Genomic DNA, 47,970 nt, shown 5'->3' on the forward strand with positions numbered 1-47,970 from the left:
TAATTAAACTTATTTGTTCTGATAAAAAGTTGAGGGCGATCGCTATCTCTATCTCTATCTTTCCACTCAGTAAATAATTCCTTTTCTGGATTATTCTGATGACTGTAATTTATGAGAAATTCGATTAATTTTTTGGCTCGTTTGAGAGGTTCCTCACCCCAGTTACCTGTTCTTGCCATAGATTTTATTTGATTAGGGTTTACCGATCTAATCTAAAAGCATTGACATATAAAGGTTGAGCGCATTTTTTAGTTAAAAAAAGTCCAAGCTTTTAGGTTGTAATAGTTCAAAAAATTAGCATTTTAGGCGCATAGTTGCGCAGGATAATACCTTGATTATTCTTCCTCCTACCTCCTCTATAATTCCCCGTTCCTCCTGTCTCCTGTCTCCTGTCTCCTGTCTCCTGTCTCCTACCCTTACCCATAAGACTTTTTCAGCAAACCCTAATTAGAATTATTTGAAGTTTGGGTCAGAGCTATTTTATTGTAGTAAAACGCATCGGGGGTATGAGAATATCGAGCTACCAAGAACTACCAAAGAGTTAATTCAACTCTTCTAATTGTAGTCTCTCCCCACAGTCCCCACACTTTCCACACTTTGCAAACCCAAGTGGTTATAAATAATAAAAAAGTCCTGATACTAATTCACTTTCAAGATGTCACAAACAGTTTCAAACTTTAAAAGTGAAATAATTTCCTGAAATTACCGAATAATTAAGGTAAAAATCCTCTCCTTTAAAGGAGAAACAAGAAAAAATTTTCCTTTTATTCAATCCTATCCGTTTTAGGGAGAGGTCATTATCAATTATCCATTATCAATTATCAATTATTGAATGTATATTCAAGATTTTGTAGCTCTATAAAATCCTACTTTTGACTTTTGACTTTTAACTTCCGTGAAACGGTATGATACCAATTCCCATGCATTAGTGCTATACTTGGCTGAAACTTCAGTTATCAAGTAATTAATACAGGTTTAATAACTTATTTCCTAATTATTAGCTAGTTAATGCTAATTATTCTGGTGTTTGTCTCTCCCCCACTCCCGCACTCCCTTACTCCCCTACTTAAGAAAGTATAGAAAAGTTTTTGAGAAACTGTATGAATTTGGGTGGTTTGGGGTAGGTACAAACTAACCCAAACTGAAATTCCTAATCATTTTAAGTAATTGAAAAAAAGGTTTGGGTTACTCCCAAGCTATCCTCAAGCTGAATACTTTATTGTCAGAGATTTATAGGTAAATTATTGCATCCCTTGCCTTGGGGTAGTATCTACCTTTTATGGTAGAGATGTAACTTCAATAAAGAACAAAAATGAATAATACCAATTCTCAGAAACGTTTACCTAAACCTTATGTAAAGCAGAACAAAAAAATAAAACTCAAATAACTGCTTCTATTATTTTAGAAATAATTGAAGTAGGAGCAGTACTTATCACCTTATCTACAGTCACTTTATCTTTAACACTTCTACTTACTCCTTTAGCTATGTTTTGCATATTCTACAAGTACAGAATTTTTGAATTAATTAATTAAGTAATAAGAGTCGAGAGTCATCTCTTAAGATGGTAAGCATAATGCTTACCTAAGAGGACTTAGAGGATATCTGAAAAGTTGTTTAATACTGAATTTTGCCCCCCTAGCCCCCCAATTCTGGGGGGAACAAGAATCCATTAACTGGTAAAAGTCCCCCAAAATTGGGGGATGCGCGGGGGCTTTGCAATTCTTCAATTATTCTTATTTCTATTCAACTTATCAAGCTTTTGTAGAAAATAACTTTCTCGATATCCCCCTAATTGTCTCGATAATTCTAAACCTCTTTGAAAAGATGAAATTGCCAAACCAAAAGCTTTTAATTGTGCATAAACTTGACCCATACGGTCATAAATTTCCATCATTCCATAAACATTAACAAACTGTTGATCCATCAATAATTGAACTTTATATATTTCAATTGCTGCCTCCTTTTCATCCTGAGAAAGATAGAGCGCTGCCAACTTTTCCAAAGCATCACTAGCACTTATAAACCTTTGAATTGATTGAGCAATATCATAAGCTTCTTGATAGTATTGACTGGCAAGACTAAGTTTTCCAAGTTCCTCATAATCTTCAGCAATAGATATTTTTATATCCGGAACTTCTGTGATAATTTGTTGACCTTCGTAAAAATTGACCAATCTTTCTTTAGCTGTAATTGCTTGTAAAGGTTTTCCCGCTTGATTATAAATGAAAGCTAATTTTTCGATAGTATCTACTTTTTCAAAATTAGTAGTTAAAGAAGGATCTATTGTTTCTTCATTAGTAGATGTTTCTAACTCACTCTGCTGCTGAACCTCCAATAATTCTTCATAGGCGATCGCTGCATTATCATAATCTAGCCAATTCAAGTATATTTCCCCCATAGCTGTCAAAGCTTGTTTCAGAGTAGCAACATCCTCTTGCTCCCTAGCTTCAGCAATAACTTGTTGATAAACTTGAACTGCTGGATCTTTTGCTCTAACAGTATTAAATGCAGAACCTAATGCTTGCAACAATTCTATATTCACAGGTTCTTGCTCTTGAATCTCTGGTTGTAAGGTTTCCAGTCGTTTTGTAATCCACTGCACTTGTAATTTTTGACTATTATTCCATGCTATTTCTGCCACTCGTTCCAAAGCAGCTAACTCTTCTGCTTGACCAAGATAACGTCGCAAACGAAGTTCTCTATTCCAGGTATCAAAAGCTTTAGTTGTTTCTCCCCCCGCAAATAATGCTGCTGCTTCAGCGTTAAGTCGGTCGAGTTCTTGAGAAAGTTCTTCTCGTTTGTCCCCGGTAACAGTTCCTGTCGTAGGAGGTTCTGGCAAAAGTGGGTCTGGTTCGGTGCTTTCTAAAGGATTAGGGGAAAATTGATTGGGAGGTTCTAATTCTTGTTCTGCATCTGTTTGACGTTGAGAGATAATATTTACAGCATTTTTTCTGAGAGTATATTCGGAAAATTCAGGAGTTTTTGCTAAACAATAGCTTGAAAAGTAGAGGTAAAAACAACTGCTAGTGAGAACTAAGTTTTGAATTTTGAACATTTTAATTAGATGGTTAACTTTGATAATAATTTTATGTTAGGTGTTAGGTGTTAAGGTCTTATATCATGTCCGGATAATTAGTGATAAAAAAACTTTCTCCTTTTCCTCCTCTTCTTCTTGCTTCTTTCTTGCCTCCTGACTTCTGACTCCTGACTCCTCAGTCGTTTATTTATCAGTATTCTACCGGACATATATATGACATAATATTAGGTTTTATGTGAGGCTGAACATAATTATTAAAGTACTTTTTAGGAAGCGTGAGGTACAGTGTTAAAATTAATCTTTTTTTCCCTACTCCCTACTCCCTACTCCCTAAAGTCCTAAAATTTTGTACCTCATCAACTCCAAAACTGCTGTAAATTTGGTGTTGCTGATTTGAGGTATGAAATTCAACTTTGAGTAAATTTTAAGCTAAAACAATAGTGCAAATTATACCTATTTAGTCACCGAAAAACTCCTTTCTACCTACTAACTCCTGACTCCTGTGAAATCATACATTTATTCAACAACGCCCCTATTTAAAATAATAAATTAAGTTATCAATCATTCTCATCCTCAAAAGCTCTCGAAAAAATTGCCAGGGAAATAGTTGCATTCAAACAAAAATTCTGATATTTTGAAGATTATAAGATGTATAATCGGTAGCCTGACCATATGCATGATTTTTTATTCAACAAAAATAAAAATAGAAGCTGATTCGCCTCTTCCCATCTTCCCAATAATATGACGAAAAAATTAGCTGAATCGCCGAGAAGCCTCACACCATAATATGCAGATTTGGTGACCAGATGAATCGGCGACAAATTGAATAGGTTCGATGCCCATTCAATTTGCATGCTATCCCAGCAGAAGCTTTCGCCCTAGTTGAAAAACTTGTATTATTATATTGCTATAACCCCGGAAATTTTCCACCATGCGCACTGCCTACCAATATAAATTAAGGCCCAACTCAGATCAAATAGCCACCATAGAATTGTGGTTGGAATTGTTGCGTCGGCAGTACAACTATAGATTAGGTGAGCGGTTCTCATGGTGGTCAGAAAACCTTTGTCCAGTTAACGCTTGCCCCTTAGTGATGCCAATTCCTCCACTAAGAGATAATCCAGATTATTACTCTCAAAAACGAGATTTGGTCAATACCAAAGACAAGTTTTCTGAGTACAAGCTGATTCATTCTCAGGTCCTGCAAGATTGCATAAAACGGGTAAAACTTGCCTTTGATAGATGGTTTAAAGCAGACAAAAATGGACAGAAATTAGGGAAACCAAGGTTCAAGGGAATTGGACGTTATCGCAGTTTTACTTATCCTCAAATCAAACTTGACTGCATAGAAGAAAATCAAATTAATTTGCCCAAAATAGGAAAGGTAAAGTTAATTCAGCATCGTCCAATACCAGAAGGGTTAACAATTAAAACTGTAACTATTAGTCGTAAAGCTGATGGTTATTATGTGACTTTATCCCTAGAAGACAAATCAGTTCCAGCTTTGACTACTATTGTTGAACCTACATTAGAAAATACTCTGGGAATTGATATGGGGCTGAAGGAATTCTTAGTAACAAGTGAAGGAGAATCTGTCCCCATACCTCAATACTATCGCTCTTCTCAGAAGCGATTAAAGACTCTACAAAAACGTTTATCTCGAAAGAAAAAAGGAAGTAAAAGGTGGTTAAAGGTTGTCAAAGCTGTAGCGAAACAACATAAAAAGGTTGCGGATAAACGTAAAGATTTTCATTTCAAAACAGCCGATGAATTGTTATCAAAAGCAGAAGTTATCGCCCATGAAAACTTAAACATTAAAGGACTAGCAAAGACCCGTTTGAGTAAATCAATCAACGATGCTGGATGGGGTCAATTCCTGTCTATTTTGACTGTCAAAGCTGAAAATACTGGACAGAAAACTATAGCAGTGAACCCCAAAAATACTAGCCAAGATTGCTCAAATTGTGGAAAAAAAGTTGATAAAGAATTATCTCAAAGAACCCATTCTTGTCCGCACTGCGGCATAGCAATAGACCGCGACTTGAATGCAGCGATAAATATCAAAAATAGGGCGGTAGGGCATTCCGTCCTTAAAGCTCGTGGATCCCGACGGAATACCGGGGCTGCGAACCGAGAAGCCCACACTATAGCGCCAGCTTAGTGTGGGAGTATGTCACGTTTCAAGCATCTCTATTACAGGAAGTACTGATAACTGATAACTGGTAACTGAAATGACCATCACCCTCAAACTATTCGCAGCTTACCAAGAAGCCTATGGAGTCTCCGAACTCCAACTTACCCTTTCCCCAGGAACTACCGCCTCCCAACTTTTAGAACAGATCGTCACCCAACATCCTGAATTAGAGCAGTGGCGAAAAGTCACCAAATTTGGCATTAACTTCAACTTTGCCCCACCCGAAACCATCCTTCAAGACGGCGATGAAGTAGTCCTAATTCCTCCAGTTAGTGGGGGAGTAGGGGATTCAACTAATTAATAATTAATAATTAATAATTAATAATTACTAGACAGTGCAAAGTTCTTGGAATAACTATTGCTAGCTAAGGCTTTCAGGGATTTCAAGGTGAGAAAATCTCAATTCACTAATATAGGTTCTGTAAGCCTTTTCCAGTAATACTTTCAGCCTTGAAAGTAAATTGTTTTTCAGAAGAACTTTGTACTCTCCAGTAATAATTAGGGTTTGCTGAATAAATCTCAAAGCATTTACAGATAAAGGTTTTAGCCTTTTTAGGTCTGTAATACCTTGGTTTTCAGCTCCAATCGCTCAAAAAGGAGCGCATTTTGGGATCATAGTTGGCCAGAAAATCAAGGGAAGATTCATCAATACCATTACGGTTGCAGGACTGCCAATCATTTTAGATTTTAGATATTTTTTTTAGAAAATATAATTTCTTTGGTATATAGTATTAAACCACTTACCTCTAGAAGCCTTTTCACTATAAAATGCTACATTTATTAAAATAAATCCAATATAGCAAAAAAAATAAGAAAGAAGAAAGAAGGAAGAAGAAAAAGTATTACGTTGTCTGAGTTTTAAGCTCTCGATCTGTCTCCGCCTTTTGCTCCCATTGCTATAACATTATTCACATTTAATACTAAATTAAATAGAAAAAATATGACAGAATAAAAACAAATTTATTCTGAAAGTTAGTAATATAGCGTTTTTCAGTAAAAGTGAAGTACACCTATTTTTATTTGTCTTCTGTTCCCTTTTCCCTAAAACCAACCAATTTTGTACCTCACCAGCATGGAAATTGCTATATTAACAACTAAAATATTAATCAATATTGGCTTAAAAACTATAACAAATTCAAACTAAATACTTATAAAAGCAACTAATTTTTAGTTTAATTATAATAAATAAGCCCTTGATAATACTCCTCAAATAGCCACATTCAAAATAACTACTAAATCAACAACATTACCTGCCAAAACAGAAAATATATCTGTTGCAGTTAATAATGAAAAATAGAAAAAAAAATAATCCAGACTATTTTTGTCGGGTATAGTTGACGGTGATTTTTACCCATGCTACTATTTCAAAAAGTGCAGAACAATTCTTAGTTAGTTAGAAGTAGGGAGTAAAGAATATGACCCAGGCCACAAATATCGATAGTCAAATCCACAGTCAAAATACAGCAATAGAAACACTCAAGTGCAAAGAATGTGGTGAAGAATACCCACTAGAAGCCAAACATATATGCGAAGATGTATGCTTTGGCCCCCTAGAAGTAAAGTATGACTATGAAAAAATCCGTCAAACAGTGAGCCGGGCAACAATCGAAGCTGGTCCTAACTCTATATGGCGTTATCGTCAGTTCCTACCAGTAACAACAGATAACGTAATAGACGTAGGAACAGGTATGACTCCCCTACTAAAATCAGAACGTTTAGCCCGTCGCCTGGGTCTAAAAAATCTCTACATCAAAAATGACGCTGTAAATATGCCTACCCTCAGCTTCAAAGATAGGGTAGTATCAGTGGCCCTCAGTAGAGCTAGAGAATTAGGTTTCTCCACAGTATCCTGTGCCAGTACAGGCAACCTAGCAAACTCCACCGCAGCGATCGCAGCCAAAGCAGGATTAGAGTGTTGTGTATTTATCCCCTCCGACCTAGAAGCAGGCAAAATTCTCGGCACCCTAATTTACAATCCAACAGTTATGGCAGTCAAAGGTAACTACGACCAAGTAAACCGCCTCTGTTGCGAAGTTGCCAATACCTACGGTTGGGGATTTGTCAATATTAACCTCCGTCCCTACTACTCAGAAGGTTCAAAAACTTTAGGCTTTGAAGTCGCCGAACAACTAGGATGGCAACTACCAGACCATATCGTTGCTCCCATCGCCTCCGGTTCCCTCTACACTAAAATTTATAAAGGGTTCCAAGAATTTGTCAAAGTAGGCTTAGTAGAAGATAAAGCAGTTCGTTTTAGTGGAGCGCAAGCTGAAGGTTGTTCCCCAGTAGCTCAAGCATTCAGAGAAGGTCGTGATTTTATCACCCCAGTTAAACCTAATACTATTGCCAAATCAATCGCGATCGGCAACCCCGCAGATGGTATCTACGCATTAGAAGTAGCTCGCAAAACAAACGGTAATATCGAATCTGTCACCGATACTGAAGTTATTGAAGGTATGAAGTTATTGGCAGAAACAGAAGGCATCTTCACAGAAACAGCAGGTGGTACAACCATTGCAGTGTTGAAAAAATTAGCAGAAGCAGGCAAAATCGATCCTGAAGAAACTACAGTTGCCTACATTACAGGTAATGGCTTAAAGACACAAGAAGCAGTACAAGGTTATATCGGCGAACCTCTAACAATAGATGCAAAGTTAGACAGTTTCGAGCGAGCTTGGGAACGCGCACAAACATTAGAGCGTCTTGATTGGGAGCAAGTTTTGGTTTAACCAACTTCACCTCAAAAATGCCTACATACACCTATGAAAAACCGGCATTGCTGAGGGGCGGGATGAATATAAGTGGGGTGGATATCCTGCCAAGGAGTGAAAATATCAGGAACGGGCAAGATGCCCATTCCACAAAACTATTAAAATCATCCCGCATTTATGCAACGGCGGAAAAATAATTTTTTTCTTAAAGATAGACAGTTTTTCTTAGTTCAGTATTAAGATGAAAATTTGCAAATAGCAAATAAAGTATTATCAATATAATCTAGATTAATCAATTATGGCAGTTACAGTTTTAATTCCTACCCCACTGCAAAAATTTACTGAAAATAAAACAAAAGATAAAGCAAAAGTTGAAATTGAATGTGGCGGTGGTAATATCTCAGAATTAATAGATTCTCTAGAAACAGACTATCCCGGAATCAAAAAAAGTCTCTGTGATGACCAAGGGGAACCCCGAAGATTTTTAAATTTTTATGTCAACAGTGAAGATATCCGGTTTTTAGAGGGAACAAAAACATCTCTACAAGATGGAGATGAAGTGAGCATTGTTCCTGCTGTTGCTGGTGGTTAATATCAAATCCGTTTAATTGGACATAAAAAAAATCTCCAATCGTCATAACTACGCTCATCTTTGTAATTCTCTCTCCTCTCTGACTCCTGTAGGGGCGATTTCCGTTCCGGAATGCTCCTAATTACGCTAAACACCTACGACTCCTGACTCCTCCTGACTTAACCATTCTATGGCTGTTTAACCGGATTTGATATTAATAGCGATCGTTAAAGTAGCGATACGGCTGATGCTACGCTCTGCGATCGCATCCACAAAAAAATCTCTCAAATTCAGCCTCTAGATTGTTTTTTACATTTACCTAAAGAATCTAGAAGATTTACACCGTCTAGCAATAATGCTTGATTTGATTTAAACTTAGTTCAGGCTGTGAGATAATATTTCTAATTATAGAAATAACTTGGAGATTTAATATGGTGCAAGGTAATATATGGATTCCAATTGCAGTCGTTGTAGTAGGCTTTGTTGCTGCTGTTACTATCGGTTCAATTGCTTGGTATAATTCTAAGCGTCCTCCTGGTTGGGAAGATGCACAACGTCCTGACTATGTTCCTAAAGTTAGTGACGATAAAGATAGCTAGAAGCACAAAAATTTACCGAAAAATTTGGTTTAAAGCCTCGCCCTTGTAGGGCGACTTTTTATCTTAGCATGCAAGTGAATTGAATATATGATAAAGTGTTATTAGTTGCCCGGAGAAACTCGGAAACTCGTGCGCGGACGTGGAGGGAAGCGTAACCCAACCCCATCTCCTCCCGGGAGGGGAGCAAGAGGGGGTGGGTGCAGCACTCTTTGTTAGCGGACCTATGCATCATCAAAGCGTCAACCCGCCGAGGAACTAAGGTTCGGTTTTGTTTCTCTGTGCCTTTAGGTTAGAGAGGATGTCAATGAAGATTAGAAGCTACTGTGACTTAACTACACAGAGGCATTAACTTTCTGTGTAGGTTTCTGATGTTTTTTAAAGCACGACAAATCCTGAACCAGTTATTTAGTGTCAACTTCTGGCACGTTTGCTGGATATATATAATATTGGTAGGTATATTTTAGTGACGTTCTCCTACATCATAATCTTTGATTTGATGTAGGCTTCCCAACCTTACAGATAGGGCTTTCTGTTTTGCTGGCGCAACGCTGCGCGTTACATGTCGCGGAGCGAAACACAGGGAGCGCAACCACTTAACCCTCTAAAGACACCAGACGATGAGACCCACCGCCTTTTTGTACTAAACAATTCTGTACTCCAGAAAGTTCCCTTAAGAGTTTTACCTTTTCACCGAAAAATGGGGTTTGAAGCCTCGCCCTTCTAGGGCGACTTTTAAATTGGTTTTTCTTCAACAACTATGTTATCATATTGTTAGTTTAAAGTCATACTATGAAAGCTAGATTTAAGTACCGTATATATCCAACACCGGGACAAAAATACCGATTAGCAAAGCTATTTGGTTGTGTCCGTGTAGTCTAGAATGATAGTCTAGCTTGCTGTCAAGAAAAATACAAATTAGGAGAGAAGAAACCTGCTAACTCTGAACTACAAAAACAGTTTATTACTCAAGCTAAAAAGGCGGAGGATAGAGAATGGTTATCAGAGGTTTCAGTTGTACCATTACAGCAATCATTGAATGATTTAAACCAAGCTTATCAAAACTTTTTCAGTTCTACAAAAGGCCAGAGAAAAGGCCAAGCCATAAAACCTCCCAAATTTAAAACCAGGAAATCAAAACAGACTGCCAGGTTTACCTTGAGAGGGTTTAAAGTACACCAAGATAAAGTTTATTTAGCTAAGATTGGAAAGCTGAAAGTAGCCTGCTATGCGAAAACTACCCAGTGAGCCTAGCTCAGTAACAGTTATTAAAGATTCAGCTAATAGATACTTTCTTAGTTTTGTCGTAGAAAGACAACCAGAAACTTTACCAAAAACTGATAATTCTGTAGGCATAGATTTAGGTATTAAAACCTTTGCAACATTCAGCAATGGTACAAAGATTGATGCACCAAAACCGTTGAAAAAACGGATTAAGAAGTTAAGAAAGTTAAGTAAGTCATTATCTAATAAAACCAAAGGGTCTAAAAGGTATGAAAAAGCACGGGCTAGAGTTGCTAAGTTTCATGGTAAATTAAAAGATACAAGGACAGATTTTCTACATAAATTATCTACTAAAATAATTCGTGAAAACCAAACAGTTGTTTTAGAGGATTTGAATGTTTCTGGCATGGTAAAAAACCGCAAATTATCCAGAGCTATATCTGATTTAGGTTGGCGACAATTTAGAACTTTCTTAGAAGGAAAAGCAGAAAAGTATGGTCGTGATTTGAGAGTAATTAGTCGTTGGGAGGCGACGACTCAAAAATGTTCATGTTGTGGTTTTCGTGGAGGCAAATTAGACCTTCAAGTGCGAGAATGGGAATGCCTTAATTGTGGTGCCAAACACGACAGAGACGAGAATGCAGCAATAAATATATTAGTCGCGGGCGGGCAGTCCGAGACATTAAACGGACGTGGAGGCAAGCATAAGACTAGCGCATCTGGTAGCAGCAGCCTGTGTTAGCGGAGCTTTGCGCCAGCAAAACGTCAACCCACCGAAGAGCTACGGTTCAGTAAGAATCTCCGCGCCTTCAGGCCGGAGAGGATGTCAACGGTTGAGGACGAACTTCTGAATTGAACTCCATACTCGCTATTTGTTTTCATAGTTTTCTCAGGTGCGTACTACCGCTACTCCTGATACAATCAAAATAACACAAAAAAGCACACAATGCAAGAAATAAGTGGACGCTGCGCGGTTTATTTGTTGGTCGGCAATTCCCCTCCCGTTAACATTTGTATAAAGGGAGACCACTTGCCGACATCAAAGTTGGCGATTGAGATTTAAAAGACACTGACTATAGAACAATATTCTAGAAAGATTAACAACTATTTATTCTTCATCCCACTAGGAAACTGGTTAATCTTAGCTATACCATAGAATGTAATATCATCTCTTCCTACCCGTAGTCGATCTACTCTTAATTGAGTATTTTCTAAGGCAAATTTATCTAGGTCTAGTAAATTATTTACATGGTCTATTAGAGATTTACCTAAATCTACTGACTCTTGATTACCATCATATTTAACATTGACAAATTTGATTTTACGTCTATCTTCCACTTCAACGTTAGCAGTTAAATCAACTTCTATAGGTTGATTTGGATTTCCTACACCGATTTGAGTTTTAAGTCTGAGGGCTCGATCTTCAGTGATAATCATTTGAGTATTTTGGAAGTGTAGGGGTTGTCCCTGATATTTGAGCCTTTGGAGTTTCTCTACCACAAATGGTGTATTGAAAGAAGTGGTCAAGTCAGACTCAGTTAATACAGTCCTCATAGTGGCCTGGATCGGCTGCCTTAATTTGACCTTACCAGTAAAAATTGCACTAAAGTCTATTGAGACAGCTTGCAGGTAAAGCTCCATAACTTCAATCCGAAGGCCATTGTACATCCGCATTCCTTTGCCAATGAAATCAAACCCATCCAGACTACCCTGTAAAAGTTTGGCCACTGGCTCGGCACGGACATTGGCTTCGACTTTATCAGAGCTTTTAAACAGAGCTGCTATTGCTGCTCCTGCTGCCTTGCTCACTAGGCGATCGCCACTTTGATTTTGCATTGGTACATTGGTAAACAACGCAGTCACCATAATTTTTCAATGTTTGCCTTCATTGATATCCTAACAGTTTGATAAAGAATTGTAAAGTTTACTTGTACTTATGTACTTAATAAGCATTACTTTGCATCTACTTATCAATTTCAGAGAAGACATAGCCTAGTGCCGCTACGCGGAAGTTAAAAGTCAAAAGTCATGCATCGAGTGCGTAATTCTGAGGGGACCTCAGAATGTAAGACGCACTCAAGACAGTCAATCATTTTTGATTTGTAATTGTTTTAGGATTTTGTAACTGGTCAGTTATTTCCGTCATCCTGCACTAGGCAAATTTTTTAGCAATTAATTGACTGAATCAAGGGGTGTACCTTGCAGACAAGCATCCGTGAGTATAGCTCCATTGAAGTCAGCGCGATCGACAATAGCACAGAGCAAATTAGCCCGTTGTAAATTTGTGCCCCGGAGTATGGCCCCAGTAAAATTAGCTTCTTCTAAATCTGCTTGGGATAAATCTGCACCAGCTAAATTAGCACTACTAAATTCTGCTTGAAATAGAATAGTTCTAGTGAAGTTCACACCTCGTAGGTCCGCCCCACGAAAATCAGCCCCACTCAAGTCCAAATTATTCAATACAGCCCCATTTAAGAAAGCACCTGCAAAGCTAGCTCCTCTAACTTGGGCATCCATAAAAATAGCACCCCGTAGATCAGCATTACGAAAGTCTGCCTCTCTCAAATCTGCACCAGTGAAGTCAGCTCCACGCAGGTTAGCTCTCAGAGTAGCTTTCTGTAGATTAGCCCCAACAAAATTAACTCCAACCAAGTTTGCTTGGTAGAAGTCTGCTTCTGAAAGCTGGGTTCCTGCTAAATCTACACCAGGGAGATGAGCGCTTGCTAAAAGTTTAATTTTGCCAACTCGAATGGCCGAAATATCTAGGGACATTGATTGATTCATATCTATTTAGGTGTTAGGTGTTAGGTGTTAGGTGTTAGGTCTTATACCAATTCCTAAAATTAATGCTACACTTAGGTAGCACTTCAATCATTAAGTAATTAACACAGGTAGAATGATTTTTTTGTTAATTTGAGTCAAGTTAATGTTAATTATTCTGATGTTTACTTCCCCTCCACGGTCGGGGTTAGGGGTGGGTTCACTCCCCCCTCCTGGGAGAGGTTAGGGGTGGGTCTCCTACTCAAGAAAATGTAGAAAAGTTTTTGAGGAATGGTATTAAGTGTTATACCAAGGGTGAAAAAAGAATACTTTTGTGAGTAGAAACTTCAATTATTAAGTAATTAACACAGGCACAATGACATTTTTGATAATTAGCACACCAGTAGCGTATTAATTATTCTGATGTTTACTACTCCCCCACTCCCCTACTCAAGAAATAGAAAAACTCCTACATCCACAGTTAAGAAAAGATCGAATATTCTTAAGGATATTAATTTACAGATGTCTTTGATGTAACTACTTCCTCTAACCAAACGTTGGGCAGTTGAGTTGGTCTTTGAGGTAATTGCATCAGACCCATTTCAGTTAATCGAATGACGTTGCTGAGAGATTCTACAAGAATAGGCTCAAAATATGTGCCACTGTGATTGATACATTTTTCTAAAGCTTCTCCCAAACTAAGAGCTATTCGTTTACCTCGTGCTTGTATTAGCTCTTGAAAGTAAGAAATTAACCCCAAAATTCGAGATTCTATAGGTATTTCCTCTTCTCTGAGACCATCTGGTTTACCGCTACCATCCCAATATTCTAAATGATGAGCCACAATTTTAGTTACAGGTGCTAACTCTGGCATTGCTGTTAATAATTGAGATCCAAGTACGCTCCTTTCCTGCCAAAAAGTTAAAGTTGCATCATCTAATTCATCTGGTGTTTGAGTAAATACTTCGTTTGGTGCTGATGCTAACCCCACTCGAAACAATAATCCTGCTAACCGCAAACGTCGCAACTGCAAAGTAGGTAAATCTAACATTTGACCAAGAGTTTCAGATAAAGCTGCTACTTGCAAAGAGGCAATAGGGTTAGTCCGATCGCGTTCATCTACTTTCTGCGCCATTCGTAAAAAGGCTTGCAATTTATTAGCATTTAGGTTGCGACTAACTCGTAATGCTTGACCTTCCAACTCCCAAAGCTCCCTGGTTTGACGATTCATCGCAATCATCTGCTGTTGGGAAGTTTGCAGATAAGAAACTATTCGAGATACCACGTTAGTCATATCTGTAGGTGGTACATCTTTGATAGTTATAATTTCTTGATGTTGTTTTTGAATGGTGTCTGCTAAGGCAGGATCATAGGGGCGACATCTTTCTATGAGAATTTCTGCGGCTTTAGCTACTAAAGTTTTATCAAAAGTCCATAAACCGTAAAATTTTCTTTCTACATCTACAGTGGGTTGACCATTGAGTACATATTCATCTTCTGATAGTTCGTGGCAAAGTACCATAGCTCTGTAACTTGGAGCTAGGATAATTAGATTCCATTCATTAACTAAACTATCCGTGGTTTCTAAATTAACTAAAGAGACATTTTCTAGCTGACTTGTAGGATGTTTGGATAACCCACTATCTAGTACTGCACTAATAACAATGTGACGGCTAGATTGTGCTATTTCTTGATAACGATCTGCTTCTTGTAAATACCATTTCCCTTTTTGAAATGTTACCAAAACTAATGGTTTTTCTTCGGCATTTTTAGTGTTAGTTTGTAATATGTGGTCTTCTAAAGCATGGCATAAAGCTACCAATGTATTTTTGAAATAAACTCCATAACTAGAGGGAAGTTTTCCTTCCGGACTAGCTTCTTTAAGTTGATTTAAAGTTGCTTCTAGATTCATTTTATTAAATGATGATTATTTTATATATTTGTATTTTATCTTTTAGGCACCTTGATTATTAAAGCAATCGCTTCTTTTATTTATACATACTATGATGATTTTGTCAAGCATTATCGGGTTTTTATGGGTCTAAAAAAGTGGTAAAATATATCCGAATATAATAGAGGTATACAACTATGACAGTTTATCAAGACAGGGAAGCATTTATTCCTTATTCTAGAAAAGATATCATAGAACTTTGTATTCAAGATGGTAAGTTACCAGAAAGCTCTTTACAAAAGTTTAGAGATTTTTGTTCTATTCTCCTGGCTTATTATCATTTTAAATTACATAAAACACTGGAGATATTAAAGGAAAATTATGCTCCATTTAATCCAGATGCTAATACTAAATATATTGGTTATCACTCTGAATCAGAACTAGCAATGATGAAAACTAAAGTTGTTCAGAGTTTTGAGAAAATTCTAGAGCAAGGAAATTTTTTTCCCATATCTCGGGCTAGTTTAGAACGTGCTTTTCAGGAAACTTCACTAATTGAACTGAAGACAGATATCAATTTTGATGACTTTGAAGAGATAATATGTTACTGTCGAGGAGATATATATAAGACAATAAAAGTTAAGAAATTTTTTTTCCGCAAAATTGAAAAGAAAATTGATATTTTTGAAAGGGTTGCTTTATTAATTAAGTGCCAAAATACAGAGGATACTGATAGTTCGGAAGATGATGGGGAAGAATCTCATCTGAGTTCTAAAAAAATCTATATTTCTCTCTATAAAAATATTCCTAAAAATGATATAGAATTTCTATTTCCTAACGTAAAAGTTAGTATGACTTTGAAAGACCGTCTAATGTTAGTAGTACCTGCTATTGGTGCAGCAGTACCTATTGCTCTGAAAATTGTACCGCAACTTTTACTAATTATTGGTGTAATTGTTTTTTTAGCTTTTGGTCCGTCTTATGTAGAAAAATTAAACTTGAGAGCTAATCCGGAAGATGTGAGGAATATGACAGGAGTTTTATTAGCTTCATCATCTCTATTTATAACTTTAGGAGGATTTTGTTTCAAGCAGTATAGTAAATACAAAACTAAACAGATTAAGTTTCAAAAACAGGTAACAGACACTTTATTTTTCAAGAATATTGCTAATAATGCAGGTGTATTTCAAACTTTAATTGATGATGCAGAAGAAGAAGAATGTAAGGAAATTATTTTAGTTTACTATCACTTATTGACAAGCAATACATATCTAACTCCAGAACAATTGGATAACAAAATTGAAGCCTGGATGGAGCAAAAATTTGATACAAAAATTGACTTTGATATCAAAGGACCATTGAATAATCTCGCAAAAATTCAGGGCAAAATTGTCAGAGATGATGAAGATGAGGATGAGATTTCAGATATACCATTATTAACCTATGATGAAAATGGTTGTTGTCGAGTATTACCCTTAGATGATGCAAAACAATTAATAGATTATATCTGGGATAATGCGTTTCATTATGCTTAAGGAAGTAAGTTTAATAATTAATAATTAATAATTAATAATTATAGCGCTGCGCGCAGGCAATAGGCAACAGGGAGAATAAAAAACTTATAATATAAGACTTTTAGCTATTGGACACCTCGTGCAATTTGTACATAAGCCAGCAGATATTGCTATAACTGAATTAGTAGTCTCTCATTTTTATATAGAGGTAATTTATGGAAGCTGGTTTAGTAGGTTTAGCAGGTTGGGGATTATCAAAAATTGCCGACTCTTTGTGGGATGATGCCTGGAAAAAAGCGGGCGATAGCCTAACTCAATCCCTGAATAAAAAAGATATAGAAAAGGCAATTGAAGCTGGAGAAAAAGCTGTGAAGGAATGGGAAAATAAACTCCCATCTCAACAACTTTTATTCTATTCGGCTAAACGGGATGGTTGGAATGGAGTTAACAAATTTCTGAGTCAATATTTTGAACATTCTGCTGTTTTGACGGAATTACAAAAACCATTAATTGATCTAGGCAAGCCAGATGTTGATATTTTAATTACGGTATTTCAACAGGAAGCTGAAGCCAAAAAGATTCAATTAAATCAACAAAGTTTACAGCAATGGTTATTGATTTTTATTAATGCTTATTTTCAGCATACTAATACTTATATTCAATTTCAGGTTGCTAAACAAAATTATTTTGAACAGTTAGCAAATTGGTTTGATGATGTTAAATTTGCTGGTATTTCTGTACCTGGGCAAGAGGTAGATAAGTCTGAGAAGTTAGCCTATATTTTTGTTATGCCTGATGTGGTTGAAGATGTTTCAAAAAGTGCTGGTTTTGAACGAGATTTTTTATTAGCTGGAACTGGGGAAAAATTGGAGAGGGAGTTGTTTGTAAATACTACTGGCAGAAAATTTTTAGCCTCGGAATTGTTAACTCAAAGTCAGTCACGGAAATTTGTAATATTAGGTGCGCCTGGTTCGGGAAAAACAACTTTGATGAGTTATTTTGCTGTGATGTTGGCTCAGTCGATCTCCCCAAGCTCCCTTGGTAAGGAGTCGATCCCCCCAACCCCCCTTGGTAAGGGGGGCTATAGTTCTGGAAATTCTGTGGCTCAAAACAGCGATCGCTACACTGAATCTTCTGAGTCGATCCCCCCAACACCCCTTGGTAAGGGGGGCTATAGTTCTGGAAATTCTCTAGGTGAGATGGGCGATCGCTCCAATGAATCTTCTTCCCCCCTTTCTAAGGGGGGCCAGGGGGGATCTAAAACTCAATGTGCAACAATACTAGGCTTAGATCCAAACACGGACTGGCTCCCAATTTTAATTAGAATACGAGACTTAGCACGACATCCTGACAAAAGCATTCTCGAATATGCTCGTATATTTGCTGAGAAAACTATGGCAGTCAAAACTTTACCAATAGGATTTTTTGAACATTGGTTAGAGGATGGCAGAGCGTTAATATTGTTGGATGGTTTGGATGAAGTGGCAGAAGAGGGCAAACGTTATGATGTAGTCAGACGCATTGAGAATTTTTTAGGACAGTTTGACAGAAATAGGGCAATTATTACATCTCGTCCTGCTGGTTATCGACGTGACTTTTTCCGCACTGAGGAATTTCCCCACTATCAAATGCAGTCGTTTGATGATGAGAAGATTTCGGCGTTTATCAATAATTGGTATGACAGTCGGTTTCAGGATAAGGCGGAGGCTGAAAGGAGGAAGGAAAGTTTACGAAAGGCGTTGGATGATAATGACAGGATTAAGTTGTTGGCACGGAATCCTTTGTTGTTGACAATTATTGCTTTGATTCATCGGTATCAGGCGGTTTTGCCCAAAAAACGGTTTGAGCTTTATGATGCTGCGGTGAAGACGTTGTTAACTTCTTGGGATGCTAATAAAGAAATCAGTAATCATGGGGTGTTTAAATATTTAGATTTAGACGATCTACGCAGGTTGATGGAATTATTGGCATATTGGGTGCATACTCAGGGAAATGTTGGGGATAATCAGGGTGGTACGTTGATAGATAGGGATGAGTTGACCGAGCAGTTGAGTCGAGAGATTAAGCAGTTGAAGCAGGTGCAGTTGTATCAGGCAAAGGAAGAGGCAGAAAGATTTGTGAAATTAATTCGGGAGCGCACTGGTTTGTTGAATGAACAGGGGCAAGATTGTTATGGGTTTGTGCATAAGACTTTTCAGGAATATTTGTGTGCTGAGGAGATTAATTATCAGTTGGAGAATGAGCTTGATTTTGGGATTATTTTAAATGCTATTCGAGAACATTTACATGATGCTCACTGGCGAGAGGTTTTATTGTTGTTGATAGCGCAACAAAAGCCAAAAAATGTTGCTAAGGCAATTCGAGCAGTTTTGAATAATGGTAGTGAGTATGAGGAGTGGTTACATCGGGATTTGTTTTTTGCTGGAAATTGTTTGGCGGAAGATCCGAAGGGGTTGCGGAGTGTTGATGGTGAGTTGGTGCAAGAGATTTTGGAGAGGTTGGTTGAGTTGGAGGTGAGTAGTAAGGAGTTGGTTGGTTGGAAGGTGCGCGGGCAGGTTTATCAAATTTTTTGTAGTTTGTATGAAACTGATTTTGAGGCGGAAGTTTTGGAGATGTTGAAAAAGCGGGCAGATTTGATTGATGAGAAAAGGTTGCTGAAATATCGAGCAGAGTTTGGGGAAAACGATAAGGTAATTCAAACATTGATTGCAAAACTAAAAGAAGAGTCTTCTAGTATCCGTAGGAAAGCAGTTGAAGCTTTGGGAGATTTGGGCAATACTTCTGAGGCTGTAGTTAATCCTCTAATATCTCTGCTTCAGGGTAAGGATTCTGATCTAAGTTGGGAGGCGACCCTAGCATTGGGTTATTTAGCCAGTACTTCAAAAAAAGTAGTCACTATCTTACTAAAACTACTTGAAGATGAAAATTCCCATGTATGTGGGATGGCAGCTTTTGCCTTGGGATTATCAGGCAGCAATATTTCAGGAGCTGTAGTTACCACTCTGCCTACTCTGATTCAAGATAGAGTAATCAGCACAATACTACCTCTGCTTGAAGATGAAAATTCTCATGTACGTTGGAGGGCAGCTTTTGCCTTAGGTTATTTGGGTAACAGATCAGAAACGGTTGCTAGTTCTCTGCTGAAACTACTTCAAGATAGTGATTTCAACGTATGTGGATGGGCTGCCTATGCCTTAGGCAATTTGGGCAATAATTCAAAAATAATCATTAGTGCCATGCTCGAACTACTTCAGGGTAACGATTCTCGTGTGCGCTCAGAAGCTGCCTATGCCTTGGGCAATTTGGGCAACAGTTCCGAGACTGTAATCAACGCTCTACTACCACTACTTCAGGACAAGGATTATACTGTGCGAGAGAAAGTAGCCAAAACTTTAAGCATATTAGGTAATAAATCAGAAACAATAGTCAATGCCCTACTACCATCACTTCATAATGAGGATTCTTATGTTCGTTTAATGGCAGCCGAAGCCTTGAGTAAGTTGGGCAACTATTCAGAAATAGTGGTTAGCACCCTGCTAGATTTACTTGAGGATGAGACTCGTCCTTCTGTCCGTAAGAATGCAGCCGATGCTTTGGGCAAATTAGGCAAAAAATCCAACAATATCCTCCCCACCATCATTGAATGGATTCAACAACATCAAGATTCAGAATATGTCGGCAGAGGTATTGATGTGCTGTGGGATTTAGTTGTAGGCAAGGAAAATTGAGGTCATGGGGTGTTAATCATTGTAGCCTCCTGCCCCTTACTGAAAGCTAAAACAGGGGGTAATTACCACCCTCTAGATATTTTTTTGTAAATATTTTCAAAAAATATTTTTACTGATTTCCATTAGACATCTCCAAAAATCAAAAATAAAACCAATTCAGTTTTTTTTTCAATAAGTATGTTATGGTAAATTTTAATAGTTAAAAACTCAGATTATGAAGGCTAGATTTAAGTATCGTATGTATCCAACACCAGGGCAAAAATACCGGTTAGCAAAGCTATTTGGCTGTGTCCGTGTTGTTTGGAATGATAGCCTAGCTTGCTGCCAAGAAAATTACAAATCAGGAGAAAAGAAACCAACTAATTCTGAACTACAAAAGCTTTTTATTACTCAAGCTAAAAACACTGAAGACAGAGAATGGTTATCAGAAGTTTCAGTTGTACCATTACAGCAATCATTAAATGATTTAAACCAAGCTTATCAAAATTTATTTACTTCAACTAAAGGCCAAAGAAAAGGTAGACCTGTTAAACCTCCAAAGTTCAAAACTAGGAAGTCAAAACAAACCGCTAGGTTTACCCTGAGAGGGTTTAAAGTATATCAAGAAAAAGTTTATTTGGCTAAGATTGGAAAGTTAAAAGTGGTCTGGTCAAGGCCATTGCCAAATCCACCTTCTTCAGTAACAGTAATTAAAGACTCAGCTAACAGATATTTCTTAAGTTTTGTAGTAGAAATACAACCAGAAACTTTACCAAAAACTGATAGTTCAGTAGGTATAGATTTAGGAATTAAAACTTTTGCTACATTCAGTAATGGTCAAAAAATTGATGCACCAAAACCATTGAAGAAAAGAATTAATAACTGTCGTAAGTTAAGCAAGTCTTTATCTAAAAAAACTAGGGGGTCTAAACGATATGAAAAAGCACGGATTAGGGTTGCTAAATTTCAGGCTAAATTAAAAGATACTAGGACAGATTTTCTGCATAAATTATCTACTAAAATAATTCGTGAAAACCAAACAGTTGTTTTAGAGGATTTGAATGTTTCTGGCATGGTAAGAAACCGCAAATTATCCAGAGCTATATCCGATTTAGGTTGGCGACAATTTAGAACTTTCTTAGAAGGAAAAGCTGAGAAATACGGTCGTGATTTTAGAGTAATTAGTCGTTGGGAACCTACTTCTCAAACTTGCTCTAGCTGTGGTTTCAAAGGTGGGAAGTTAGACCTTCAGGTGCGAGAGTGGGAGTGTCTCAACTGTGGTGCAAAACACGATAGAGACGAGAATGCAGCAATAAATATATTAGTCGCCGGAGGACATTCGGAGACAAAAAACGGACGTGGAGGTAAGCGTAAGACTAACGTCAAGGTAGCAGCACCCTACGTTAGCGACAGCTATGCGAAGCAAAACGTCAACCCGCCGAAGAGCTACGGCTCAGTAGGAATCCCCGCGTCTTTAGGCCGGGGAGGATGTCAAAAACCTTATAGCGAAAAAGATTCACTGATTTGACTAAATTTGAGCAGATTTATAATTAGTTTGATCGCTCTATTCCTTATTCAATTATTCCAAGCAATTCGACAAATCCTCCAAACTGCTAAAACTTAAAATTGCTCTTCCCAGGTATTCTAACTTTTCCATCGATAATTGTTGAATGTTCTCTCGGAAAATTTTCACTAATTTATCCTGAAAATTTTCTCTCCAGTTGACCTAATATTAATCTTTGCATCCCAATTTCTAACCCCTCTAGCTAATATAATTTCACCTGTACAGTCTTCTAAAAATATTTCTCGCTTATGTACTTCCTCCGCCACTATATCTGTTGACTTTTCTTCCGCACCAAAACTGCAGCATCAACCGCCGACAAACCAGAAACATCTACTTTATGAATACTAACTCCTCTTTTTTCCAAATCATAAGTATAGGTTTTGTCGTAATAGTGGAGTATTAAATCTGAAGCTGCTGCCAAATTTCCTTCCCTCAGAAAATTAATTGCTTGTTGTGCCCGCGCACCTCCTAAACGCCTCCTAATACGTTCAGTTGCAGCAATCAAATCATTAATATCCCCCTCTCCATAAATTTTCACCAAAAATTCCACTCTTTCCTGACGACTGCGACTTATCTCAATAACTTTCGCCCTTTCCATTTGCTCAAAAATTTCCTGGGGAATACGACACATTCCAATACGCTTACTCTCCGCTTCAACCCATAAAAGTTGACTCCTGTCAAATTTTGCCCATTCCATGGCGATCGCATTCCAAAATTTTTCGTTAGTAGGTTGAGGTAACTGCCCCAAAGCACCGAAACTACTACCCCGATGGTTAGCAAGAGCTTCCAAGTCTAATACTTGTTCTCCCATAGAACCCAGAGCAGACAATATCTCAGTTTTACCACTGCCAGTCATTCCCCCCAGAATAATCATTTTTTGGGGAACTGAAAATAGAGAAAGCGCCCAACGTCGAAACCCTTTGTAACCGCCAATAAGTAGAGCAACATTAAATCCTGCGGTTTCTAGTAACCAACCAACTGAAGCGCTACGCATTCCACCTCGCCAACAGTGAATTCTAACTTGACGGTCTGGAGCTAATACTTTAGCACGGGCAACAAAATCAGCTAATTTCGGACCGACGATCGCTAACCCTAATTCGACTGCTTCATCTTTACCTTTTTGTTTATAGCAAGTTCCCACCAAGGCACGTTCATCATTATTAAATAGAGGAAAATTAACAGCTCCAGGAATATGACCTTGAGCATATTCGCCGGGACTACGAACATCGAGAATGATTCCTGGTGTTTGGAAAAATACGTCAGGTTTTAGGGATTTTGCCATTAGTTAAAGACGGAAGACAGAAGTAGGAAGGAAAAAAATTTGGATATTACATTTTATCATGTTTATGTGTAGGGTATTTGTGGAATTCCTAGATTTTTTGGCGTTGCTGATTCTGGGTATGATGCAAGCCCCCCTAGCCCCCCAATGCGCGGGGGGAATAAAACTCTAAAAGTCCCCCTTTATTAATCCCTCTCCCGTCCCCCTTAGAAAAGGGGAAGCCAGAGGATGCTGCGCTTTTTGTTGAATGGGGGATGCGCGGGGGCGAAGGCGAGAACCAAACAATCGCGCATTCATACTTCAATTCAGCAACGCCGATTTTTTATTCTGAGGCGTTGGTGAATCAACATCAGAATTAAGATATTTGGACTAACCGTAATCAACATTAGAATTATGAATACCCCTTTCATTGCTTTCTCGTGAACAACCCAACCCGTAAACGAAATAATCTGTAGGGACGTTGCATGCAACGTCTCTAGCTGTTCCCTCCATACCTGTTCCTACAGCCACGAAAATCATAGCTAAATTCACCAACGCCTTTTTATTCTGATAACTTGGCTAGACATCATCGGGACTTACGCACGCATACGAAATTATACAGCAAACGCAATATTTTTCCTTCCGCCTTCTGCCTTCTGCCTTCTGCCTTCTGCCTTCTGCCTTCTGCCTTCTGCGATCGCGTTCAGCAATAAGAAAGAGCCTAGTTTCAGAGAAAAACTAAGCTCTTGGTAGTATAACCTAAATATCATTGAGCTACTATAAGATAAAATTTAGAAGCAAGTATTTAAAATCCAAAAATATATTTTAACAATAACTCGTAATATCCTCTCCACAAACATCTGCTAGAAAAGTTAAAGAGCGAAATCGTAAGCCGATAAATTGGTCATACAAAGGATTAAGTTTACACATTGCAGGAATATGAAACAGTAGATGTCCGAATAGTTTCACATCTCTCTCAAAAGGACATTGAGCCGGGATCAAGTGACACAGCAAATGTGCTATTTTTTGATTATTGATTTCTATACTATCAAGATATTCGCGAATTGGTTGCAGTAGTTTATCTAGGTAGTTATGGTTTGCTTGAGTGGCTTGGTGTGAAATACCTGTAATAGAACTCATAATTAGATCATCCGATATATAAACTAGTTCTGTCAATATATTTTCAGTCTAACTTTGATCTCACTTTCTTGTATAGTCAATTTGGCCTGATTTTGCAAACTTTCACAATTACTTTAATTTTTATCCTAGTATTGTGAAGATTAGATGAAATCTGTTGATATTTGTTTAAAATAACTAGCTTTTATCGCCAAAATTTGTTATTCCAAAAATCAAATAATTGAAGCTAAAAAAATTACTGTTATTCACAGTTTAGCAGAATATTCAGTATAATTACGTTAAAAAATAGTTATGGAAATAATAAATATTGATAAATTGTTATGCAATATACTGATTTTATTTTATTATTATAAATATAATAACTATGTGGATACTCCAGCAAATTTTTGTGAATTAATCTTTAATTAATAAATCCTTGGAATTAATTTTTTCACCCGTTGTTGATAATCTGAATATTCTGGATATTTTTCACTTAACCAGGTTTCTTCTCGCCTTGCTTTCAGGTCAAGAAACAAAAAAATTACAATAACCGCTACAAAATGAGACAAACTAAGTTGAAAAATGCTCCAACCGAGAGTCAAGAAAATTAAACCGCTATACATAGGATGTCTAACAATGCCATAAATTCCAGTTTGCACCAGCTCACCATCTGCTCTAGGATATGGCAAAGGTGTCAGATTTTTGCCTAAATCTAATAATCCTTTCACAATCAAAACTAATGCAGCGATCATAAAAAGTGCTGCTACTATCCAACAAGAGTATGTTAATTGTGGCAATTCTAAACTAATTTCTGGTCGGTGATATGTAGGCAAAAAAATAAATCCTACCAGTAGCAAACCTTGAATTAATACCAAATATTCACCATGTTTGCCACTACGCCACCCATCTCTGGTAAAACCCCAATTTGTAAATATTTTCATCAATTATATTTCCTATATTTCCATAAATTTTTCAACGTCGCCAATAAGGTCTCCCTTTCCAGAAAACCCCTATAGCTAGACTTATTAATGAAGCTCTAGACGCACTAACTAAAACAGGAGGTAGAGGAAATAAAGACTTTAATAATAATCCGATAAATAAACATAAAACTAGCGCCCAAAGACTAGAATTATTCAGTAACCACTGCTTTTGCCAGAATTCTAATAAATAAACTGCTAAAGCTCCCATTCCTACTGCTGCTCCTATAGGTATTAAGACCCCAAATATTGGAGAGGAAAATAGCATACTCAATGGTTTCAGGAGCACAAAAAAATAAGTGAAGCTTAAGATTAATAATACTTCTGTTGCTACAACTGTCAAAGTAGCAATGAAACTTACTAAAAGTAGTTCTTGCCAAGGTAAACTTTTCAAACGTTGCCAAATATTATTCATGTTTTAAGTTGATAGAGTTAGGAATTAAGAAAATCTGGTTAATCTAAAATTAGATACTTGTAGATAAAGTTTAAAACTGCTTCTAAACCCACTTTTGTTTTGAGGTTAGTAAAGACAAAAGGGCGATCGACTCGCATCTTTTTAGTATCTTTTTCCATAATATTCAGGTCTGCTCCTACATGGGGAGCAAGGTCAATTTTATTAATTACGAGTAGATCAGATTTAGTAATGCCAGGACCTCCTTTTCTTGGTATTTTATCACCAGCAGCTACATCAATCACATAGATTGTTAGATCGACTAGCTCGGGGCTAAAAGTTGCTGCTAAGTTATCACCGCCACTTTCGACAAATACTAAGTCTAGATCGGTAAATTTATTTTCTAATTGCTCAATAGCAATGAGATTAATAGAAGCATCTTCCCTGATAGCTGTATGAGGACAACCACCTGTTTCTACTCCTATTATACGGGAACTATCTAATGCTTGGCTTCGCACCAAAAATTGGGCATCTTCTTGGGTATAAATATCATTGGTGACAACTGCAATATTATATTTTTGTCGCATTGACTTACATAAGGCATCAACTAAAGCTGTTTTACCTGAGCCTACTGGGCCAGCTATTCCAATCCGAAAAACATTCATAAATTACTAATTATTAATGGGTATAGCAGAAGGAAGGAAGAAGGAAGAAGGAAGAAGGAAGAAGGAAGAAGGAAGAAGGAAAAGCCTTACTTTTTCTGAGTTTTAAACTTTTGATTGGACAAATTAGCTTTTCATAACCAGATGCAGAAGGAAGAAGGAAGAAGGAAAAGCCTTACTTTTTCTGAGTTTTAAACTTTTGAACTTTCCGCACCCTTTCTTTCGACTCCTATAATTATAATTAACAGATTTCTCAAACAATAGTTTACTGAAAATTCGTTTTTTTCTTCTTCCCTGTTGCCTGTTGCCTGTTGCCTGTTGCCTCAAAGCCTTCAATAATCTCACAACTAAAATCATATTGCTATAACTGAAATAACCTAACTTCTAAATAATCTAGTATATTGAACTTCGTGAGCCATACTTGCTAGAGATAATCCCCAACTACAACTGTTTAACTCATCATCTTTTAATTTGAGGATTTCTTTGGCACTCAAAACTATTTGATTTTGCAATTCCCATAATAACTTTTGTCCTACTGTTTGACCGAGAGGAATTAATTTTACACCAGCATTAACTAGATTAGTTGCCCAACTATGTAGATAACTTAAAATTGCAGTTTCAATCTCAATTTTCCAGGAAGCAGAAATTAGACCATAAGCGATCGCGAAGTTACAAAAATCTGTTTCTGTTTCGAGTTTGTTTTGAATAAAGCTCATTAATTCTGTTGATAAATCTGGCTGAATATTCATAAATAAACGAATCAAAGTTCGACCCATTTGTAAACTTTGCAGGCGTAATTCTTCAGTCTCTTTAACTGCAGTTGCCCAATTATTCCAATTATTTAAAAGCGGTAAATTTCCTGAATTAGTTTCCCAATAAGCTCTAATTATTAATGCTGCTTCTAATCGAATACTGCCAAATTTGAGAGAATCTATCAACCAATTTTTAAGACTATCATAATCAGAAATTTTTCCTCTAGTTACTAATACTTCAATACCTTCTGAATAACTATAAGCTCCTACGGGTAATGCCGGACTTGCTAACTGTAAAAGACATAAAAGTTGATTTGCTCCCTGGTTTTGATAGTACATTATTTAAAGTCAAAATTCAAAAGTCAGAAGTTAGAAGTTAGAAGTGATATTTTATATCAAATCCGCTCGGGTTCGATATAAAAAAATGTTCCATCTTCAACCATTACCAAATATCTCCCCATCTCCCCATTCACTAAAGTCAAAATTCAAAATTCAAAAGTTAGAAGTTAGAAGTGATATTTTATATCAAATCCGCTCGGGTTCGATATAAAAAAATGTTCCATCTTCAACCATTACCAAATATCTCCCCATCTCCCCATCTCTAATGACCATGACCATAAGCTCCTATTTCTGGTTGAAATGGAGAGATTTCTTCTATAATTTCCATACCTAATTGTTCCAGCATAGTTTTTAACACTGGGTCTGGAGATAACTTTAAATTTGTAGGAGTAATTTCTATGGGTATATGTCTATTACCTAAATGATAAGCTGCCCTGAGTAAATCTAAGGGAGTTTTCCCTGTTATTCTCAGGATGGGTTCTGGTTTAGCAATTATTCTGACTATAAACTCACCTGTCTTATTGGTCAGTAAGTCGCGATCGCGCAGCACTGTTCCTCTAGACAAACGCAGATGTAAAATTTTCCCGTTTTCTGTATCAAAACGATAGCGACTCCTGGTGCGTTGTACTGCTGTCAGAGGCAAGGTCAAACAAACTGCCGCATTTTTGTCAGCAGCTAAACGTTGGGTTAAAATTAACATTGCTAGTCTTATGTTTATTGACTATTTGTTTGTTCTTGTTGAAGACGAAGCAACTCTTCTTGAATTCTTTCTCGTAAGGTTTGATTAATATTTTGAGCCATTGTAATCTTATTAAATAGAGTCACAGTCATATCATTGCTATTAATAATGTTTTTAGCTTTATTGCAGTAATTCACGGCAATTACTTTAATATTTCGTGGTAGATCGTTAACAGTGTTTTTCTGATTGCAAATAATTGGAGGAATAGCTCCTCCTGGACTTTGTTTTTGAAATTCATTTTGAATTTCTCTATAAACTCCTATTCTTTCGTCTTCGATTTGTAAGACTGCTTTGCTATATTTAGTTATCTCTTCATTTGTAAAGTTTGCTTCTTCATCTGTAAAAGATTCCTGAGCTTGGACAGCTGTATCAAATACAGGTAATAATGAGTTAGATAACCTAGTAGGTATTACACCCATCATTAAGCCTAATGTAGACAGAGTTGCGACTAATAAAGACTGGGATATTAGTCTATGGGGATATAGTTGAACAGTACAAAATAAAGCTTTAATCTTCATAATCTGTGATTAACGAATAAAAATTAAACTATCTAAGTACCTTAGAATTATTTTAGTCCGAGAAAGTTCCTAATTACTTAAGAGTATCTAATGAAAGTGGGCAAAATTAAAGTTATTTATAATACAGCACATCATCTGTGTTTGAACCAAAAATTTGTAATTTCTAGGAGCTAGATATTTTATTCAATAGGTATATTTTAAATATTTAGTTTTTCATTCTCCTGCTTACATATTTGAAATAATTTGGTAAAATATTTTACTAATTCTGATGAGCGATACTGAAAATCAATAAATTTGATGACCCAAAGCTCTTAGATATGTAATAGCTGTAGACCGATCAGAAATTATACTGATAGAAAAAAGCTGACTACAAATAGAAATAAGAAAAATGCACAATTTCAAATTTGTTTAGTGAAGTTAGTAACTGGAAGGGAGTTTGCTTACCGAACAATTAATATTATGTTCGGTTGAATACTTATAAATAACTGTTGTGAGTCCTCAGGAGTCAGTCCTCAGGAGTCAGTAGGGAAGAAAGTAGGAATGCTTATAAAATATTGGAGATGGGGTATTGATAATTTCAGTATTTCTTTGGTACTGTCGATACTATCAGTCCTTAAATTTTATTATAACTGATTATCCGTTAGCGTAGCTCCCCCTCCGGGGGAACATTATATAAGGTAAAAATCCTCTCCTTTAAAGGAGAAACAAGCGGTCTATCTTCGCAGCTTCCCGTAGGGTGGGATGGCGAGGTCTCGGAGCTGTCCGACCATCGACCAAGAGAGAAAAAATTTTCCTTTTATTCAATCCTCTTCCTTTTAGGGAGAGGTAATTATCAATTATCAATTATCAATTATCCATTATCCATTATTGAATGTTGTTACACTCCAAAGATGATGGGTAGGGCGGTAAACTTTTTTCAGCTACAGCCTATTTTAACTCAAATATAATATCATTTTCGGTTGAATACTTAGTAAATAACTTAGGGATGAGTCAGAAGTTAGGAGGAAATAAAGGAGAAAAGCAAAGATAATTTCAGTATTTCTTAGGTACTATCAGTTCTTAAATTTTATTTATAGAACCTCTGAGTGGTATCTTTACACGGGGTATGTGGTTTTGGTTTCCGTTTTCAGTCCTGGTGAAGTAAGGAAATTCAAGAACGAGAATAGGGGAAAAAGCGGATGCGACCCCGCACCCTTAGGGTATCTCTTTCCTCCTCCGGAGGAGCTACGCTCACAGAAACGCTTTGTGTACAGTAGTTGCGTGACTGTCGGGGAACCCGAAGGGCGCACTGCACTCACCGTAGCACGGCGCACCTGGTAGCGCACCAAGCAGGTTGAAATTTGCTCCCATCTCCCCATCTGGCCATCTCCCCATCTGGCCATCTCCCCATCTGCCACTTTATTTTTAAATAGATCCCAAATGGGTTCTATAACTGACCCGTCCGAAAATGATATAAGTTCACTCTTTGACATCCTCCCGACGTTGCGCATGGCGCAACAACGCGGGATTCCTAAACCTCGCGACTCAGGACTTTCTGCTTCGCTCCGCACCTGCTGAGGAGGCCCTTCCCTCTTTCTGGTCTAAAGGCGCGCTCCACAGACAAGCCAGCGCGGTCTTGGGGGTTTCCCCCATGAGCGACTGGCGCTGACACTGCTAGCCCAGCAGCCTTATTGAAGACTAACACACTATTGGCATGCGCCGCAAAATTGATTGGTTTTCCCATGAGTAAGTCAATTAATGATGCGATTTTGGGGACAATTTCTAACTATTTTAACTGTCAAAGCCGGAAATGCTGGAGGTGAAGACTATAGCAGTAAACCCCAAAAATACCAGCCAAGATTGCTTAAACTGTGGGGAAAAAGTCCCCAAAGAATTAAACATACGAACTCATTCTTGTCCGCATTGCGGTATTGTAATAGACCGCGACTTGTTTGCGTAGCATGACAAACGGAAATGCAGCGATAAATATCAAAAATAGGGCGGGTTGGCATTCCGTCCTTAAAGCACGCGCGTGCCCGATGCAATGGCAGGACTGCGAAACGAGAGAGCTTGCACAATGCGCGCCAGCGAGCGTGTGGGAGTATGTCACTATAAGATGTCATTCCTCACAATCATGTTTCTTCCTTGTTTTTTCGCTTTATAAAGCCCTTGATCGGCAGTAACAATTAAAATTTCACGAGACAATTGTTTATTAGGAACTATGCTAGCAACCCCCATACTGACAGTTACATATCTACTCACATCAGATAAATGATGTACTATTTCTAATAGTCTTACTTGCTGCTGAATTCTTTCTGCTACATGGATACCCCCTTCAGTTATAGTATTAGGTAAAATTATGGCAAATTCTTCGCCCCCATAACGTGCCACTAAATCTGCTGGACGTTTCACTGAGCGCTTAATAGCTTGAGCAACTTGCCTTAAACAATAGTCTCCTGCTTGATGGCCATAAGTATCGTTATAGCTTTTAAAGTAATCTATATCGCACATAATTATAGTTAGGGACAACTGTTCCCGTTTCAACATTTGCCACTGTTGGCGGAAATATCGATCGAATTCACGACGATTTGCTACTGCGGTTAAACTATCTATGGTAGCAAGGCGCTCTAGCTCTTGATTAGCTATTGACATAGCTGTTTCCATCTGTTTACGATCTGTGATATCTTTCCCTACTCCTACTACACAAGCTTCTCGATCTATGTAAATAACTTCTGCTGATAGGAGAGCTGTGATAATTTGCCCTGACTTGGTGCGAAAATTAACTTCTTGATTTTTGAATTTTCCTTTTAACGTTAATATTTTAGTAATGCGATCGCGTTCTGTTGAGTCTACCCAAATTCTTAAATCTATTGTGCTTTGGCTAAGTAATTCTTCTCTCTTATAGCCACTTAAGCTACAAAAACTATTATTTACATCCAGTAACTGTCCTTCTCTGAGCGTACAAATCATCATTGGAGCTGGACTCGTACTAAATGCTTTGACAAATTTTTCTTCAGATAATCGCAGCGCTAATTCCATTTCTTGGCGTTGAGTTATATCAGTTTGCACACCTATATAGTGAGTTAGTAGTTTTCCAGTAGTGTCTGGTACCGGAGAAATAGATAGTTGATTCCACCATCTTGTGCTATTCTTACGAGTATTTTGTAAAATTACATTACATTTTTTTTGTTCTTGCACAGCTGTGGAGACTTCTGTCAGAGCAGTTTGATTTGGGTGGTTTTTGTGTAAAAATCTAGGGTTTTTGCCCATTACTTCTGCTTTTGAATAACCAGTCAATGTTTCAAAGCCTTGATTGACATAAACAATTGGGTTATCTGTTTGAGTAGAGTCAGTAATCATTATCCCATTTTGACAAGCATCAATTGCTCTGTGTAATAATTGTAATTGATCTTCGGTTTGTTGACGTTCTAAAATCTCTTGTTTGAGTTGAGTATTTTCTTCTTTCAATTTTTGTTTTTGGTTTTTGATTTTCAGTTGATTTTCTACACGAGCCAATAATTCTTCTATTTGTAGTGGTTTAGTAATATAATCTACTCCTCCCATAGAAAATCCTTTTACTTTATCTACAGAACCGTTGAGAGCGCTAAGAAAAATGATAGAAATATCTTTCGTTTTAGGGTTTGCTTTTAAGTGTTGACAGACTTGATAACCATCTATTTCCGGCATCATTATATCTAATAAAATTAAATCTGGAACTTGTGATTGGATAGCTATTAATGCCATTTCTCCATTGGTAGCTTCTCTAACGTGGTACCCTTTTTTAGAGAGTATTTTACCTAAAATTCGGAGATTATTAGGTTGGTCGTCCACTACTAAGATATCACCCAAAAATTCTTTAAATTGATTGTTATCCATAATTTTAAGTATATACACTTGAATTAATAATTTGCTCTAACTAAATTCATTGAAAGATTTCAGTAAAATTATCTAAAAAAAGATGATTTTTTCACGTTAGTTATTATCTAGCAGGTAATTATTATCTACTAAGTCATAATTGGTAACTATTTTACCTTAATAATTTTCTAGATCCAAATACTTGTTAGTAGAGTATCGAACTGGGCAAATTAAAAACTAGAGCAATCCTAAATTGGTTGTGACAATTTTTATAATAGTTAATTAATTTGAACTGAAAACCTTGTATAGTTGGGAGTAGGGGAGTAAGGGAGTGGGGGAGTAGGGGAGTGGGGGAGATTAAAGGCTTGAAGTAATATAGAATTATCAACATATACTATATAACCGGATTCTATATAATTGCCTCCAAAATATTACAACTTAAATAAGATTGCTATAGAGAATATTTTAACCATTAAAAAAATTGACAAAATCATAGTCTTGTTATATAATCTTTGAAAAAATCTTATATATAAATTAACCTAATTATTAATATTTAGTTTATAATGAACAATATTGTATTAGATGTTCGCGACCTTAAAGTTAAATTTACAACAGAAGAAAAACTACTAAAAGCTGTTGATGGTATATCTTTTGCCGTCAAACGAGGGGAAACTTTAGGAATTGTCGGAGAATCAGGCTCCGGAAAATCTGTCACATCTCTGGCAATTATGGGTTTATTACTAACTAAATCTTGTCAAATTAGCGGTGAAATTTGGTTCAATAATTCTGCTGAAAATGAACAAAATTCTCAACCAATAAATTTATTACAGTTACTAGAAGAGCAAAAACAAGAATACCGGGGTGGCAAAATAGCCATGATTTTTCAGGAACCTATGAGTTCTCTTAACCCTGTTTATACTATTGGATTTCAGTTAACAGAAGCTATTAGGTTTCATCAAAATATTTCACCAGCAGAAGCACGACGTCAAGCAGCATCTCTACTTCAAGAAGTAAAACTTCTGCCCAACGATCAAGTGTTGCGAGAAAAATGTATAGAAGAAATAACAGAAGAAGGAAGAAGGAAGAAGGAAGAAGGAAGAAGGAAGGAAAAGGAAGATGAAGGAATAAGGAAGGAGGATGAAGGAAGAAGTAGTGGCACAAGCGATCGCGAAATTATGCTGCAAGTCAACAAAAAAAAGCTGGCCATGTTAGACCGTTATCCCCACGAACTTTCTGGCGGTCAATTGCAAAGAGTGATGATAGCAATGGCGATTTCTTGTAACCCCACTTTATTAATTGCAGATGAACCAACGACAGCTTTAGATGTTACAGTCCAGGCTAGAATTTTAGAATTACTGCGGGAGTTGGGAAAACGCAGAGGAATGTCGGTTATATTTATCTCTCACGACTTAGGAGTAATGGCTGAAGTTGCGGACACTGTTGCAGTAATGTATCAAGGTAAAATGGTTGAGTCTGGCGATATCGGACAAATATTTACTCAACCACAGCATCCCTACACAAAAGGTTTATTAGCTTGTCGTCCTCCCCTCCATGGAAAAATTGTGCGCTTGCCTACTGTTTCTGATTTTATGGAAGAGGTAACAAACTCGAATGGCGAAATTGAAATTAGGGAAAAAAAGATAGCAGCAGCAGAACAACAAAATATAGATTTGGCAAAACAAACTGCTCCCCAAACAACGGAAAATAAAATCTTACAAGTTAAGAATTTACGAGTAGGGTTCCCAGTCAAAGGAATGTTTGGTCAAACTAAACGTTTATATATGGCAGTTAATGACGTTTCTTTTAGTGTTGCTCCCGGTGAAACTTTGGGTTTAGTGGGAGAGTCTGGTTGTGGTAAAAGTACCTTAGCTAGAGCAATATTACAATTGATTCCTATTACAAGTGGGCAGGTATTTTTTGAGGGTAAAGAAATTACAAACTCCCATGGTAAGTCGGGAATTAAGAAATTGATGCGGAGGTTGCGACGGGATCTGCAAATTATTTTTCAAGACCCCTTTAGTTCTCTGGACCCTCGTTTCACTGTTGGTGATGCAGTGATGGAACCAATGTTAATTCATGGGGTAGGTAATAGTTACAAAATTAGACGCGATCGCGCAGCACATTTATTAGAAAGGGTAGGATTAACTGCTGATTCATTAAATCGTTATCCCTATGCTTTTTCTGGTGGTCAACGTCAACGAATTTGTATTGCTCGTGCTTTAGCTTTGAATCCTAAATTGATTATTTGTGATGAGTCTGTTTCAGCTTTAGATGTATCGGTGCAAGCGCAAGTTTTGAATTTATTTAAAGAGTTGCAAGATGAGTTTGGTTTAACTTACATATTTATTTCCCATGACTTGAGTGTAGTCAAATTTATGAGCGATCGAATTATGGTAATGAATCAAGGTAAAGTTGAAGAAATTGGTCTTGCTGAACAAGTTTATAATCAACCGCAACGAGAGTATACGCGACAACTTATTGCTTCTATTCCTACTGGAAATTTAGAGAGGTTTAAGGTTTCTTAATTTAGAGGAGTCAGGAGTCATTTCAGTTATCAGTTATCAGTTATCAGTTATCAGCGCCAGTAGTGGACTGACACAGCTAAAATGGTGCATTAGGCGTAGGTTGGGTTGAGGAAGCCCGAAACCCAACATTAGCAAGATTTTTTTTGGTTTATCCTAACGGATAAGCTCCGCTAACACTGCCGTTCAACCCAACCTACATTTTTAGGCGTGTCAGTCTACTACTAAAAGTCTTATACTATCGGTTTTTTATTCCCCCTGTTGCCTGTTACCTGCGCACAGCACTATTATAAAAAATAACTAACACATAACAAATGAAATAATTATGATTGAATGGTTAATTGCTTGGGGGGGTAGTGAAGCGGTTAAATTTATTGCTCAGGAAGTTATTGGAGAATTAGCTAAGGGTACTGCTGAAGACTATGTTAAAGATTTTTTTAAACAAGGTATTTCTGATGCTATTGGTGGCATAAAAAATGGAAAAGTTTTACAAAAAGCTACGGCACAAGCTATTAAATATTTTTTAGATTTGATACAGCAAGAATTAGAAAATGCTGAGTTGAGTGAAAGTGAGTTAAAGAAATATACTAAACCTTTAAAAAAGTTTATTGAAAATAAGTCAGTTTTAGAAGTTTTGGTTAGTGCTTTTGATAATGATATAAAATTTTTGGATACTAAGAAATTAGTTACTATTGGAAATGAAATTAATCCACCTTTGCCAGATGAATTTAACTGGAATTTTGTTGCCGAGCAATATCGGAGAAGGGTTAAAAAGATTATTCGCGAGTCTGATGAATTACGGAAAATATTGGATTCAGAAAATCTGGATAAATTGGCAAATCAAAATACGGAAATTAAACCAGAATTTGACCTAGAAAAATATCAGGAGGGAATCCGAGAACAATATGGGAATCTGAAATTAGAAAGTTTAGATACCAGTGGTTATGCTTATAATCAATTGAAGTTATGGCGAATGTTTATTCCTCAAAATGTCCGGGAATCTCAGGAATTTCTGCCTCAAGTACATGAAATTCCTAAAGAATATCGGCAGCAATTAAAAGATACTGGGCAGTTTGAGGAAGAACTTTCTCAAGAAAGATTAGAAGGTCTTAGACGCAGATATTTTGAACAGCAAGCTCGCTCGGTTTTAGAGTTAATAGAAAATAGCAATTATCAATATTTAGTTATTCTGGGAGACCCTGGTTCTGGTAAGTCTACTTTATTACAATATATCGCTCTACAATGGGCAGAATTATCTCGGAAAGATTTATATTTACAGCCAATTCCTATATTAATTGAACTACGGACTTATGTTAGGAACCATGATGCTAATAAATGCCAAAATTTTCTGGATTTTCTGGAAAAAGGTAGCGGCATAACTTGTCAATTACCTCAACAAGAACTCGATGCTAAATTACAAATTGGCGATGCTATTGTGATGTTTGATGGATTAGATGAAGTTTTCGAGCCAGCAAAACGAGAGGAAATAATTACTGATATTCATCGGTTTACAAATGTCTATAAAAATGTGCGGGTTATTGTTACTTCGCGGGTAATTGGTTATAAGCCACAAAAACTCCGGGATGCTGAATTTAATCATTTTATGTTGCAAGATTTGTCAGCGGAACAAATTGAGAATTTTATTCAACGTTGGCATAATTTGACTTATCAAGATGAGGGGGAAAAAGAGAGGAAAAGGGAAAGGTTGAAACGGGCAATTAAGGATTATTCAGCTATTAAAGAATTGGCAGTAAATCCCCTTTTATTAACTATGATGGCTATCTTGAATCGTCATCAAGAATTACCCAGAGATAGAACTGAACTTTATAATCAAGCTTCCCGGGTTTTATTGCAGCAGTGGGATGTGGAGTTAAAAAAGTTAGTTGATGCGAAAATTGACCCGATAACTATTGACTATAAAGATAAGCAGTCTATTTTGCGTCAGGTTGCTTTTTTTATGCAGGGAAATACTGCGGGTTTAGCTGGCAATTTGATTTTGGGAGGTGATTTGGAAAAGATTATTTGGGAGTATCTAAAAAGTGTAGATATTAATGATGCAAGAACTGTGGCTAGGGCGTTGATGGAACAGTTACGGAGTCGGAATTTTGTTTTGTGTTTTGTTGGGGCTGAATATTATGCTTTTGTGCATCGAACTTTTTTGGAATATTTTTGTGCTTGGAGTTTTGTTTTGCAGTTTGAAAAAGAACAGAAAATTTCTAAAAAAGAGTTAATTGAGGATGTTTTTGGTAAGCATTGGTGGGATGAAAAATGGCATGAAGTTTTGCGGTTAATTTCTGGGATGATAGATCCTAAGTTTGTGGGAGAAATTATTAGTTATTTGATGGAGCAAGATGGGGAAGAGGAAGAGTTTAAGAATTTATTTTTGGCGGGCAAGTGTTTGTTTGAAGTTAGGAGTCGTCATATTATTGCTGATGTGGGGTCTAGCTTATTAAATAGGTTAAAAAATTTGACTGGGTATGACCTTGGTTATTATTATGAACCTGGTAGCGATGAGGCAGAGCTAGTTCGTGAAATTCATACTCAAGCTGTGGAAGTGGTAGTTGCAACCTGGAGAGATGATCAAGAAACTTATACTTGGCTCAAACAAATGGTAGACTCTGATAGTGACTCGTATGTGCGAGGTGAAGCTGTGCGACAAATTGCTACTGGTTGGAAAAATGAACCGGGAACTTTTGAATTACTCAAACAATGGGTAGAGTCTTATAAGAATTGGAATGTACGACGGGAAGCGGTGCGACAAATTGCTATTGGTTGGAAACACGAACCCGGTATTTTAGAATTACTCAAACAAAGGGTTGTGTCTGATAAAAATTGGAATGTACGACGTGAAGCGGTGCGACAAATAGCTACTGGTTGGAAACATCAACCGGGAATTTTAGAATTACTCAAACAAAGGGTTGTCTCTGATGAGAATTGGTATGTGCGAGTTGAAGTGGTGCGACAAATAGTTACTGGTTGGAAACATCAACCGGGTATTTTAGAATTACTTAAACAAAGGGTAGAATCTGATGAGAATTGGTATGTGCGAGTTGAAGTGGTGCGACAAATAGTTACTGGTTGGAAAGATGAACCCGGTATTTTAGAATTACTTAAACAAAGGGTAGAATCTGATGAGAATTGGTATGTGCGAGTTGAAGTGGTGCGACAAATAGTTACTGGTTGGAAAGATGAACCCGGTATTTTAGAATTACTCAAACAATGGGTTGTGTCTGATAAAAATTGGAATGTACGACGTGAAGCGGTGCGACAAATAGCTACTGGTTGGAAACATCAACCGGGAATTTTAGAATTACTTAAACAAAGGGTAGAATCTGATGAGAATTGGTATGTGCGAGTTGAAGTGGTGCGACAAATAGTTACTGGTTGGAAAGATGAACCCGGTATTTTAGAATTACTCAAACAATGGGTAGAGTCTAGTAGGAATTGGGATGTGCAACTTGAAGCGGTGCGACAAATAGCTACTGGTTGGAAACATGAGGTGGGAATATTTGAATTACTCAAACAATGGGTAGAGTCTGATGAGAATTGGTATGTACGAGTTGAGGTGCTGCGACAAATAGCTACTGGTTGGAAACATGAGGTGAGAATTTTCGAATTGCTTTATCATACCGCCCTCAATGACCCCTTTCAACGTGAAAAAAACTGGGAAGACAACCCTCGACAAACAGCACTAGAGGCAATAGTCAAACATTACCCAGACCATTCGCAAACCCTCCCACTATTAAAAGACAGAGCAGAAAATGACCCAGACGAAAAACTGCGAAAGTGGGCAAAGAAGAAATTGCGACGATTAGAGACATAGTCCACGTCATTTCAGTTATCAGTTATCAGTTATCAGTACCTCTGTCTATATTTTTTGGTCAGATTTTTCGCTTTTGTTGGGTTGCGAGATACGCTTAACTAAACCTACTTTCTACTTCCTTCAGGACTTACGTACAGAAACTAAATCCACTGAGGGCGAATGCCATTCGCCCCTACATATGGTGTTTTCAAGGTTAATTTGCGTAAGTCCTCTTCCTTCTTCCTTCTTCCCTCTTCCTTCTTCCTTTCAGTTATCAGTTAACAGTTATCAGTAACTCTGTCTACATTTTTTGGTCAGATTTTTCGCTTTTGTTGGGTTGCGAGATACGCTTAACCCAACCTACCTACTAAGTTAATGTTAATTATTCTTATGTTTGCTTCTACCCTGACTTCTGACTTCTGACTTCTGACTTCGTTAACTCCCCCACTCCTCTACTTCCCCTCCTGGGAGGGGTTAGGGGTGGGTTAACTTCTGACTTCTGACTTCTAACTTCTGACTTCGTTAACTCCCCTACTCCCCACAACACTAACTAACCCGCGACGCCCGTAATTGCCCACAAGCGGCATCAGCTTCTAAACCACGGGAATAACGAACGCTAACTGCAATATGTTTTTCTTCAAGAGCATTAACAAAAGCGTTGATATCTTCTCCTGTTGGTCTTTGATAGTCAACCTCACTAATAGGGTTATAGGGGATTAAATTAACATGACACTGAAACCCCCGCAGATTTTTAGCTAATTCTTTAGCATGGTCTGGTAAATCATTAAAACCTGTTAACATCACATACTCAAAACTAATTCTTCGCTTTGTGAGGTTGACATATTCACGACAATCTGCTATTAAATCTCCTAAAGGATAAGATTTAGCACTAGGAATCAGATGTTCCCGCAATCTTTGATTAGAAGCATGAAGACTAACAGCGAGAGTCACTTGCAATTTATATTCGGCTAATTGACGGATGCGATCGCGAATTCCCACAGTTGAGATAGTTATACAACGTTGTCCAATACCCACATCTTGATTCAGGGACCTAACAGCAGCCAAGACATTTTTAGTATTCAGTAACGGTTCCCCCATTCCCATAAACACAATATGGCTAACTCGTCGCTCAAAATCTTCTTGTACAGTCAGCACCTGGTCGATAATTTCATGTGCTTCTAGGTTGCGGGTAAAACCTCCTTTTCCAGTAGCACAGAAATCACAAGCCATTGGACAACCTACCTGAGAAGACACACATACAGTTAGACGTTTATGGCTAGGAATACCTACAGTTTCAATAATATTACCGTCTGATAGTTGCAGCAGATATTTAACTGTTTTGTCTGGAGCAACAGAGCGGTAATGTATGGCAGATCGACCTATGGGAAAATGCTTAATCTCCTCGCGCCATTGTTTGGAAAATACAGTGATATCTGCCAGAGACTTAGCCCCTTTTTGATATATCCATTGATATAATTGTTTGCCTCGATAAGCAGGTTGTCCTTGCTGTTGTACCCACTCTGTTAACTCAGATAAAGATAAGCCTAACAGAGGAGTTTGGGTAGGAGTAATTAAAGATTGAGTCATTTCAGTTTAGTAATTAATTTATTGGCGTTGTATAAATGTGGCATGATTTTAATAGTTTTGTAGAATGGGCATCTTGCCCGCGACAGTTGTACCTCATAACAATGGAAACCGCTGTATTTGTGTAAATAAGCGGTTGAATACTTTACTTAAATCTAGCATTTATAAGCGAATCTAAATTAGAAATATACAGTATAATAATATATTTATTACAGGACTTACACAAATTTACCTTGAAAACGCCATATGTAGGGGCGAATGCAATTCGCCCTCAGTGGATTTAGTGTTCGTGCGTAAGTCCTGAATATATTTATCACAGGACTTACGCAAAATATCAGGTCAAACACCATCTGTAGGGGCGAATGGCATTCGCCCTCATTGGATTTAGTGTTCGTGCGTAGGTCCTGTATCAAATAAAAACAAGTTAAAAAGTAGTCCTATAAGGTTGAAACTTCAAACCCAATTTTTCGGTGAATAATAATGAATCAGAATAATCTTTTCTGGGTTTCTGTAATCTTTAGTAAGTTGCCCATTTTTAAAATTTTCTCCGTGCTTTTAACGACACTTTTTTTAAGTGTATTTGCTGTTAGCTGCAAAACAACATCATCAACAGAAGAAAAAGTATCCTCTGCACCATCTGATAAATTTGCTGGAGTCAATATAAATGTCATCTCCCTCAGTAAACCTGTTGCTGCCACTGTTGAAAAACGTGCTGATGAATTTGAAGCGCTCACAGGGGCAAAAATCACGGTTAAAAGTGCTGGCTATTCCGAACTATATCAAACAATTTTGCAGGATCTGACAACAGGTACCAATCAATACGATGTGATGATTATGACCTCAAATTGGATGCCAGACTATATTGAATCTGGTTACCTCAAAGACTTAACGGAATATGTCAATGAAGATTCAAGTTTGGCATGGAACGATATTGCACCATTTTTTCAGGAATACGGTCCTGTGTATGGCAATAAAATCTACGCTATTCCCATTGATGGCAACTATCACCTCATGTATTATCGAGCCGATCTATTAGCTGAAGCAGGTTTCGAGCCTCCCAGAACTTGGGATGATTATCTCAAAATTGCCAAGTATTTTCATGGTAAAGACTTAAATGATGACGGGGAGCCAGACTATGGATCTTGCTTGGCAAAAAAATCGGGAAATGTTACCTACTGGGCGATGTGGTCAATTGCAGGTTCTCTTTTGCAATCTCAAGGAACCAAACAAGGGGTTTTCTTTGACCCCAATACCATGAAACCCATGACGAATAATGTTGCCTTTGCTAAAGCTCTCGATATTTACAAAGCAACCAATGAGTATGGCGCTCCAGATGAAATGGACTGGGGGTTAAACGACGGTCGTCAAGCCTTTGTTTCCGGTCGTTGTGCCTTATCAATGGATCATGGGGATATTGGGACATTGGCACTCTTACCAGGCTCAAAGGTTAAAGATAAGTTTGGTACTACCATTATGCCAGGGTCTACCGAAGTCCTCAATTGGGAGACTGGAGAATTAGTACAATGCGATAAATTCACCTGTCCGTTTGCAATTAATGGAGTAAACCATGCCCCTTTTACAGCAGCTATTGGTTGGGTGGGAACTATTAATACTGCAGCAGAACCCAAAGTTCAAGCAGCAGGAGCTACCTTTATTTCTTACATTAGCCAGCCCGATCATTCCAATATAGATGTAACAAATGGGCGATCGGGTATGAACCCCTATCGTATTTCACAGTTTTCTGATTCTCAGAACTGGATAGCAGCAGGTATGACCCCCGCAGTGGCTAGCACCTACTTGGGGGCAATTGGCGCTAGTCTCAACAGTCCCAATATGGTGTTGGATTTGACTATTCCTAGAAATTATAATTATCAGAGAGAACTTCTAGATGCAGCAGTTTCAGACTTTCTCGCAGGGAAGATTAGCCGAGATGAAGCTATGGCGAGAATTACTCAGGAATGGGAGAATCTCACCAATGAAATGGGACGAGATGCCCAAAAAACATTCTACCGGAAGAGTTTAGGATTGGAACGTTAGCGCTATGCGCTACGCGCAAGTCAAAAGTCAAAAGGTAAAAGTTAAAAGTTAAAAGTTAAAAGTTAAAAGTTATCTCTAATATCATGTATTGTCAGTTATTTCCCCCTATTCCCTATTTCCTATTCCCTATTTTCTGGAGGATAAAACCTTCTACTCCCGCCTGCCACCAAAATCTAATTACTAAACCGGAACAGAAATTGTCAGTTATTTCCCCCTATACCCTATTTTCTGGAGGATAAAACCTTCTACTCCCGCCTGCCACCAAAATCTAATTACTAAACCGGAACAGAAATTGTCAGTTATTTCCCCTTATTCTCTATTCCTTATTTTCTGGAGGATAAAACCTTCTACTCCCGCCTGCCACCAAAATCTAATTACTAAACCGGAACAGAAATTGTCAGTTATTTCCCCCTATACCCTATTTTCTGGAGGATAAAACCTTCTACTCCCGCCTGCCACCAAAATCTAATTACTAAACCGGAACAGAAATTGTCAGTTATTTCCCCTTATTCTCTATTCCTTATTTTCTGGAGGATAAAACCTTCTACTCCCGCCTGCCACCAAAATCTAATTACTAAACCGGAACAGAAATTGTCAGTTATTTCCCCTTATTCTCTATTCCTTATTTTCTGGAGGATAAAACCTTCTACTCCCGCCTGCCACCAAAATCTAATTACTAAACCGGAACAGAAATTGTCAGTTATTTCCCCCTATACCCTATTCCTTATTTTCTGGAGGATAAAACCTTCTACTCCCGCCTGCCACCAAAATCTAATTACTAAACCGGAACAGAAATTGTCAGTTATTTCCCCTTATTCTCTATTCCTTATTTTCTGGAGGATAAAACCTTCTACCTCCCGCCTTCCATCAAAGTATAATTATTAAATCGGAACAGAAATTGTCAGTTATTTCCCCTTATTCCCTATTCCCTATTTTCTGGAGGATAAAACCTTCTACTCCCGCCTTCCACCAAAATTTAATTATTAAACCGGAACAGAAATTGTCAGTTATTTCCCCCTATTCCCTATTCCCTATTTTCTAGAGATATCTATTTTTATGAACTATTGGAATCTTAGTAGCAAACTGGTTATCGCCTATTCAGGATTGATTGCTCTCACAGCAGGTGCACTGTCAATCACAATCTATTGGCAACTACGAATATCCCAGCAAGTCGCACTGCAAGACCGCCTCTTGGGGATAACCAGCTTGGCCTCTCGTCAAATTGACAGCGATTATCATGGTTTAATCAACGACCCTGAAGATGTTGATACAGCTTACTACACTGTTAATCAGCAGCGACTCAAGGAAATTCAAGCCTCCGACCCAGATATTGTTCGTCTTTATACCCTGCGCTTTCGAGATGGAAGTTACAGAGTCGTTTTAAATTATGCACCAAATTCTCAATATCTCAAGCAACCCCTGGCCAAGTTTGGAGATGTGCCACAAAATTTGCCACCACGCTTACAGCAGAAGAAAGAAATCCAGACTCCAATTACTGAAACCTCTATCCGTCCCAATGGTGCAGGTCAATTTGTTTTGTATGGTTATGCCCCCATTAAAAGTCAATTGGGGCGTTCCGACGGCATTCTTGTAATTGAGATGGATGCCACTACTGTGACTCAGAGTGCAGTGGGTACATTGGCTGTTGCGGGGGGAATTTTCCTAGTTGTTTTGCTAGTTTCCTTACCAGTAGTGTGGTGGCTCGCTCAATCAGTAGTGGTACGACCAACTTTGCATCTGAATCAGGTTGCCCGCCGTTTAGCTGAGGGACACTGGGATGAACCGCTACCCACAAATCGCCGGGATGAGTTTGGGCAGTTAGCAGACTCGTTTAGCCACATGGCTGAACAGCTACAAGCGTCGTTTAAGGAATTGCAAGACTACTCTCAAAACCTAGAGCAGAAAGTAGAGGCACGGACTCAAGAATTATCAGAGTCGCAACAGTTGCTTAACTTAGTTATCAATAATATTCCCCAATCTATTTTTTGGAAAAATCGAGATAATGTTTATCTGGGATGCAACCAGAGCTTTGCCTCGGTGGCTAGTATGACACGTCAGGAAATTGTGGGCAAAACTGACTATGAAATGCCTTGGAGTCGGGAAGAGGCAGATTTTTATATAGAGTGCGATCGCCGGGTAATGGATTCTGGAAAACCGGAGTTGGGAATTGTCGAACCGATAACACAAGGGGACGGCAAACAAGGTTGGTTGGAAACGAGTAAAGTCCCACTCTATGATGTTCAGGGTGGGGTAATGGGAATTATTGGTATTTTTCAAGATATTACCCGTTACAAAGAAGCTGAAGAAGCTGCCCAGCAAGCTAACCATGCCAAAAGTGCTTTTATTGCCAACATGAGTCACGAGTTACGCTCTCCCTTAAATGCAATTCTTGGTTTTGCCCAAATCATGACTCGTTCCCAAACCCTTCCCCAAGAGCATATTGAAAATATTAGTATTATTAGTCGCAGTGGGGAACACCTCCTGACTTTAATTAACAATGTCCTCGATCTTTCTAAAATTGAAGCCGGACGCATTACTCTTAACGAAAAAAACTTTGACCTCCATCGCCTGCTCAACGATATTGAAGATATGCTCTACCTGAAGGCACAAGAAAAAGGCTTACAACTTTTAGTCGAACATACTAATGATGTTCCTCAATATATTTGCACTGATGAACTGAAACTACGTCAGGTTTTAATTAATATTATTAATAATGGGATTAAATTTACTTCTGAAGGAGGAATTTCTGTCAGAGCAGCTCAAAAGTATCCTCCATCGAATCCCACCCAAATTATTTTTGAAGTCGAAGATACTGGAGCAGGTATTGCAGCAGAAGAGTTAGATAAACTTTTTGAAGCCTTCACTCAAACCGAAACAGGAAAACAAGCTCAAGAAGGAACAGGTTTAGGATTACCAATTTCTCGTAAATTTGTGCAACTGATGGGGGGAGACATTCATGTTAGCTCCAGACTTAACAAAGGAACGATATTTACCTTTGAAATCAAAGCTACCATTGTCAGCGAAAGCGAAGTTGTTGAGACCCAAATTCCCCAACGTCGTATTATTGCCCTGGAACCAAATCAACCCAGATATCGGATTTTAATAGTGGATGATAAACCACTGAATCGTCAATTATTAATTAAACTCCTTTCTCCTCTAGGATTTGAACTCAAAGAAGCAGTGAATGGCCAACAAGCAGTAGAAATATGGGATGATTGGCAACCTCACTTGATTTGGATGGATATGCGGATGCCAGTGATGGATGGAAATGAAGCCACTCAAAAGATTAAAGCTACAACCAAAGGACAAGCAACAACAATAATTGCTCTGACAGCTAGTGTATTGGAAGAGGAAAAAGTAGTAGTTTTATCGGCAGGATGCGATGATTTTATGAGAAAGCCATTTCGCGAAGCAGATATCTTTAAAAAGATGGAAGAATATTTAGGGGTGCGCTATGTGTATGAAGAAAGGGAGATTAAACTCAAAGAAAAGGAAGAAACTGTTGAATCTATTGAACAGAAAGTCAGGGTATTATCTGAAGAATTAAAACAACAACTAACAGATGCTTTGCTGACAGGAAATTTAGCAGGAATTGCTAATACAATTACTAAAATTAGTCAATCAGATAATTCTCTAGCTGAAGCGATAAAAAAATATTGTGATGGTTTTGAATATGAGAAAATTTTGAATTGGCTGAGTGATTAAAGAAACGTTCATTAATTGATAATTGACAATGGATAATTGATAATTACCTCTGGTTAAAACCGTTACGGAATTGAATATCAGGAAATATTAATTATTCGGTAAGCAATCAGTCAGACAATTTGAGACTAAATCTGCTCCTCAAAAGTATCTTTTTTTTTATATACCTCTGCAAAAATACTGATTTTTGAACAATGTTATAAGAGTTTCAGAAGGTTTCAGAAGGAACGAGTTTGAATATATTAATACCAAATTGATAAATGTTTGCTACAAATAGCTAGGATATTTCTAGGGTAATTTGAGTTATGTCTGATTAATAACTCTTAATAAAGTAGATGTTAAACTTATGATCGAGTCATAACAATATTTAATAATAACTTATGAATTCCTCGCGAACCAATTCAGAGCATGGCAATATTTTAGTTGTAGATGATACCCCTGCCAATTTACAACTTTTGATAGGTTTATTATCAAAAAAGGGTTATACTGTTCGTCCAATTCCCAGTGGAAAATTGGCTCTGCAAGGAATTCATCTTGATTATCCCGATCTGATTTTACTTGATATTTCAATGCCCGATATGGATGGTTATGAGGTATGTAAGCATTTAAAAACCGATCCTCGCACTCAAGATATTCCTGTTATTTTTATTAGTGCCCTTGATGATGTTTTTGATAAAATCAAAGCATTTGAAGTAGGCGGAATTGATTATATTACTAAACCTTTTCATGCCGAAGAAGTTTTTTCCCGCGTAAAAACCCATATTACTTTATATCGAATCCAGAAAAAATTGCAAGAAAAAACTCTAAATCAAGAGCAAGAAATTTATGATAAAAATCTAATTTTAGAGCAAATGATTGAGGATTTGGAAAGTACCAATCAAGAATTAAAAAAACGTTTAGAACAACTAAAAAAAACACAATTACAGTTAGTTCAAAGTGAAAAAATGGCAACATTAGGTCAAGTTGTTGCTGGAGTCGCTCACGAAATAAACAATCCCGTTGGGTTTATTGAAGGAAATATTGGTCATGCTTCAGAATATGTCGAAGCTTTAATTCATTTGCTTAGTCTCTATCAAAATAAATTATCTACTCCCGATCAAGAAATTCAAGAATGTATTGAAGATATAGATCTGGATTTTTTAATTGAAGACTGCCCTAAAGCGATCGCTTCAATGAAAACGGGTGTCGAGCGCATTCGCAATATTAGCACTGCATTACGCACTTTTTCCCGTGGGGATAACGATCAAAAAGTTTGTTTTAATATTCACGATGGCATTGAGAGCACTTTGTTGATTTTAAAACATCGACTCAAAGATAATGGAGAACATCCAGCGATCGAGGTAATTAAAGAATATGGAGAATTACCAGAAATTAACTGTTTTCCCGGTAAATTAAACCAAGTGTTTATGAATCTCATTGCTAATGCTATTGATGCTATAGAAGAAAGTAATATTGGTAAAACTTTTGAGGAAATTGAAGCTACACCAAATCAGATTACTATTACTACGGAAGTTGACAGAGAACACCAACAGATAATCATCCGAATTAGAGATAATGGCATGGGTATGAAAGAGGAAGTGAAACAAAAGATATTCGAGCATTTATTTACGACCAAAGGAGTAGGTAAAGGTACAGGTTTAGGTTTATCAATTTCCCGGCAAATAGTAGAAGAAAAACATGGAGGAAAACTTACTTGTAATTCAGCACCAGGAGTAGGTACAGAGTTTGAAATTGCTTTACCCAGGCAATAATGCGATGGGGGGATGGGGAGATGGGGAGATGGGGAGATGGGGAGATGGGGAGATGGGGAGATGGGGGGATGGGGAGATGGGGAGATGGGGAGATGGGGAGATGGGGAGATGGGGAGAAATTAAAAAATATGGCTTTGTTGATTTGAGGTATGATATCATGTCCGGATAAGAGGGCGGGCAAAAAACTGTCTCCTTCTACTCGGGGTTTCTTCTTCA

At 37.5% G+C, this 47,970-nt stretch carries 33 protein-coding genes; 17 read left to right on the forward strand and 16 right to left on the reverse strand.

The window, feature by feature from the left end:
- Window positions 1-1,724: 1,724 nt before the first annotated feature.
- On the reverse strand, window positions 1,725-3,056 hold the full coding sequence (locus F6K15_RS24540; protein ID WP_293065592.1) for a lipopolysaccharide assembly protein LapB: 1,332 nt from the start codon (window positions 3,054-3,056) through the stop codon (window positions 1,725-1,727).
- Between the two features lie 913 nt (window positions 3,057-3,969).
- Here F6K15_RS24540 and F6K15_RS24545 point away from each other — a divergent pair.
- The 7 genes from F6K15_RS24545 to F6K15_RS38575 all read left to right on the forward strand — a co-directional run bounded on the left by F6K15_RS24545 (window position 3,970) and on the right by F6K15_RS38575 (window position 11,076).
- Window positions 3,970-5,199: a transposase gene (locus F6K15_RS24545; RefSeq protein ID WP_293065595.1), complete on the forward strand. Its 1,230-nt coding sequence runs from the start codon at window positions 3,970-3,972 to the stop codon at window positions 5,197-5,199.
- Window positions 5,200-5,269: 70 nt separating this feature from the next.
- On the forward strand, window positions 5,270-5,533 hold the full coding sequence (locus F6K15_RS24550) for a MoaD/ThiS family protein (protein WP_293065598.1): 264 nt from the start codon (window positions 5,270-5,272) through the stop codon (window positions 5,531-5,533).
- A gap of 1,114 nt (window positions 5,534-6,647) precedes the next feature.
- Window positions 6,648-7,961 (forward strand): threonine synthase, encoded by a 1,314-nt coding sequence (gene thrC, locus F6K15_RS24555; protein ID WP_293065600.1) that lies wholly within the window; start codon window positions 6,648-6,650, stop codon window positions 7,959-7,961.
- A 280-nt stretch (window positions 7,962-8,241) separates the two neighbouring features.
- Window positions 8,242-8,535, forward strand: coding sequence for a MoaD/ThiS family protein (locus F6K15_RS24560; protein ID WP_293065602.1), 294 nt, complete (start codon window positions 8,242-8,244; stop codon window positions 8,533-8,535).
- A 410-nt stretch (window positions 8,536-8,945) separates the two neighbouring features.
- Window positions 8,946-9,113 (forward strand): photosystem II assembly protein Psb35, encoded by a 168-nt coding sequence (psb35, locus tag F6K15_RS24565; protein ID WP_293065605.1) that lies wholly within the window; start codon window positions 8,946-8,948, stop codon window positions 9,111-9,113.
- A gap of 789 nt (window positions 9,114-9,902) precedes the next feature.
- Window positions 9,903-9,992: a helix-turn-helix domain-containing protein gene (locus F6K15_RS38570; protein ID WP_287286994.1), complete on the forward strand. Its 90-nt coding sequence runs from the start codon at window positions 9,903-9,905 to the stop codon at window positions 9,990-9,992.
- 346 nt (window positions 9,993-10,338) lie between these two features.
- On the forward strand, window positions 10,339-11,076 hold the full coding sequence (locus tag F6K15_RS38575) for an RNA-guided endonuclease TnpB family protein (protein ID WP_363268626.1): 738 nt from the start codon (window positions 10,339-10,341) through the stop codon (window positions 11,074-11,076).
- Between the two features lie 362 nt (window positions 11,077-11,438).
- Here the strand turns inward: F6K15_RS38575 and F6K15_RS24575 are convergent, their stop codons facing one another.
- The 3 genes from F6K15_RS24575 to F6K15_RS24585 all read right to left on the reverse strand — a co-directional run bounded on the left by F6K15_RS24575 (window position 11,439) and on the right by F6K15_RS24585 (window position 15,006).
- On the reverse strand, window positions 11,439-12,200 hold the full coding sequence (locus F6K15_RS24575; RefSeq protein ID WP_293065609.1) for a DUF2993 domain-containing protein: 762 nt from the start codon (window positions 12,198-12,200) through the stop codon (window positions 11,439-11,441).
- A gap of 306 nt (window positions 12,201-12,506) precedes the next feature.
- Complete coding sequence (locus tag F6K15_RS24580; protein WP_293065612.1) at window positions 12,507-13,118, reverse strand: pentapeptide repeat-containing protein; 612 nt, start codon at window positions 13,116-13,118, stop codon at window positions 12,507-12,509.
- 487 nt (window positions 13,119-13,605) lie between these two features.
- Entirely contained in the window at window positions 13,606-15,006 is a 1,401-nt protein-coding gene (locus F6K15_RS24585; RefSeq protein WP_293065615.1) for a DICT sensory domain-containing protein, read from the reverse strand.
- Between the two features lie 176 nt (window positions 15,007-15,182).
- Between F6K15_RS24585 and F6K15_RS24590 the strand changes: the two genes are divergently transcribed.
- The 3 genes from F6K15_RS24590 to F6K15_RS24600 all read left to right on the forward strand — a co-directional run bounded on the left by F6K15_RS24590 (window position 15,183) and on the right by F6K15_RS24600 (window position 21,734).
- Window positions 15,183-16,520 (forward strand): TMEM143 family protein, encoded by a 1,338-nt coding sequence (locus F6K15_RS24590; protein WP_293065617.1) that lies wholly within the window; start codon window positions 15,183-15,185, stop codon window positions 16,518-16,520.
- A gap of 194 nt (window positions 16,521-16,714) precedes the next feature.
- Window positions 16,715-20,227, forward strand: a complete 3,513-nt coding sequence (locus tag F6K15_RS24595; protein WP_293065620.1) for a HEAT repeat domain-containing protein — start codon at window positions 16,715-16,717, stop codon at window positions 20,225-20,227.
- A gap of 214 nt (window positions 20,228-20,441) precedes the next feature.
- A complete protein-coding gene (locus F6K15_RS24600) occupies window positions 20,442-21,734 on the forward strand; it encodes an RNA-guided endonuclease TnpB family protein (RefSeq protein ID WP_293065623.1) in 1,293 nt (430 codons plus the stop codon).
- A gap of 51 nt (window positions 21,735-21,785) precedes the next feature.
- Here F6K15_RS24600 and F6K15_RS38580 read toward each other — a convergent pair whose 3' ends face one another.
- From F6K15_RS38580 to F6K15_RS24645, 10 genes are all read right to left on the reverse strand, one after another.
- Complete coding sequence (locus tag F6K15_RS38580) at window positions 21,786-21,899, reverse strand: DUF4351 domain-containing protein (RefSeq protein ID WP_363268630.1); 114 nt, start codon at window positions 21,897-21,899, stop codon at window positions 21,786-21,788.
- A 136-nt stretch (window positions 21,900-22,035) separates the two neighbouring features.
- A complete protein-coding gene (mnmH, locus tag F6K15_RS24605; RefSeq protein ID WP_293065626.1) occupies window positions 22,036-23,052 on the reverse strand; it encodes a tRNA 2-selenouridine(34) synthase MnmH in 1,017 nt (338 codons plus the stop codon).
- Between the two features lie 590 nt (window positions 23,053-23,642).
- The gene (locus F6K15_RS24610) at window positions 23,643-23,798 is read right to left on the reverse strand and encodes a hypothetical protein (RefSeq protein ID WP_293065627.1); all 156 of its coding nucleotides are present in this window, start codon (window positions 23,796-23,798) and stop codon (window positions 23,643-23,645) included.
- Window positions 23,799-23,853: 55 nt separating this feature from the next.
- Window positions 23,854-24,168: a Mo-dependent nitrogenase C-terminal domain-containing protein gene (locus F6K15_RS24615; RefSeq protein WP_293065630.1), complete on the reverse strand. Its 315-nt coding sequence runs from the start codon at window positions 24,166-24,168 to the stop codon at window positions 23,854-23,856.
- Between the two features lie 401 nt (window positions 24,169-24,569).
- Window positions 24,570-25,085 carry an isoprenylcysteine carboxylmethyltransferase family protein gene (locus F6K15_RS24620; RefSeq protein WP_293065632.1) on the reverse strand — a complete coding sequence of 172 codons (516 nt, stop codon included), beginning with the start codon at window positions 25,083-25,085 and terminating at the stop codon, window positions 24,570-24,572.
- A 31-nt stretch (window positions 25,086-25,116) separates the two neighbouring features.
- Entirely contained in the window at window positions 25,117-25,536 is a 420-nt protein-coding gene (locus F6K15_RS24625) for a peptide chain release factor 1 (protein ID WP_293065635.1), read from the reverse strand.
- Between the two features lie 38 nt (window positions 25,537-25,574).
- Window positions 25,575-26,177, reverse strand: coding sequence for an urease accessory protein UreG (gene ureG, locus F6K15_RS24630; protein ID WP_293065637.1), 603 nt, complete (start codon window positions 26,175-26,177; stop codon window positions 25,575-25,577).
- 374 nt (window positions 26,178-26,551) lie between these two features.
- Window positions 26,552-27,265, reverse strand: coding sequence for an urease accessory protein UreF (locus tag F6K15_RS24635; RefSeq protein ID WP_293065639.1), 714 nt, complete (start codon window positions 27,263-27,265; stop codon window positions 26,552-26,554).
- Window positions 27,266-27,527: 262 nt separating this feature from the next.
- Window positions 27,528-27,965, reverse strand: coding sequence for an urease accessory protein UreE (gene ureE, locus F6K15_RS24640; protein ID WP_293065642.1), 438 nt, complete (start codon window positions 27,963-27,965; stop codon window positions 27,528-27,530).
- A gap of 14 nt (window positions 27,966-27,979) precedes the next feature.
- Window positions 27,980-28,522 carry a DUF4168 domain-containing protein gene (locus F6K15_RS24645; RefSeq protein ID WP_293065645.1) on the reverse strand — a complete coding sequence of 181 codons (543 nt, stop codon included), beginning with the start codon at window positions 28,520-28,522 and terminating at the stop codon, window positions 27,980-27,982.
- A 1,789-nt stretch (window positions 28,523-30,311) separates the two neighbouring features.
- Between F6K15_RS24645 and F6K15_RS24650 the strand changes: the two genes are divergently transcribed.
- On the forward strand, window positions 30,312-30,461 hold the full coding sequence (locus F6K15_RS24650; protein WP_375341089.1) for a zinc ribbon domain-containing protein: 150 nt from the start codon (window positions 30,312-30,314) through the stop codon (window positions 30,459-30,461).
- A gap of 149 nt (window positions 30,462-30,610) precedes the next feature.
- On the opposite strand, the gene F6K15_RS24655 is transcribed toward F6K15_RS24650, so the two are convergent.
- Window positions 30,611-32,377 carry a diguanylate cyclase gene (locus tag F6K15_RS24655; RefSeq protein ID WP_293065648.1) on the reverse strand — a complete coding sequence of 589 codons (1,767 nt, stop codon included), beginning with the start codon at window positions 32,375-32,377 and terminating at the stop codon, window positions 30,611-30,613.
- A gap of 542 nt (window positions 32,378-32,919) precedes the next feature.
- Between F6K15_RS24655 and F6K15_RS24660 the strand changes: the two genes are divergently transcribed.
- Complete coding sequence (locus F6K15_RS24660; protein WP_293065651.1) at window positions 32,920-34,881, forward strand: ABC transporter ATP-binding protein; 1,962 nt, start codon at window positions 32,920-32,922, stop codon at window positions 34,879-34,881.
- 322 nt (window positions 34,882-35,203) lie between these two features.
- Entirely contained in the window at window positions 35,204-38,701 is a 3,498-nt protein-coding gene (locus tag F6K15_RS24665) for a HEAT repeat domain-containing protein (protein ID WP_293065654.1), read from the forward strand.
- Window positions 38,702-39,226: 525 nt separating this feature from the next.
- On the opposite strand, the gene rlmN is transcribed toward F6K15_RS24665, so the two are convergent.
- The gene (rlmN, locus tag F6K15_RS24670) at window positions 39,227-40,267 is read right to left on the reverse strand and encodes a 23S rRNA (adenine(2503)-C(2))-methyltransferase RlmN (protein ID WP_293065657.1); all 1,041 of its coding nucleotides are present in this window, start codon (window positions 40,265-40,267) and stop codon (window positions 39,227-39,229) included.
- A 477-nt stretch (window positions 40,268-40,744) separates the two neighbouring features.
- On the opposite strand from rlmN, the gene F6K15_RS24675 reads away from it, so the two are divergent.
- The 4 genes from F6K15_RS24675 to F6K15_RS24690 all read left to right on the forward strand — a co-directional run bounded on the left by F6K15_RS24675 (window position 40,745) and on the right by F6K15_RS24690 (window position 47,923).
- Entirely contained in the window at window positions 40,745-42,301 is a 1,557-nt protein-coding gene (locus F6K15_RS24675; protein ID WP_293065660.1) for an ABC transporter substrate-binding protein, read from the forward strand.
- Between the two features lie 1,056 nt (window positions 42,302-43,357).
- Window positions 43,358-46,006, forward strand: coding sequence for an ATP-binding protein (locus F6K15_RS24680; protein WP_293065663.1), 2,649 nt, complete (start codon window positions 43,358-43,360; stop codon window positions 46,004-46,006).
- Window positions 46,007-46,383: 377 nt separating this feature from the next.
- Window positions 46,384-47,754 carry a response regulator gene (locus tag F6K15_RS24685; protein ID WP_293065666.1) on the forward strand — a complete coding sequence of 457 codons (1,371 nt, stop codon included), beginning with the start codon at window positions 46,384-46,386 and terminating at the stop codon, window positions 47,752-47,754.
- On the forward strand, window positions 47,729-47,923 hold the full coding sequence (locus F6K15_RS24690) for a hypothetical protein (protein ID WP_293065668.1): 195 nt from the start codon (window positions 47,729-47,731) through the stop codon (window positions 47,921-47,923). The genes F6K15_RS24685 and F6K15_RS24690 overlap by 26 nt, the downstream gene beginning before the upstream one ends.
- The last annotated feature ends 47 nt before the right edge of the window (window positions 47,924-47,970 follow it).

The organism is Okeania sp. SIO2B3 (assembly GCF_010672525.1).
In the GTDB taxonomy this organism is placed as follows: Bacteria; Cyanobacteriota; Cyanobacteriia; order Cyanobacteriales; family Microcoleaceae; genus Okeania.

Bases quoted from the DNA above. Each gene is read 5' to 3' on its own strand.
- F6K15_RS24540 (WP_293065592.1), bottom strand. From the start codon at position 3,056: ATGTTCAAAATTCAAAACTTAGTTCTCACTAGCAGTTGTTTTTACCTC.
- F6K15_RS24545 (WP_293065595.1), top strand. From the start codon at position 3,970: ATGCGCACTGCCTACCAATATAAATTAAGGCCCAACTCAGATCAAATA.
- F6K15_RS24550 (WP_293065598.1), top strand. From the start codon at position 5,270: ATGACCATCACCCTCAAACTATTCGCAGCTTACCAAGAAGCCTATGGA.
- thrC (WP_293065600.1), top strand. From the start codon at position 6,648: ATGACCCAGGCCACAAATATCGATAGTCAAATCCACAGTCAAAATACA.
- F6K15_RS24560 (WP_293065602.1), top strand. From the start codon at position 8,242: ATGGCAGTTACAGTTTTAATTCCTACCCCACTGCAAAAATTTACTGAA.
- psb35 (WP_293065605.1), top strand. From the start codon at position 8,946: ATGGTGCAAGGTAATATATGGATTCCAATTGCAGTCGTTGTAGTAGGC.
- F6K15_RS38570 (WP_287286994.1), top strand. From the start codon at position 9,903: ATGAAAGCTAGATTTAAGTACCGTATATATCCAACACCGGGACAAAAA.
- F6K15_RS38575 (WP_363268626.1), top strand. From the start codon at position 10,339: ATGCGAAAACTACCCAGTGAGCCTAGCTCAGTAACAGTTATTAAAGAT.
- F6K15_RS24575 (WP_293065609.1), bottom strand. From the start codon at position 12,200: ATGGTGACTGCGTTGTTTACCAATGTACCAATGCAAAATCAAAGTGGC.
- F6K15_RS24580 (WP_293065612.1), bottom strand. From the start codon at position 13,118: ATGAATCAATCAATGTCCCTAGATATTTCGGCCATTCGAGTTGGCAAA.
- F6K15_RS24585 (WP_293065615.1), bottom strand. From the start codon at position 15,006: ATGAATCTAGAAGCAACTTTAAATCAACTTAAAGAAGCTAGTCCGGAA.
- F6K15_RS24590 (WP_293065617.1), top strand. From the start codon at position 15,183: ATGACAGTTTATCAAGACAGGGAAGCATTTATTCCTTATTCTAGAAAA.
- F6K15_RS24595 (WP_293065620.1), top strand. From the start codon at position 16,715: ATGGAAGCTGGTTTAGTAGGTTTAGCAGGTTGGGGATTATCAAAAATT.
- F6K15_RS24600 (WP_293065623.1), top strand. From the start codon at position 20,442: ATGAAGGCTAGATTTAAGTATCGTATGTATCCAACACCAGGGCAAAAA.
- mnmH (WP_293065626.1), bottom strand. From the start codon at position 23,052: ATGGCAAAATCCCTAAAACCTGACGTATTTTTCCAAACACCAGGAATC.
- F6K15_RS24610 (WP_293065627.1), bottom strand. From the start codon at position 23,798: ATGATATTTAGGTTATACTACCAAGAGCTTAGTTTTTCTCTGAAACTA.
- F6K15_RS24615 (WP_293065630.1), bottom strand. From the start codon at position 24,168: ATGAGTTCTATTACAGGTATTTCACACCAAGCCACTCAAGCAAACCAT.
- F6K15_RS24620 (WP_293065632.1), bottom strand. From the start codon at position 25,085: ATGAAAATATTTACAAATTGGGGTTTTACCAGAGATGGGTGGCGTAGT.
- F6K15_RS24625 (WP_293065635.1), bottom strand. From the start codon at position 25,536: ATGAATAATATTTGGCAACGTTTGAAAAGTTTACCTTGGCAAGAACTA.
- ureG (WP_293065637.1), bottom strand. From the start codon at position 26,177: ATGAATGTTTTTCGGATTGGAATAGCTGGCCCAGTAGGCTCAGGTAAA.
- F6K15_RS24635 (WP_293065639.1), bottom strand. From the start codon at position 27,265: ATGTACTATCAAAACCAGGGAGCAAATCAACTTTTATGTCTTTTACAG.
- ureE (WP_293065642.1), bottom strand. From the start codon at position 27,965: ATGTTAATTTTAACCCAACGTTTAGCTGCTGACAAAAATGCGGCAGTT.
- F6K15_RS24645 (WP_293065645.1), bottom strand. From the start codon at position 28,522: ATGAAGATTAAAGCTTTATTTTGTACTGTTCAACTATATCCCCATAGA.
- F6K15_RS24650 (WP_375341089.1), top strand. From the start codon at position 30,312: ATGCTGGAGGTGAAGACTATAGCAGTAAACCCCAAAAATACCAGCCAA.
- F6K15_RS24655 (WP_293065648.1), bottom strand. From the start codon at position 32,377: ATGGATAACAATCAATTTAAAGAATTTTTGGGTGATATCTTAGTAGTG.
- F6K15_RS24660 (WP_293065651.1), top strand. From the start codon at position 32,920: ATGAACAATATTGTATTAGATGTTCGCGACCTTAAAGTTAAATTTACA.
- F6K15_RS24665 (WP_293065654.1), top strand. From the start codon at position 35,204: ATGATTGAATGGTTAATTGCTTGGGGGGGTAGTGAAGCGGTTAAATTT.
- rlmN (WP_293065657.1), bottom strand. From the start codon at position 40,267: ATGACTCAATCTTTAATTACTCCTACCCAAACTCCTCTGTTAGGCTTA.
- F6K15_RS24675 (WP_293065660.1), top strand. From the start codon at position 40,745: ATGAATCAGAATAATCTTTTCTGGGTTTCTGTAATCTTTAGTAAGTTG.
- F6K15_RS24680 (WP_293065663.1), top strand. From the start codon at position 43,358: ATGAACTATTGGAATCTTAGTAGCAAACTGGTTATCGCCTATTCAGGA.
- F6K15_RS24685 (WP_293065666.1), top strand. From the start codon at position 46,384: ATGAATTCCTCGCGAACCAATTCAGAGCATGGCAATATTTTAGTTGTA.